This is a genomic window from Micromonospora sp. NPDC004336 (assembly GCF_053602615.1).
On record NZ_JBSGDY010000016.1, the window covers coordinates 1 to 57,465 of the forward strand.

The following is a 57,465-nucleotide window of genomic DNA, read 5'->3' on the forward strand; positions in this document are numbered from 1 at the left end:
GGCCGGGCCGCAATCGACCGGGCTGCGCCGGACCGCCGGTCACCCCTCGGCCGCCGGGCCGCCCTCGGCCGGCTGGCCGCGCTCGACGGGCGGGGCGGCGGCGTCGGCGCGGTTGGCTGCGGCGATGACCCGGGTGAGCACGGTGTGCAGGTGCCGCAGGTCCTCGATCGGCAGGCCGAGCCGCTCGACGATCGCGGGCGGAATCTGCTCGGCGCGCGCCCGGAGCGCCTGCCCGGCCGGGGTCAGCGTCACCGCCAGGCTCCGCTCGTCGGCCGGGTCCCGCTCCCGGCGGACGTAGCCGTTCGCCTCCAGGCGCTTGAGCAGGGGCGACAGCGTGCCCGGGTCGAGCTGCAACAGGCGGCTCAGCTCGCGCCCGGACAGGGGCGCGCGCTGCCACAGCGCGAGCATCACCAGGTATTGCGGGTGGGTCAGCCCCATCGGCTCCAGCAGCGGCCGGTAGACACCGACGACCCCCCGCGCGGCGACGGAGAGCGCGAAGCACACCTGCTGCTCCAGGGCCAGGGGATCCCCGTCGAACTGGTCGGGCACGGCGGCTCCCTCCTCTCGTCGTTGCGATCGTAGCAATCGTTGGTGTACAAAGCATTCGTACACCAACGAAAGAGGTCGGGCGATGGGCGAGGAGAAGCCGACACCGAAGGCCCCCGGCGAGGGCGGGCGCCTGATGGCCTGGGCCTTCCGCCACCTGGCGGGCCCCTCGGAGGTCCAGGGCGCCGTGCAGGGCGGCTCGAACCATGCCCGGGAGGGGTGGAAGCAGGACCTGGAGCGGCGCAAGCAGTGGAGCCGCGAGCAGCGGGAGCGCAAGCGCGCCGAGCGGGAGGCCCGGCGCGGCGGTGCCTGACCGTCAGCCGTAGGTGTCCCGGGGGCCGCGGCCGCGCACCCGGCGGGGCCCCTTCGACCAGGACGGCGCGGCGGGGCCGTGGATGTGCAGCTTGCGCACCACGTTGTGGCCGACCTCGCTGGCGATCTGCTTCAGCAGCGAGCCGGCCAGCAGGCGCAGCTGGGTGGCCCAGGCCGTCGACCGCGCCTCCACGGTCAGCTCCCCGTCCTCCAGCTTCACCGGCCTGCTGTGCTGGGCCACCTCCGGGCCCACCACCCGCTCCCAGGCGCCGAACACCGTCGCCTCGGCCGCCGGCTGCTGCCAGCCCCGCGCCTTCACCAGCCGGTTGAGCACCGCGCCGAGGGGCTGCGGGTCGCGCGGGTCGGGCCCCGGGCCGGAGTAGCCGCGCAGCCGCCGCGGGGAGTCGCCGTCGCCACCCGCGCCCGCGCCGGGGGTACGCCGACGCGTGCGCGCCGCCGCCTCCCGGCGGGCCCGGGCCGCGTCGAGCACCGCCCGGGCCAGTTCCGGCCCGCTGGCGCCCCCCGCCGCGTCGCCGCCGACCGGTGCACCGGAACCGGCAGCCGCGTCACCGCCGCCCCCGCCGTCGGCCGCCCCGCCGCGACCGGCCGCCCCGCCGCGTTTCGGGCCCAGGCGGGCGGGTGGCAGCTCATCCGACACGCCGCACCGTCCCCTCGCCCACGGCGTACCGGACGCCGCGCAGGGCCGCCGGCACGTCGTCGTCGACCGCGCAGGTCACCAGCAGCTGGCTCGCCCCGCCGACCAGCTCCGCCAGCCGCTCCCGCCGCCCGGTGTCCAGCTCGGCGAAGACGTCGTCCAGCACCAGCACCGGCTCGATGCCGTCGGAGCGGAGCAGGTCGTACCCGGCCAGCCGCAGCGCGAGCGCGTACGACCAGGACTCGCCGTGGCTGGCGTACCCCTTGGCGGGCAGCGGGCCCAGCGTCAACGCCAGCTCGTCGCGGTGCGGGCCGACCAGCGTGGTGCCCCGCTCGACCTCGGCGGAGCGGGACTCGGCGAGCGCGGCGGTCAGCGCCGCCGCGAGCGCCTCCCGGTCGGTGGTCGGCTCCGCCAGCTCCACCGAGGGCCGGTACGCGATCCCGGCGGCCCCCCGGCCCGCCGCCACCGCGTCGTACGCCTTGCCGACGTGCGGGGTCAGCGCGGCGACCAGCTCCAGCCGGCCGGCGAGCAGCTCCGCGCCGTGCCGGGCCAGGTGGGTGTCCCAGACCGCCAGGGTCGACAGGTCCCCGCCCCGCGACCCGCCCGTCTTGCGGGCCAGGTACGCGGTGCGCAGCAGGGCGTTGCGCTGCTTGACCACCCGCTCGTAGTCGGCGCGCACCCCGGCGTACCGGGGCTGGCGGCTGACCAGCAGGTCGTCGAGGTAGCGCCGGCGCTCCGCCGGATCGCCCCGGACGAGTTCCAGGTCCTCCGGCGCGAACAGCACCAGGCGCAGCGCGCCGAGCACGTCGCGCGCCCGCCGGGCCGGCGATCGACCGAGCCGGGCCCGGTTGGCCTTGCCCGGGACGATCTCCAACTCGACCAGCAGCTCGCGCCCCTCGTGCACCACGGCGCAGCGGATCACCGCCGAGGCGGCGCCCATCCGGACCAGGGGGGCGTCCGTGGCGACCCGGTGCGAATCCAGGGTCGCCACGTAGCCCAGCGCCTCGACCAGGTTGGTCTTGCCGACGCCGTTGGCGCCGATCAGGACGTTCGCCCCCGGCTCCAGGTCCACGCCGACCCGCTCGTACGAGCGGAAGTCGACCAGTTCGAGCCGGCGGACGTACACAGGTGCGTGGATTCCGGTCAGCGCTTGCGGACGGCGTGCCCGCCGAACTGCTGGCGCAGCGCGGCGACGGCCTTCATGGCGGGCGAGTCGTCCTGGCGGGAGGCGAACCGGGCGAAGAGCGAGGCGGTGATGACGTTCAGCGGCACGGCGAGCCGGACCGCCTCGTCGACCGTCCACCGGCCCTCGCCGGTGTCCTCCGTGTAGCCGCTCAGCTCGGCCAGCTCCGGGTCCTCGTCGAGGGCCCGGTCGAGCAGGTCGAGCAGCCAGGAGCGGACCACGGTGCCCTCGCGCCAGGACTTGAAGACCCCCGGCACGTTGGTGACCAGCTCGGACTTCGCCAGCAGCTCGTAGCCCTCGGCGTAGGCGTGCATCAGGCCGTACTCGATGCCGTTGTGCACCATCTTGGCGTAGTGCCCGGCGCCGACCGGCCCGGCGTGCACGAAGCCGAACTCGCCCTCCGGCTTCAGCGACTCGAAGATCGGCATGAGCCGGTCGACGTGCTCCCGGGCGCCGCCGACCATCAGCGCGTAGCCGTTCTGCCGGCCCCAGACGCCGCCGGAGACGCCGACGTCGATGTAGCCGATGCCCTGCTCGTTGAGCCGCTCGGCCCGCGGGGCGTCGTCGCTGAACCGCGAGTTGCCGCCGTCGATGACGATGTCGCCCTCGCCGAGGACGCCGGCCAGCTCGTCGATGGTCGCGTCGGTGACCCCGGCGGGAACCATGACCCAGACGGCGCGCGGCGACTCCAGCTTCTCCGCCAGCTCCGCCAGGCTCGCGACGTCGCTCAGCTCCGCGTTGTGGTCGAAGCCGACCACCTCGTGCCCGGCGGCGCGCAACCGCTCGCGCATGTTGCCGCCCATCCGGCCGAGCCCTACCAGGCCGAGCTGCATCTGTTCCTACCTCCGTGCGTCGGGTCGTTCTCGGGCGCGATCAGCGGGAGACGCGGATCGGCATGATGAGGTAGCGGTACCCGGGGATGACCTCGCCATCCTCGCCGGCGGGCGAAATCACCGCCGGCTTGAAGGCGTCGACGAACGACAGCACGGCGAACTGGGCCCCCAGGTTGGCGAGGCCGTCGATCAGGTACTGCGGGTTGAAGCCGATGGTCAGCGGGTCGCCGGTGAAGGTGGCCTCCATCGCCTCGCTGGCCCGCGCCTCCTCGGTGCCGCCCGCCTCGACGACCAGGCCGTCGGCGCTGAAGCTGAGCAGTACCGGGGTGGTCCGCTCGGCGACCAGCGCGACCCGCTTGACGACCTCGATCAGCGTGCTGACGGGCACCCGGGCCTCGGCGTTGTGGCTGGCCGGGAAGAGCGAGCGCACCGGCGGGTAGTTCGCGCCGTCGAGCAGCCGGCTGGTGGTGCGCCGGGTGCCGCCGGCGAAGCCGATCATGCCCTCGCCGGCCGCGCCCTGGGAGAGCGCCATGGTGACCTGGCCGCCGAGCGGGCCGAGCGCCTTGGCGGTGTCGTGCAGGGTCCGGGCCGGCACGAGGGCGTTGATGCTCACCTCGGGGTCGTCCGGGTTCCACTCCATCTCGCGCAGCGCCAGCCGGTAGCGGTCGGTGGCGAGCATGGCCAGCGTGGTGCCGGTGAGCTCGATGCGTACGCCGGTCATCATCGGCAGCGTCTCGTCGCGGCCGGCGGCGACGGCGACCTGGGCGACCGCGGCGGCGAAGGCGGCCGCGTCGACGGTGCCGGTGCTCTCGGGCATCTCCGGCAGGGACGGGTAGTCCTCCACCGGCATGGTGGGCAGGGTGAACCGGGCGCTGCCGCAGACCAGTTCGAGGTGCGCCCCGACGGCGGCGATGTCCACCGGCTTGGCGGGCAGCGCCTTGGTGATCTCGGCGAGCAGCCGGCCGGAGACGAGGGCCGCGCCGTCCGCGTCGCCCTGCACCTCGACGGTCACCTGGCTGGAGACCTCGTAGTCGAAGCCGGAGACCTGCAGGTTGCCGTCGGTGACGCGCAGCATCACGCCGGCGAGCACCGGCACGGACGGCCGGTTGGGCAGGCTCTTCGCGGTCCAGGCCACGGCCTCGGCGAGCGCGTCGCGCTCCACTCGGAACTTCATCAATGCCTCCGCGTCGACGTCAGCGACAACTCTCTCATGCCGACCGCTGCCTACCGACCCGCCTGTCCGTGCGGGTACCCATCGCACCTTAGGGCGCGCGGGCATCGGCTGTGCGCCCGACCCCGTGGACTCCCGGTGCTGCCGGAGCCCGCCCACGGCGGATCCGGCCGATCCACAGGAAGTCCAACGGTGGTGATTGGTTTTTGTTGTCTTAGAAGAGATAACTCGTCATCTTCATCGCACCTGTGCAAACTGTGGAGAACCGACGTCTGCGCAGGTCAGACACGTTATCCACCGGTGGTTTGGCTGTGGAGAACCGGGGGTAAAACCCGTGTCGCGATCCACAGGCGCCCGCCGCCCCCCAGGTTGTCCACCGTTGTCCACCGGTTGTCCACCGGTAATCCCCAGACTTTCTCCCCAGTCCTGTGGACGAACGGAACCGACCCGACGGGCTTCATCCCCAGAACCTTCAACAGCTTGCCCACAGGCCGACCGTCGTCGGTGGACAACCGCCGGGTTGTCCCCAGGCGTCCACAGGCTCGTCCCCAGGGTTTGTCCACAACCTGTGGGTAACCGGGGCGTGGACGGACGGTAGTTTTCCACTGGCTGTGGACAACGAGATGTGGACAACGATCCGGGCGGTGGTCGGTCACGCCCCCGATGCTGTGGCCTACACCATGTCGAGGGTCAAGCCCACCGGCTGTGGAAAAGCGGGAACGCCCGGCCGGTGGTCCCGGCCGGGCGTTCCCGTCGCTGTCGTCGGCCCGCGCGCCGGCGGGCGTACGCGGCCTCGGTTCGGCGCGTACCGGGCGCGTCGCTCAGGTGTTCTGCTTGATCCGGTTCGTCAGCTCGGCGATCTGGTTGTAGAGCGAGCGGCGCTCGGCCATCTGCTGACGGATCTTGCGGTCGGCGTGCATGACGGTGGTGTGGTCCCGCCCGCCGAAGGCCTGCCCGATCCGGGGCAGCGACAGGTCGGTCAGCTCCCGGCACAGGTACATGGCCACCTGGCGGGCGTTCACCAGCACCCGGGAGCGGGAGTGCCCCCGCAGGTCCTCCAGGCTGACGCCGAAGTAGTCGGCCGTCGAGACCATGATCTGGTCGGCGGTGATCTCCGGCCCGGCGCCGTCGGGGATGAAGTCCCGCAGCACCTCCTCGGCCAGCGACAGCTCGACCGTCGACCGGGTCAGGCTGGCGAACGCCGTCACCCGGATCAGCGCGCCCTCCAGCTCCCGGATCGAGTTCGACACCCGCGAGGCGATGAACTCCAGCACGTCCGGTGGGGCGTAGAGGCGCTCCTGCGCCGCCTTCTTCTGCAGGATCGCGATCCGGGTCTCCAGGTCCGGCGGCTGGATGTCGGCCAGCAGCCCCCACTCGAACCGGGTACGCAGCCGGTCCTCCAGCGTCGCGAGCTGCTTCGGCGAGCGGTCGGAGGTGATGACGATCTGCTTGTTGGCGTTGTGCAGGGTGTTGAAGGTGTGGAAGAACTCCTCCTGCGTGCGCTCGCGGGTCTCCAGGAACTGGATGTCGTCGATGAGCAGGATGTCGACGTCGCGGTAGCGCCGCTGGAACGCGCTGGTCTTGTCGTCCCGGAGCGAGTTGATGAAGTCGTTGGTGAACTCCTCGGTCGAGACGTACCGGACCGAGCGGGCGTTGCCCAGCGTCGTGGCGTAGTGCCCGATGGCGTGCAGCAGGTGCGTCTTGCCCAGCCCCGAGCTGCCGTAGATGAACAGCGGGTTGTACGCCTTCGCCGGCGACTCGGCCACCGCGACGCTCGCCGCGTGGGCGAAGCGGTTGGACGAGCCGATGACGAACGTCTCGAACATGTACTTCGGGTTGAGCCGGTTGCCGCCGCTCTCGGCGCCGCCGGGCAGCCGCCGGTCGTCCCGGCCGCCGGGCCGGTGATCCACGCCACCCCGGCCGGGCCCGCTGTCGGTGCCGGTGTCCCGGGGCAGCGCCCGGATCACGTGCTGGTCGCGGGGGGAGACGGCGTCCTCGCGGTAGCGCGGCTCGAAGCCGCGGGCGTCGGTGGCCGGCGGATCGAGCCGGGCGGCCCGGTCGTCGAAGCCGCGCCGCTCGGGTGCCCGCCGGGCCGGCGCCGGCCGGTCGGGCCGCGGCGGCTCGGCGAAGGCCGTGCCGAACAGGGTCTCCTGGCCGTCCGGGTCGCCTGGGCCGGGGCGGCGCCCGGCGTCGACCGGACCGTCGGGCCGACGCTCCGGGTGCGCCTGCTCGGGGATGAGCGGCGACTGCCCGCCGTCGAGGGCCGCGCCGTCGAGGAGGCCCACCGCCGCGCCGTCGAACGTCACCGGCCCGTCGCCGAGGTCACGTGCGCCGTCGCCGAAGTCACGTGCGCCGTCGCCGGGGTCGCGCGGCGCGCCGTCGTGGTTGGCGGGCGGGGGCTCCGGCGCGCTCCGGTAGACGGTGCCGGCCGGTCGGCCGGAGCCGTCGTCGGCCACGCGCACGGTCACCGCGACCTGGATCGGCCGGCCCAGCCGGCGGGTGAGGGCCTCGGTGATCGCCGGGCGCAGCCGGGACTCGATCACGTCCCGGGTGAAGGCGTCCGGGACGGAGAGCAGCGCGGTGTCCTCGACGATGGCCCGCAGCCGGGTCAGCCGGAGGTAGGCCCGCTGCTGCGCGGAGATGATCTCGTCGGCGAGCTCGTCGGTCGCCGCCGTCCACACCGCGGCAAGGTCGGTCGTGCCGGTCACCGTCGTGCCACCCCCTCGCCTCTGCTCCGCCGACGCCGCCGTACGTATCCGGTCGGCCGTCCCGGGCCCGCCGCGCTCACGGGTGGAACGACGCCACCCCGGACGACCGACCGGTCCTCGTCCACAAGTTATCCACAGCCTGTGTACGTACCGATTGTGGCCGCCCGCCGGACGCGGGTCGGACCGCCCCCTGCCTGAACGGGCGCTGAAGCGGGGTTCACCGTGCCGAACGATTCACTACCCTGTCCGGTCTTGCCCGCCGGCGACGACCGGACCTTTCGACGCTGACCGCAATCGGGCACGGTAACAGCGTTGTCCGCACGCCATCAACCGCCGACGCGCGGCGGCCCCTGCCGACATCAGCGAAAATCCCCTCCGCCCGGCCGGCGGTGTGCCGGTGTCCGCCCTGCTGGCGTGTTTGACGGTGGTTGCCGCCCTGCGTAGGGTGGAACGGCTGCTCTCTCGCCCTCTGCTAGGGTGATGGGTGCTTGCTGCCCGCGGTGGCCTCCCCGCATCGCCGAGGTCCCGCGCCACCGGGCAGCACCGATCGGGGGCCACCGCCGAGGTGGCCTGGACCACCACACGACCCCGGCGACCCCTCGCCCGGGGCGTACGAAAACGGAGAGCCTGACGTGAGCAAGCGCACCTACCAGCCGAACACCCGCCGGCGCGCGAAGACCCACGGCTTCCGGCTGCGCATGCGCACCCGTGCCGGCCGCGCCATCATCTCGACCCGTCGCTCCAAGGGCCGCGCCCGCCTGTCGGCCTGAGGCCGACCGGGTCGGTCCGGGGGACGTGGGCAGTCGTGCTGGCGGCCGCACAGCGACTGCGGCGCAGCACTGACTTCGCCGCAGCGGTCCGGGGTGGCCGCCGCGCCGGCCGCGGCGCGGTCGTGGTCCACCTGAGCCTGCCGTCGACCCCCGACGCCGCGACAGCAACCTCGCCGGAGCCGGCGCGGAGCAGCGGTGCGGAGCAACCCTCCGCGCCGGCCCGCGCCGGCTTCGTCGTGTCCAAGGCCGTGGGCAACGCGGTGGTCCGCAACCGGGTCCGACGCCGGCTGCGACACCTGGTCCGCGAGCGGCTGGCGGAGCTGCCCCCGGGCGGCACCCTGGTCGTACGCGCACTGCCGGCCGCGGCCGAGGCGTCGTACGCGCGGCTCGGCACCGACCTGGACGCGGCGATCACGGCTGCGCGGGCGCCCCGCGGGCGGCGGTCCCGGTGACCGCCGGCCCGGCCGCGCCACGGCCCCCGACGATCGGTGCCCGGGTGCTGAGCGGCCCCATCATCGCGTACCGTCGGTGGATAAGTCCGGCTCTGCCGGCCCGCTGTCGGTTCTACCCGTCGTGCAGCGCCTACGCCCTGGAGGCGGTGGGTCGGCACGGCGCGATCCGGGGAGCTGGCCTGACGGTCCGGCGGTTGTTGCGCTGCCACCCCTTCCACCCAGGTGGACACGACCCGGTGCCGGAGCCGGGCGGCCGCCGCCGTGCCGATGTGACTGGAGCCTGAGAATTGAGTCTCGACTGGATCTACTACGCGATTTCGTGGATCCTGCTGGCCTGGCATGGGGCCTGGGACGCCATTGGGGTGCCGGACGCGGCGGTCATCGGCACCAACTGGGCCTGGATCCTCGCCATCATCTTCCTGGTGGTCACCGTCCGGGTGATCCTCTTCCCGATCTTCGTCAAGCAGATCAAGTCGCAGCGCGCCATGCAGGCGCTCCAGCCGCAGGTCAAGGCGCTGCAGGAGAAGCACAAGGGTGACCGGGAGACGCTCCAGAAGGAGATGATGGAGCTCTATCGGAAGGAAAAGGCCAACCCGCTCATGGGCTGCCTTCCGATGTTCCTCCAGATCCCGGTCTTCCTCGGCCTCTTCCACGTGCTGCGGCGGCTCAACCCCGACAAGAGCGAGGCCGGCAAGACCCTCTACGGCTGGACGGTCGGCCAGTTCGAGAGCGCCTCCGCCGCGAAGCTCTTCACCGCCCCGATCGCCGGCAAGTTCGGCTCGACGGCCGAGGAGCTGGCCCGGCTCGGCGCCAACGGCACCACCGTCAAGGTCATCGCCGGCATCCTGGTCCTGATCATGATGGGCACCACGTACCTCACCAGCCGTCAGATGATCCTCAAGACGGGCTGGGCCGAGGACCCGCAGCAGCGGATGATCCAGAAGCTGATGCTCTACGGCATCCCGCTCTCGCTGCTCATCTCCGGTGCGATCTTCCCCATCGGTGTGATCATCTACTGGGTCACCAACAACCTTTTCACCCTCGGTCAGCAGCAGTGGGTGCTGCGCAAGTTCCCGCCGCCGGTGACCGCCACCGGCAAGCCGGGCACCTCGCCCCGCAGCCCGGTGCAGCCGGCCAAGACCGGCGGCCTGCTGGGCCGCGCCAAGTCCGCCCCGCAGGCCCCGGCCAAGCCGGCCGCGCCGAAGGTCGCCGGCCCCAAGCCGGGCGCCAAGCCGGCCAACCCCAAGAAGGGCCGCCCCGCCAAGCGGCAGGGCTGAGGACCTCCGGGCCGTCGTCGGGAGACCGGCGGCGGCCCGTTCCGCACCGCGCAGCCGCCGTACGGCCGGCGCCGGGCGGAACCCGCCGCGCGCGGCGCGGTCGCGGGCGACACTGCCCGTACGACAGACGTGCCCGTGGGCACCGGCGACCTCCCGCCGACCCCGGGAAACCAGCGGACCCGACGGTCCGGCCGAGCGAGTACGGAGATGAGACCGTGACCGACACCAGCACCCCCCGCGCTGACCAGTCCCTGGACGACGAGGGGACCGAGCCGACCGCGGTGAACGACGACACCGAGGAGACCGAGGAGACCGGCGAGGAGCCGGCCGCCAAGGAGAAGAAGGCCGTCGGCGAGAGCGAACTGTTCCGGCAGAGCGAGATCGCGGCCGACTACGTCGAGGGCCTGCTCGACATCCTCGACTACGACGGCGACATCGACGAGCTGGTGTCCGGCGGCCGTCCCGTCGTCGAGGTGGTCGGGGGTCGGCTGCAGAACCTGGTCGGCCAGCGCGGGGCCACCCTGGAGGCCCTCCAGGAGCTCGCCCGGCTCGCCGTCTTCCGGCAGACCGGCACGCCGAGCCGGCTGCTGCTCGACGTCGGCGGCTACCGGGCGAACCGCCGCAAGGAACTTGCCGCCGTCGCCAAGAACGCCGTCGAGAAGGTCAAGGAGTACGGCGAGCCCGTGCGCCTGGAGCCGATGTCGGCGTTCGAGCGCAAGTGCGTGCACGACGTCGTCAACGCGATGAGCGGCGTCGAGAGCGAGTCCGAGGGTGTCGAGCCGAACCGACGCATCATCGTCCGGCCGGCGGACTGACCGGGGTGACTCACGACGACACCGCGGCCGGTGCCGCGGCCGGCCCGGGTGGCACGCCGCCCGGGCCGTCGCCTGTCCGGCCCGACTCGCCCGTACCCTCCGACGGCACCCCGGCGTCGGCCGGCGGAACCGTCCCCTCGCCGGCCGACGCGGTGCTGCCGCCGGAACTGGCCGGCGCCGCCCGCACCCTCTTCGGCGACCGGCTCGACCTGGCCGCCGCGTACGCCGAACTGCTGGCCACCGACGGCGTGGTGCGCGGCCTGATCGGGCCGCGCGAGGCACCCCGGATGTGGGACCGACACCTGCTCAACTGCGCGGCGGTGGCCGAGCGGATCCCGGAGGGCGCGACGGTGCTGGACGTCGGCTCCGGCGCGGGCCTGCCCGGTCTGGTGCTGGCGATCGCGCGACCGGACCTGACCGTGACCCTGATCGAGCCGCTCGCCCGACGCACCTCCTTCCTCATCGAGGCGGTGCAGCAACTCGGGTTGGCGAAGACGGTCCGCGTGTTCCGGGGGCGCGCGGACGAGGCGGCCACGGGCTCGTCGGGCGTCGGCCCGCTGAGCGGTGACGTGGTCACGGCCCGCGCCGTCGCGCCGCTCGACCGGCTGTCGGCGTGGTGCCTGCCGCTGGTCGTGTCCGGCGGCCGGCTCGTCGCCCTCAAGGGCGCGTCGGCGGCCGACGAAATCGCCGAGCACGCGGAGACGGTGGCCCGGCTCGGTGGCGGCGAGCCGCAGGTGCACCGCTGCGGCGAGGGGGTCATCGACCCGCCGACGACCGTGGTGGAGATCGTGCGGGAGCGGATGGTCGGCACCGCCCGGCCCAAGGCGCCGAAGCGGTCCCGCGGTGGCCGGTCCCGCCGGCGCTGAATCCACTTCGGAGGCGACGCCGGAACGGGCGTCCCGGCCGGCGGTTGGCTCGTTGAACCACGCGGGTGGACGGAAGGGATGCGAACCCGACGTGGACCGGCTGCGCCCGTGAGCCGTAGGCTGGCCGCGCGTCGATAGTGTGGAGCGGGCGGTATCGGACGTTCACCGGGTCCCGACCGCTCCCGCCGGGCCGTACGCTCCGCGGTGCGAGCGCACGTGCGGCCAGTTGACGGGGATGCGGGCCGACCATCCGAAGCGGGCAGGGATGACAGGTGCATGACGACGGCAGGTACGACGATCCACGCGTGACCGGGGCAGCGGGCGATCCCGTTTCACGTGAAACCGACTACCCGAGCTGGTCGCCCGCCGGGCCGTCCGGCGGCCCGTCGACCCGGCCGCCGGACTGTGACCCGATCGTCGGGCGGGAGAGCCGCCCGGCGCTGCCCGCCGCCCGACCGGCTGCGGACGGTCCGGCGCGCACCGGCAACTCGACCGGCGGTCGGGTGATCCCCATCCGCCGCCACACCTCGGCCTCGGCGCGGTACGAATCCCCGGTGCCGCAGCAGCCGACCCCGGACGCGGTGCCGGACGCCGCTCCCGAGCCCGTACCCGTCACCGACACGCCCGCGTCCCCGGCCGGAGCCTACGGGCCCGCCGTCACCGAGGACGCGTACGTTTCACGTGAAACCCCGACGCGCGAAGAGGATGACCCACCGTTGGCTATGGAGGCGATGCGCGCCGTGCAGATCCTGAATCCGAGTGGCGAGGTCACCATGCCTCGCCCGGAGCGGACCCGGGTCATGTGCGTCGCGAACCAGAAGGGCGGCGTGGGTAAGACCACGACCACGGTGAACCTTGCGGTGGCGCTCGCCCTGCACGGCAACCGTGTGCTGGTGGTCGACCTGGACCCGCAGGGCAACGCCTCCACGGGGCTGAACGTGCCGCACCACACCGGGGTGCCGGACGTCTACGACTGCCTCATCAACAGCGTGCCACTGGAGGAGGTCGCCCAGGGCGTCGAGGGCATCCCCAACCTCTGGTGCGTACCGGCCACGATCGACCTGGCCGGCGCGGAGATCGAGTTGGTGTCGGTGGTCGCCCGCGAGTCCCGGCTGGCCCGGGCCATCGCCGCCTACCCCGGCCACTTCGACTACGTCTTCATCGACTGCCCGCCGTCGCTCGGCCTGCTCACGGTGAACGCGCTCGTCGCCGCCCAGGAGGTGCTCATCCCCATCCAGTGCGAGTACTACGCGCTGGAGGGGCTGAACCAGCTGATCAACAACATCAACCTGGTTCGGCAGCACCTCAACCCGAAGCTCGAGGTCTCCACGATCCTTCTCACCATGTACGACCGGCGTACGCGGCTGGCCGACGCGGTCGAGCAGGACGTGCGGAACCACTTCGGCGACAAGGTGCTCCAGGCCGTGATCCCGCGTAACGTCCGCGTCTCCGAGGCACCGAGCTACGGCCAGTCCGTGATGACCTACGATCCGGGATCGCGGGGAGCCACGAGCTACTTCGAGGCCGCTCAGGAGATCGCCGAGCGTGGCGTCAAGGAGCCGGTGAGCCGGAATGCGTAGTGCGGAACAGTCGCTGGGAGGCGTGGCATGAAGAACCGTCCTCGGGGCGGTCTGGGTCGGGGCCTGGGGGCGCTCATCCCGACCGGACCGGCGCCGACCGCCACCGCCACGGTTGAGCCGGCACCACCCGCCGCCGTCGTCGACACCCCGTCGGAGCCGTCGCCGCCGGTGGCCGGTCCGGCCGCCACGCCACCGGTCGAGCCCGAACCCGTGCTCAGCCCGGTGCCCGGTGCGCGGTTCGCCGAGATCCCGGTCGACGCGATCGTGCCGAACCCGAAGCAGCCCCGGCAGATCTTCGACGAGGAGGCCCTGGAGGAGCTGAAGACCTCCATCCAGGAGGTCGGCTTCCTCCAGCCGATCGTCGTACGGCAGCTCGACGACGAGAAGTACGAACTCGTCATGGGCGAGCGGCGCTGGCGGGCCGCGCAGGCGGTCGGGCGGGAGTCCATCCCCGCCATCGTCCGCGACACGCGGGACGACGCGATGCTCCGGGACGCGCTGCTGGAGAACATCCACCGGGCCAACCTCAACCCGCTGGAGGAGGCCGCCGCGTACCAGCAGCTGCTGGACGAGTTCGGCGCCACCCACGAGGAACTCGCCCGCCGGATCGGCCGGAGCCGCCCGCAGATCTCGAACACGATCCGGCTGCTCAACCTCCCGGCGCCGGTGCAGAAGCGGGTCGCCGCCGGCATCCTCTCCGCCGGGCACGCCCGGGCGCTGCTGAGCCTGGACGAGCCGGAGGCACAGGAGCAGTTGGCCCTCCGGATCGTCGCCGAAGGGCTCTCGGTCCGCGCGACGGAGGAGATCGTCGCCCTGGCGCTGAGCGACGGCCCCACGAAGAAGGAGGCGGCCCGCCGCCGGCCGAAGCCGCACGCGCCCGCTCTGACGGATCTGGCCGACCGCCTCTCCGACCGCTTCGACACCCGCGTGAAGGTCGACATCGGCCGGAGCAAGGGCAAGATCACGATCGAGTTCGCGACGGTGGACGACCTGGAGCGGATCGTCGGCATCATCGGCGTCGGCCAGGAAGAGGAGCCGGAGGCCTGACCCCCGCATCGCCGGCCGCGTGACCCGTCCGGGTCGCGCGGCCGCGCCATGTGGAGACCCCGACCCTTCGGGCCGCGCTGGCTGTTTCCGATTTCGCGGTCGGGGTCCTGGGCTGCCTCTGGCCGGTTCGGGGGTGGTCGGGGTCTGGGACCGCGTGTGGGGCCGGCGGGGGTGGTCGAGAGCCTGGGACCGTGTATGAGCCGGCCGGCTGGTCGGGAGTTTGGGACCGCGTATGGGGCCGGCCGGCTGGTCCGGAGTTTGAGACCGCGTATGGGCCGGTCCGGTTCCGGTGGTCGGGGTTCGGGTCGCGCTGGCGATCTGCGTCCGGCGGGTCCGTACCGATCCCTTCGCCACGTCGTCGGTCGGGGTCTGACCGGGCGGGAATCCGTGCCATCGGTTGCGTTGTCGCGCCGGCTCCTGTGCCTGGGTTCGCGTCGGCCGCTTGGCTCGGGCGTCGCAATCCCGCGGCATGCTTCGCGGTCGGCAGCAACGATGGTTCGCCTCTTCGTTCGTCACCAGCCCGCTCCTTGCCTGCGGGTCGCTCGTCGGTCCGCCAGCGGGCCCCCTCAATCGGCCGCCAACGCCGTTGCCTGCGGCTGCCCCCACTGGCCGACACAGACGGCGAGTGCCGCCCCTGAGAAGCCGTAGAGAGGCGTTTGCGACGCAGCTCGGCATGGCTCACCCCCACGGTCGCAAGACGCACTGCTTGGCATGGCCCACCCAGCGGTCGCAAGACGCACGCACTTCCCGGCATGGCCCACCTGACGGTCGCGCGCGGTCCACCCGGAGCGCCCTCGACTCCACTCCCGGTCAGCACGTCGGCGTTTCACGTGGAACGAGAGCGAGCCGGCACCGGCCGGCGAGACCAAGGCTGCGATCGGAACGCTTCTCGGCTCCTCCTCGACGGACGGTCGTCGAGGTCTCGCTGTTTCACGTGAAACTGGTACCGCCCCCGCTCCTCCTTCTCTCCGGGTTCGTATCCGAGGAAGCCGTCGGCCACGCGAGAGAAAAAGCGCTTACGCCTCCTGCGCCCGCCTTACCCGGGGCGATCCGCACCCCTCGGCCCCTGCGGTGCTCCAACGCATCACGACCCTTCCTCGCCGACCGACGCCCCCCGCTGGCCGAGGCCGCAGCCCGGACCGGCTCCCGTGCCGAACCGTTTCGAGGCCGCCCGGCGGCGGCGCGGGCGGCGCTCGGGGTGCCGGCTTGTGTCCGCATGCCGCCGGCGCGTCGCGGCCGCGCCGCCGAACTGTCCACGCCGGCACCAGGCTTGCGCCAGCGAGCGGAGTCGGTCGGTGTGGCGGGCGCTCGCCCCGGTCGCGCCGCCCGCGCCGCCCGCCGCGCGCTCGCGGGTCGGGTGCCCGCCGTCGACGTCTCGCCGGCCAAGGCCCGCCCCGAGGCACGCGCGTGGCGGCGCCCATGACCCCGCACCGCACGAACGCCGGGGGTTTCACGTGAAACGGCTCTCGGGCCGTCCCTCAGCACGCCGAAAGTTATCCACACGAGTTATCCACAGGCCGACCCGGTTTCACGTGAAACCCCGCGTGAAACCGGGTGCCGACCTGTGGATGACGGGGTGTGTCGGGCGTCTCAGCGGCCTGTGGATACCTGTGGACAACGCGCGCACCCGGCCGGCTTGATCGGACCGGTCAGCCGATCTTCCGGGTAGGGACAGCAGTGCCGGAAGCGGTTAGTGTCAGCGTCGTGCGCGACACCCCTCCCTCAGTCCCGGACTTCACCCAGTGGCCGTCCTTTCCCTTCGAGGGCGACCTTCGTGTCAAGCAACTCGACGATCCGGTCCCCGTCGAACCGCCCCGTCGGGGCGAGGGGCACCGGGAATGCACCGCCTGCAACGCCCCCGACGACGCCTACATCTGGGTGGGCGAGCGCTGGCGGGTACGCGCCATGGACCGCCCCACCGGTCTGCCGATGGTGCTGATCCTGGAGTCCCGTTCGCATCTGGATCTCGGCGACCTGCCGAACCTGCTCGCCGCGGAGCTGGGGGTGATGACCGTACGCCTGGAGCGGGCGATCCGTTCCCTGGACGGAGTCGCCCGGGTGCACGTCAACCGCTGGGGTGACGGGTCGGCCCACCTCCACATGTGGTTCCTCGCCCGGCCCTACGGCCAGCTACAGCTCCGCGGGACCTTCCTCTCCCTGTGGGATTCGATCCTGCCGCCCATCTCCGAGGCGCAGTGGCGAGAGAATCTCGCCCTAGTGGCCGCGTGGCTGGCGGAGTTCGGGGGCCGACCTCTCGCCGAGCCGTCGCGCATCCAGTGGCAGACCCCGGCCAGCTTCGCCGGGCAGCCGCCGGTCGAGGTCGAGGCGGCGGAGGGTGAGGCCGTATCCGTGATCGGGTCCGCCGAGGAGACTCCCCTCCTGCCCGCCGAGCAGTGGACGGACGAGACCGCCGCGCACCGAACAGACGAGGCCGCCGAGCGCCGGGAGGACGAGGCGCCGCCCCGGGCACCCGGCCGTCCCTCGACTGACGCGTGACAACGGCCGGGCCCGGTCGCGTGGAGGCCGGGGCGCCCGTCCCGAATCGGGCCGGCCGCCCCGACGGCTGACGTGACCCTGCTTGCCGCGCTGCTCAGGCCCGCCCTGCTCCCCGCGAGCCTGCTCACAGGCGACCGGGTCCGCCCGGGATCGGGGCCCGCTGACGCGCCACGGGCGGCCACCGGGGATCCGGCCGGCCGCCCGTGGCGAGGGAAGGGGTTTCTGTCAGTCGTGGCGCTTCGCCGCGCGCGCCACGAGCGTGCCGATCATCGCGCCGAAGTCCAGCCCGGCCGCCTGCACCGCGAGCGGCAGCAGCGAGGTCTCGGTCATCCCCGGCGAGACGTTGACCTCCAGTACGTGCGGCTGCCCCGCCGAGTCCACGATCAGGTCGACGCGGCTGAGGTCACGCAGACCGAGCGCGGTGTGCGCGGCGAGCGCAACCTCGGCGACAGCGTCGGCCACCTCCGGCTCCAGCCGCGCCGGGGTGTGCCAGGTCGTCCGGCCGGCGGTGTAGCGGGCGGCGTAGTCGTACACGCCGTTGCGGGGCACGATCTCCACCGCCGGCAGGGCGCGTGGCCCGTCGCCCAGGTCGACCACGGAGACCGCCACGTCCATGCCGGGCACGTACCGCTCGACGAGCGCCGTCTGGTCGTACGCGAAACAGCCGACCATCGCGGCCGGCAGGGACGCGGCGTCCCGGACCACGGCGGCACCCAGCCCCGAGCCGCCCTGCGCGGGCTTGACCATCAGCGGCAGCCCCAACCGGTCGACGATCCGGTCCAGCACCGCCACCGCGCCCAGCTCCGAGAAGCGGTCGTGCGGGAGCGCCACCCAGTCGGGGGTGGGGATGCCGGCCTCGCGGAGCACCGCCTTGGCGGACGGCTTGTCCCAGGCGAGCCGGGACGCGCGGGCGTCGCACCCCACGTACGGGACGCCGCAGAGGTCGAGCACGCCGCGCAGCGAGCCGTCCTCGCCGGTCGCGCCGTGCAGGGCGATGACGACGGCGTCCGGCGGGTCGACGCTCAGGGCCGGCAGCAGGGTGACGTCGGCGTCCCGCAACTCGGCGTCCACCCCGACCGCGCGCAGCGCGTCGAGCACCCGGCGGCCGGACCGGAGCGACACGTCGCGTTCGTAGGAGAGGCCGCCGGCGAGCACCAGGACCCGCAGGTCGGCGGTGACGGCGGAGTCGGTCACGACGGAACGGTCGGCAGCGGTGGGAGCCATGCCGGAATCATGCCAAGTCGGGGCCCGGCGCGTCCGAGCCGGCCTGCCCACGCCGCGTGCCGGGACGGCCGACGGCGCCGAACACCCGCCGCATGGCGATGTCCTGCTCCATCACGCCGGCCAGCCGGCGCACCCCCTCGCGGATCCGCTCGGGCGACGGGAAGGAGAAGTTGAGCCGCATGTTGCCGCTGCCCGTGCCGTCGGCGTAGAACCCGGTGCCCGGCACGTACGCGACCCGCGCCGCGATCGCGCGCGGCATCATCGCCTTCGAGTCCAGGCCGTCGGGCAGGGTCGCCCAGACGAAGAGGCCGCCGCCCGGCGTCGTCCAGGTGGTGCCCGCCGGCATCAGGTCCTCCAGGGCGGCGAGCATCGCGTCGCGCCGCTCCCGGTAGACCTCGCGGTAGACCTTGAGCTGCTCCCGCCAGGGCATGGTGCCGAGATAGGTCGAGACGGCGGCCTGCGCGTAGCCGCTCGGGCAGAGGATCTGCGCCTCGCTGGCGATCACCAGCTTGTCGCGGACGGCGTGCGGCGCGAGGATCCAGCCCACCCGCAGCCCGGGGGCGAAGGTCTTGGAGAAGGTGCTGAGGTAGAAGACGCCGTCGCGGCGGCGCGCGCGCAGCGGCGCCGGCGCCTCCCCCTCGAAGCCCAGCTGGCCGTACGGGTCGTCCTCGACGACCAGCAGGCCGGCCCGCTCGCAGATGTCGAGCACCCGCTCCCGGCGCTGCTCGGTGAGCGTCACGCCGGTCGGGTTCTGGTAGGTCGGGATGGTGTAGAGGAACTTCACCCGCCGGCCGGCGCGCGCCTGCTCGGCGATGGCCGTCTCGAGCGCCTCCGGGATCAGCCCGTCGTCGTCCATCGGCACGTGCACCACCTGCGCCTGGGCGGCCTGGAAGACCCCGAGCGCGCCGACGTAGGTCGGGCCCTCGGCGAGCACCACGTCACCCGGGTCGAGGAAGAGCCGGGCCACCAGGTCGAGCGCCTGCTGCCCGCCGACGGTGACCACCACGTCCTCAGGGGAGGCCCCGCAGGCGGCGTCGATGCCGGAGAGCGCCATCACCTCGCAGATCCGCTCGCGCAGCTCCAGGGTGCCCTGGCCGATGCCGTACTGGAGGGTGGTCGCGCCGTGCTCGGCGCCGAGCCGGCCGAGCATCTCACCGACCGCGTCGAGCGGCAGCGCGGCGATGTAGGGCGCGCCACCGGCGAGCGAGACCACCTCCGGGCGGCTGGCCACCGCGAAGAGCGCGCGGATCTCCGAGGCGGTCATGCCCCGCACGCGGCGGGCGTACCGGTCGGTGTAGTCGTCGAGCGTCGTGCCGGTCATGACATCACCTCGATGGCTGCTCGGGTGGCTCCCGCCCCTGCGTGCCCGGGACACCGGCGGCCATGGCGACGCGGGACGCCGGATGTCGATCCTAGTCGCTCCTGACCAGGACAGTCGCCGCGACGTGACCGGCGTCCACATCGCGGGCCGCCGGCGGGCGCCCGGAGGCGGGCATTCGCGCGTCCTCTCCCGTGGCGTCCGTAACACGCGTACGATCGCTCGTCGGGGGCAGGAAGGCGGCGTTGTCGTTCCGTGCCGGTCTCACCTCCGAGCCTAATGTGGGGATGCGCCAATGTCGCGACGTCTGGTCAGCTTGACCCTCGACACCCTGGAGGACCTGCCTCGGCCCTGCCGGCAGTGCGTCTACTGGGAGCTTGATCCGGTTTCGGCGGACCGCGCCTGCGCGACGGGCGACCCGGGGCTGGAGAAGGAGGCGTGGGTCTCGCAGACCCTGCTGGAGTGGGGCTCCTGCGGCAAGCTGGTCTACGTCGACGGCATGCCGGCCGGTTTCGTCCTGTACGCCCCGCCGGCCTACGTGCCCCGCTCGATGGCGTTTCCCACGTCGCCGGTCTCGGCCGACGCGGCGCTGCTGATGACGGCCAACGTCGTGCCCGCCTTCGCCGGTGGCGGCCTGGGCCGGATGCTGGTCCAGGGGGTGGCCCGGGACCTCACCAAGCGGGGGATCAAGGCGATCGAGGCGTTCGGCGACGCCAAGTTCGGCGACGCGGCGGACCCGGCCGGCACCTGTGTCGCCCCGGCCGACTTCTTCCTCTCGGTGGGCTTCAAGACCGTCCGACCGCACCCCCGCTTCCCCCGGCTACGCCTGGAGCTGCGCACGGCGCTGAGCTGGAAGTCCGACGTCGAGTACGCGCTGGAGAAGCTGCTCGGCTCGATGAGCCCCGAGACGCTGCTGCGTCCCGTCCGCCCCGCCCCGGCCACCCGCTCCGCCGCCGGCTGACCCCTGCGCCGGGCGCATGGCGGCGGTGCGGGCTCAGTCCACGACCGTGCCGGCGGCCACCACCGCCCGCAGCTCGCTCACGTCGATCGAGCCGGTCGGCACGTCCCGCTCGATCGGGAAGTACATCCGCTGCACCGCGGCCACGACCGCCTCGGCCACCCGGTCGCGGAACCGGGGGTCGACCAGCCGGGCCCGGTCGTCGGGCGAGGTGAGGTAGCCGACCTCGACGCGTACGGCCGGCATCCGGGTCAGCCGGAGCAGGTCCCACGCCTTGGCGTGGGTGCGGCAGTCGCGCAGCCCGGTACGCGCGACGATCTCCCGCTGCACGAGCCCGGCGAGCCGCTCCCCGGTCGCCGAGGTGACCCCGTTGTCGGTGCCGTAGTGGTAGGTCGCCACGCCCTCGGCCGCCGGGTTGGCGTGCCCGTCGAGGTGCAGCGAGATGAACACGTCCGCCCCGAGCGAGTTGGCCAGTTCCGCCCGCTCGACGTCCGGCAGGCAGGCCTCCGGGGCGGGACCGCGGGTGAGCTGCACCCGGACGCCGGAGGCGGCGAACCGGCCCTCCAGCCGGTTGGCCAGGTCGTGCACCAGGTCGGCCTCGGTCCACCGCAGCCGCCCGTCCGGCACCACCACGCCCGGGTCGGTGCCCCCGTGGCCGGGGTCGATCACCACGGTCCGTCCCACCAGGGCCGGGCCGGACTGCCGGATGGCGTCGGACTCGCGCAGCCACTGCGGCCGCCCGCCGACGACCTTGCGTCCGAGCCGGCGCAGCGCGTTCATGGTGTGCGGTCCGCACGAGCCGTCGGGGGTCAGCCCGACCTCGCGCTGGAACTGGGCGACCGCCCGCGAGGTCCGTACGCCGTAGATGGCGTCGGCGCGCCCCACGTCGTACCCCATCTCCAGCAGTCGCTCCTGCAGTGACCGGACGTCCTCGCCGGTGAGCGGCTCGGGGACCGCGTGGTAGAGGGTGCGGGCACCGAGCCGCCAGCGGGCGGCGTCCAGGGCCCGCCAGGTCTCCGCACCGACCCGACCGTCCACGCTGAGCCCCCGCGACTGCTGGAAGGCCCGCACGGCGCGTTCGGTGTGGGCGTCGAACTCGTCGGCGTCGGGCGCCGTCGGCGGGAGCAGGTCGAGGCCGGTCAGCACAGCACGGATCTCCGTGACCGCGGCTCCACGGTCACCGGGTCGGATCGGACGCACGCACGACCCCCTCTGCACGGACGCTGGCTGGCCGGGCGGCCCAGGGTTGAGGCTATGCGCTGGCGGAGCCCGAGGTGCGGGGTGCCGGGAAAAAGACGTCGACCCCGCACCCGGTCCACCGGGTGCGGGGTCGACGTGCGGACGCCCTGCTCAGAGTGCCGATTCGATGAGCTTGACCAGCTCGCCCTTCGGCTTGGCGCCGGCGATCGACTGCACCGGCTCGCCGTTCTTGAACACCGTGAGGGTCGGGACCGACATCACCCGGTAGGCGCGGGCGGTCTCCGGGTTCTCGTCGATGTTGACCTTGACGATGGTGACCTGGTCGCCCATCTCGCCGGCGATCTCCTCCAGCAGCGGTGACACCTTGCGGCACGGCCCGCACCACTCGGCCCAGAAGTCCACCAGAACCGGCTTGTCGGACTTCAGCACGTCGGCGGCGAAACTGGCGTCGGTGACCGACTTCGTTGCTCCCACTATGACCCTCCTCCGGGATGTGTTTCGGTTGTTCAGCCCTGCAGCGTGGCGATGAAGCGCTCGGCGTCCAGCGCGGCGGCGCAGCCCGTACCGGCGGCGGTGATCGCCTGCCGGTAGGTGTGGTCCACCAGGTCGCCGGCGGCGAAGACACCGGGCACGCTGGTCCGGGTGCTCGGCGCCTGGACCTTCACGTAGCCCTCGTCGTCCAGCTCCACCTGGCCCCGGAAGAGCTCGCTGCGCGGGTCGTGGCCGATGGCGACGAAGACGCCGGTGACGTCGAGGACCTTCGACTCGCCGGAGTGCGTGTTGCGCACGCGTACGCCGGAGACCTTGCCGTCCTCGCCGAGGATCTCCTCGACCACCGTGTTCCACTCGACCTTGATCTTGTCGTTGCCGAGCGCCCGCTCGGCCATGATCTTGCTCGCCCGGAAGGAGTCCCGGCGGTGGATGATGGTGACCGACTCGGCGAACCGGGTGAGGAAGCTGGCCTCCTCCATCGCCGAGTCGCCGCCGCCGACGACCACGATGTGCTGGTTGCGGAAGAAGAAGCCGTCACAGGTCGCGCAGGACGACACGCCGTGGCCCAGGTATTCCTGCTCGCCGGGGACGCCCAGCGGCCGCCACGCGGAGCCGGTGGAGAGGATGACGGCCTTGGCCCGGTAGGCGGTCTGGCCCACCCAGACGGTGCTGACCGCGTCGGAGCCCACGCTGCCGGTGTCGGTCAGCTCGACCCGCGTCACGTCGTCGGTGAGGAACTCGGCACCGAACCGCTCGGCCTGCTTGCGCATGTTGTCCATCAGCTCGGGGCCGAGGATGCCGTCGGCGAAACCGGGGAAGTTCTCCACCTCGGTCGTGGTCATCAGCGCGCCGCCGGACTGCACGCCCTCGATGATGAGCGGCTTGAGATTGGCGCGCGCCGCGTAGACCGCCGCCGTGTAGCCGGCCGGCCCTGAGCCGATGATGATCAGGTTGCGGACCTCGTCCACTGCCGTCTCCCGATAGTGTTGTTCGCCACCGGCGCGCGCACCGATGCCGATCCGATGCCGACGCCCTCAGCGAGTGCCGGCAGCCTGATGTGCAGAACGTCATCGTACGAACCGGGGATTCCCGAGCCGGTCATCCGGTGGGTCAGGTCACGTGGACGGTGAAACGCCCGATGGCCGCGGATTCACCCTACCCGCGTGCGGTAGCGGCTGTCGGAGCCGGATCCGGGGACGCCGCACTCCGGCCCGCTCGCCCACGCCCAGCGCGCGCCCGTGCCGTCGGTGAACCGCACGACGAGCGCCGGCAGCCCCTCGAACCGGGCGTACTCCACCACGTCGACGACCAGCGGGCCGGCGCCGTGCTCGGTGCCGATCTCGCGGATGCAGGCGCTCAACGCGGCCGGGTCGGCGAGCCGGTCGAGGCCGACAGCGCTGCCGGGCAGCCGCCCGCCCTCGGCCTGGATCCCGGGCCGCGAACTGGGGGTGGACTTCTCCCCCTTGCTCGTCGGCGACAACTGGGCCAGGGACCGGGGCGTGTAGTCCGTCCCGCTGCGCACCGTGGGCTCGCCGGCCCGGAACGGCGTGAGGGCGGGGCCGGCGGCCTCGGGATTCGTCGGCCGGGACGCCGTGTCCGCGACGCCGCTGTCGGCCCGCTGCTCCCGGGTGAACTGGTTGACGCCCAGCCCGACCGCCGCGATCGACACCGCGGCGAGCGCGACCGGGCCGGCCACCCGGGACCAGCGGCGGCGCCGTCGGCCCGGCCCGGTGGTCCCGCCAGGACCGGGCTCCGATCGGGGTACGCCGGCGGGGCGTCGCCCGGACCCGCCGAGCGGCTGTGCCGGCACCCCGCCCGGCCTGCCCGCCCCCGGTTCGACCGGCGACGGTTCGGCCGGCAACGGGTCGACCCGCAGCGGGTCGTCACCGGAGCCGGGCAGCGGGTCGTCGCCGGAGTCGGGCAGGGGGGCGTCCGCCAGGGCGGCGAGGAGCCGGTCGGTGACGTCCGCGGGCATCTCCGGCGCGGGCGCGGCCCAGGCGGCCAGGTCGGCCCGTACGCCCGCCACGGCGGGAGCCAGCAGCGCGTACGCCGCCGACCAGGCCTCGTCCTCGTCGACCAGGCGGGCCACGACCGCCTCGTCCGGGGTGCCGTCCAGCGCCCCGCCGACGTAGTCGGCGAGCAGGTCGTGGTCGACCTCTCCGAACCCCCGGGCCGTCACGCGTCCTCCTGGTGGGCACCCTGCCGAGACCGTCCCGACCCCGATCGGACGCCCTCGGGCGGCCCCGGGTTCCCTCGGGTGACGGGCGGCACGTCCGGATCCGCCGCCGGGGCGGGCTGTGCCGCCCTCCGCTCCGGCGACGGGCCCTGCTGTTGCGGCGACCCATGTTGCCGCGAGGGCTCCTGCCGCTGCGCGGTGCCGGGGCGCAGGTGCCCGAGCTGCGCCGCCAGGCGGGCCCGGCCCCGGGCGCACCGGCTCTTGACCGTCCCCTCGGCGACGCCGAGGATCCTGGCCACCTCGGCCACCGGATAGCCCTGCACGTCGACCAGGATCAGCGCCGCCCGCTGCTCGGCCGGCAGCCCGGCGAGAGCCTGCCGGACCACGAGCGCGGTGTCGTGGTCCTGGACGGGCGCCGCGGGCTCCACGCCCCCGGTGGCGGAGTCGGGGCCGCCGTCCCGGACCCCGTCCGGCAGCGGCACCGTGGGATGGGCCTGCCGGCGGCGGATCCGGTCCAGGCAGGCGTTCACGACGATCCGGTGCAGCCAGGTGGTGACCGCCGACTCGCCCCGGAACCGGCCGGCGGCACGGTGGGCGGACAGGAGCGCGTCCTGGAGGGCGTCGGCGGCCTCCTCGCGGTCGCCGAGCGTGCGCAGGGCCACCGCCCAGAGCCGGTCACGGTGGCGGTGGAAGAGCTCGGTGAAGGCGTACCGGTCGCCGGCCACGTGGGCGTGCAGGAGCTCCACGTCCGTCGCGGACACCGACGACGTGACCGGTGGGCCGCTCGCTCCGCCCACCGGCCCGCCGGTCGTCCGTCTGCCGCCTTCGCCCATCACCACGTCCGTCGGATGGGGCGCCCGGGGCGTGGCGGCCGGCTCACGACCCCTGGACCGTGATCTCCTGGACGCCGAGCTTGTAGCCGCCGTCGCTCGGCGGCAGCTCGGTGATCCAGAGCAGCAGATAGCGGTATTTCTTGTCGACGTCGAAGCCGTTGAAGGTCATCTTGGTGCCCTCGTGCTCCTCGAACGGCTGCCCGATCAGATTGCCCTTGTATTCGGCGTAGAGCTGGCCGTCGCCGCTCTTCGAGGAGGGCGGGTTGGACGCTCCGGTGAGCAGTTGCGCCGAGGCGCCCCGGGCGGAGAGGAGCACCTGCACCGACTTGACGGTGTGCTCGCCGCCGAGGTCGATCCAGACCCCCATGCCCTGCTTGAGGTTGCCGAAGTTGGCGCGCCCCCGGTAGGTCTGGGTCTCCCAGCCCTTGTCCTCGTCGCCGTCGTACACCCGCTCGGCGTTCCGCAGCTCCTCCCGGTCGCCCTGCGGGTCGATGATGCGGGCGGCGCTGATCTTCAGCTCTCGGACCTCGGCGGCGGCCGGGGTCGCCTCGTCGCCCGGCGCGTTGGACGAGGGCGCGGCGACCGGGTTGGTCCGCGGGCTGTCGTCGCCGCCGCGCAGGGCGGTGATGCCGATCAGCAGGCCGACCAGGGCCACCGCCAGCAGGCCGGCGATGCCGATGGCGACCTTGCGGCCGCCGGCCGCCGCCAGCGGGGACGGCTCGTCGCCGGTGTCGGCGGCGAAGCGCAGCGGGCCGGTGTTGTCGAGGAACTGCTCGTCGGCCGGCACGTCCAGCCGGGCCAGCTCGGCGGCGAGCACGTCCGACGAGGGCGGCGCGATCTCGGCGTCGAGCAGGTCCATGGTGAGGTCGTCGAGGTATGCCGGCACGCCCGCCCGGACCTGCCGGGGAGCGGCGATCCTGCCGTCGGCGTCGCGGACGGCGTCGGGGATGGCGGCCCGGCCGTGGCCGGCGGTCGCGCCCCGCAGCGGGGCCTCGGCGTGCGGCCAGTATCCGGTCAGGGCGAAGTAGAGGATCCCGCCGACCGCGCGGACGTCGGTCTGCTGGGTGTCGTCGCCGTCGGTGCGCGCGTCGGCCAGCACGACCCGGCCGTCGTCGCTGACCATCACCGTGCCGGGGTGGACGTTGCCGTGCACCATGCCGGTGGCGTGCACGGCGGCGAGGGCGCTGGCGACGGCGTTGCCGATGCTGGTGGCCCGGGCCGGGTCCAGCGGGCCGTCGGCGGCCAGCTCGCGCAGGGACTGCCCGTCGACCCACTCGCGCACCACGTACGCCCGGTCGGCCTCGTCGATCGCGTCGTAGACGCCGACCAGGTTGGGGTGGATGACCCGGCTGGCCGCGACGGCGCCCTGGAGCATCTCGGTGGCGGAGTCGCCACCGGGGTAGCGCAGCACGACCGCGACCGGACGGCGCAGGATGACGTCGACGCCCCGCCAGACCAGCCGACCCGCGCTGTCGTTGTTGATGTGCTCGACCAGCTCGTAACGCTCGGCGAGGATCTCACCGGCCGTGGGAGCACCGAAGGTCATGACCTGCGGAGCGCTCTCCTCCGCCTCCTGACCCTCGCCGACCTGGGTCACCCGTCCTCCCTCGGTGATCGTGTCGATCGATGGACCCGCGCTGCTGGGCATGTGGCTTCCCGCTCTGCCTTCGAAGGAACCGGCCGACCGGTGTCGACGCGGAGCGTCGGCGCCTGCCGTACCCGTCGAGAGCGACCTTACCCGGGTTGGCCGTCTCCCCGACATGTCATCTTCGCGCCGCTATCGGCCCGGGCTGCCGGCAGGCGGTCGACTTGTCCGGTTACTACCGTTGTCAGCCACGTTGCTGGCACATGTACTGGCCAATCTAGAGGTTGACCGCAAGCGCTCGCCGGTGGGGCCGGAGCGGTGTGGCGCCGGCACCGACGTCCGCCGGCTTTCCCTCCGACCGTGCCGCCATACTCAGCCGTACGGCTGGTTATCCACAGGGCCTTACGGCGGCTGAGCGGCGAATCGCGGAGTTATCCACAGGCGCATCCCCAGGCTGGTGATCCTCGTTCACAGAGCGTGTGGACCATCCACCGGGCCGCGCCGGCAACCCCCGTCAGCGGCCCAGCCGGCGGCGGACCATCCCGACCACCTCGGTGATCTCGCCGATCCGCAGCGCCATCGCCAACCCGAGGTACGTCCCGCCGATCACCGCGCCGCCGACCACGAGCTGCACGATGGCCTCCACACGGGTCGGCGTGTCGTCGCCGGGCAGCAGCTTGACCACGATCAGGCCCACCAGCGCCGCCCCGAGCGCCGCGACCACGACCCGGCCGAAGGTCCGCATGATCCCGCCGAGCCCGATCCGGCCGACCCGGGGGCGGAGCAGCCAGGCGGAGGCGATCGCGGCGGCCACGTACGAGACGGTGTTTCCGATCATCATGCCGGCGCCGGCGAAGCTCGCCGAGAAGGCCACGAAGAGCACGATCTGCACCCCGACGCGCAGGGCCACCACCGGAATGTTGATCAGCGCCGGGGTGCGGGTGTCGGGCAGCGCGTAGAAGGCGAAGGTGAACAGCTGGCTCACCGCGAACGGCACCAGCGCCAGCGCGGCGGCCAGCAGCACCACGGAGGTGGCGGTGGCGTTGTCCTCGTTGAAGGCGCCGAACCGGAACAGGGTGAACGCGATGGGGGTGGCGAGGACGGCGTAGCAGACCGCGATCGGGGCGAGCACCGCGGTCACCATCCGGGTGCCCCGGGACAGGTCGGTGGCCAGGTCCGCGTACCGGCCGTCGGCGGCGGCGGCGCTCATCCGCGGCATCAGCGCGGTGATGATCGAGACGGCGATGATGCCGTGCGCCATCATCAGCAGCAGGAAGACGTTGTTGTAGATCAGCGGACCGGCGGCGTTCTCCCGGCCGGCCCGGTTCAGCAGGTTGAACAGCACGATCAGGCCGACCTGGCTGACCGCGACGTAGCAGAACATCCAGGCCCCGAGCCGGCCCAGCTCGCGCAGCCCGAGCTCCCGGAAGTCGAACCGGAACCTCCAGCGGAACCCGACCTTGCGCAGCGCCGGCAGCAGGCCGGCGACCTGGATCGCCACGCCGAGCAGGGTGCCGCCGCCGATCAGCAGGATCCGCCCGGTCGTCATCTCGCCCGGTTGCACGATCTCCGCGCCGAAGACCGCGATGTAGAGGCCGGCGGTGGCGATCACCACGAGGTTGTTGAGGATCGGCGCCCACATCGGGGCGGCGAAGTGCCCCCGCGTGTTGAGCACCGCGCTGATCAGGGCGCTGAGCCCGGAGAAGAAGATGATCGGCAGCATCAGGCGACTCAGCGCCGTGACCAGCTGCGAGTAGTCCCCGGCCGAGTCGCCGCTGCCGTAGAGCGAGGTCAGCTGGGTGGCGAGGAGGACGGCGAGCAGGGCCGCCGCGCCGAGCGCGAGCACCGCGAGGGTGAGCAGCCGCTGGGTGTACGCCTGGCCGCCGTCGGCGTCGGCCTTGCGCCGGCGCACCAGCACCGGGATCAGCACGCTGGTCAGCACGCCGCCGAGCAGGAACTCGTAGACCATCCCGGGCAGGATCTGCGCCGTGGTGTACGCGTCGCCGACCAGCGCGCCGCCGAGCGCCGCCGCGATCACCAGGTTGCGCAGGAAGCCCGTACCCCGGCTGACGAGGCTGCCGATGGCCATCACCGCGCTGTTCGTCGCGGCGCTGGCCTCGCCCACCTGCTCCTGCGGCGGCGCGGTCGACTCCATGGCCGGCTGGTTGAGCGGCTCGGCGGAGATGAACGTGGCGCCGTCCGACGGCCGGCCGGGCGCGGCGCCGCCCTGTGCGGCGTTCGCGCTGCGGTAGAGACCGCCGCTCATCTTCTCGCCTCCAAGGCAGAGGGGTAGGTCCGAGCCGGGCCCGGCCCGCACGCCACAGACGATAGTCAACGGCCACCCGTTACCCGCGCCCGGCGGACCGCATCCCCGTCGGGACCGATAGTCTGGCGCTCCCATGTCCGAAGCCTCCGCTCCCCACGCCGCCGACCGCCGCGAACTCACCGCCGCGCAGCGCAACGCCGTCGCCGAACTGCTCCGCGTCTCCCCGGTCGCCGACGAGCTGGGCCGCCGGTTCGCCCGGGCCGGCCACGAGCTGCACCTGGTGGGCGGTTCGGTACGCGACGCCCTGCTCGGCCGCCTCGGCGACGACCTCGACTTCTGCACCGACGCGCACCCCGACGAGACCCTGCGCGTCGTGCGCGGCTGGGCCGAGTCGATCTGGGAGACCGGCCGGGAGTTCGGCACCATCGGGTGCCAGCGCGACGGGCTGCGGCTGGAGATCACCACCTTCCGCGCCGAGTCGTACGACCAGGTCAGCCGCAACCCGGTCGTCGAGTACGGCACCGACCTGGCCGAGGACCTGCGGCGGCGCGACTTCACCATCAACGCGATGGCGGTGAGCCTGCCCGAGCACCGCTTCACCGACCCGCACGGCGGGCTGGACGACCTCGCCGCCAAGGTGATCCGCACCCCGGGCACCCCGGCGGAGTCGTTCGGCGACGACCCGCTGCGGATGCTGCGCGCGGCCCGGTTCGCCGCCCAACTGCGCTTCGCGGTGCACCCCGAGGCGTACGCGGCGATGACCCGGATGGCCGGCGACCTGGACCGCATCACCGCCGAGCGGATCCGCGACGAGTTCACCAAGCTGCTCTGCGGCGCGGACCCGATCACCGGCCTGCGGCTGCTGGTCGACACCGGCCTCGCCGAGCGCTTCCTGCCCGAGCTGACCGGGCTCAAGCTGGAGATCGACGAGCACGCGCAGCACAAGGACGTCTACGAGCACACCCTGACCGTGGTGAGCAACGCCGTCTCGTACGAGACGGAGGGGCCGGACTTCGTCCTGCGGATGGCCGCGCTGATGCACGACGTCGGCAAGCCGGCCACCAAGGCGGTCGGCACGGACGGCCGGGTCAGCTTCCACCACCACGAGGTGGTCGGCGCCCGGCTGACGAAGGCCCGGATGAAGGCGCTGCGCTACCCGAAGGAGATCACCTCCAAGGTCACCGCCCTGGTCGCGCTGCACCTGCGCTTCTACGGCTACGGCCGGGGCGAGTGGACCGACTCGGCGGTGCGCCGCTACGTCGCCGACGCCGGCGATCTGCTGCCGCGCCTGCACAAGCTGACCCGTTCGGACTGCACGACCCGCAACCGGCGCAAGGCGGCCCAGCTCGCCGCGGACTACGACGCGCTGGAGGAGCGGATCGCCCGGATCGCCGCCGAGGAGGACCTGGCGAGGGTCCGGCCCGACCTGGACGGCAACGCGATCATGGAGTTGCTCGGGGTACCGCCGGGGCCGGTGGTGGGTCGGGCCTGGAAGCACCTCAAGGAGCTGCGCCTGGAGCGCGGCCCGCTGGACCGCGACGAGGCCGAGGCGGAGCTGCTGCGCTGGGCCCGCGACGAGGGCATCGTCGAGTAGCGCCCGGCGGCCGGCCGGCACACCGAGCGGCCCGGGCGGCCGGCACACCGGACGGGCCCGGCGGCCGGCACACCGGACGGGCCCGGCGGGCGGAACCGCAGAGAAGCGGACGGAACGACAGAGAACAGGGCGCCATCCCCGGTCGGGGGTGGCGCCCTGTCGTCCTCAGCGTCGTCGGCCGCCGCCGGAGCGCGTCAGCGGGCGTCGACCGCCGTGCCGTCGACCGGCGGCTTGCCGTTGCCCGGGGTCACCGACCCGGAGCCGAGCTTGGCGAGCAGCCCCGCCAGGTCGATCCCGGTCAGGTCGCTGCCGAGCTGGAGCCCCTGGGCGACGTTGCCCGCCACCGACTTGGTCAGCGACGAGGCGCCGTCGGTGGAGATGACGGTCATCTTGTCGATCGCGCCGATCGGGGCGCTGGCCGCCTCGACCACCTGCGGCAGCACCTTGACCAGCAGGTCCAGCACCGCGGCCTCGCCGTACGCCGCGAAGGCCTCGGCCTTGCGGGCCATCGCGTCGGCCTCGGCCTGCCCCTTGGCCAGGATGGCCGCGGCCTCGGCCGCGCCCTCCCGCTCGACCGCCTCGGCGATGGCGGAGCGGCGGCGCTGCTCGGCCTCACCCTCCTTGGCGCCCTCGATGGCGTTGGCCTCGGCCAGCGCGGCCCGGCGGGCCCGCTCGCCCTCACCGGTGAGCCGGGCCTGCTCGGCGGCGGCCTGGGCGGCGGCGATGACGGCCTGACGCTGCGCGTCGGCGTTCAGCACGGCCGCGTTGCGGGCCGCCTCGGCCTCCTGCTCGACCTTGTAGCGGGCCGCGTCGGCCGGCTTGCGCACCTCGGTGTCGAGCTGGCGCTGCTTGAGCTCGGCGTTGCGCTCGGCGACCTTCTGCTGCTCGGAGAGGATCGCCTGGTCCCGCTCGGCCTGGGCCAGCGGCCCGGCCGCCGCGGACTTCGCCTTGGCCGCGTCGATCTCGGCCTGGATGGCGGCCTGCTTGAGCGACAGGTTCCGGTTGGCCTCGGCGATGGCCTCCTCGGCGAGCAGCCGCTCCTGCTCGGCCTGCTGGCGGGCGCGCGCCTCGGCGATGGCCGCGTCCTTGAGCACCCGGGCGGCCTCCGGCCGGCCCAGGTCCTGCAGGTAGGAGCCCTCGGCCAGGATGTCCTGGAGCTGGAAGGTGTCCAGCACCAGGCCCTGGTTGGTCATCGAGTGCTCGGCCTCCTCGGCGACCGCGTTGGCGAACGCCGCCCGGTCCCGGATGACCTCCTCGACGGTGAGCCGGCCGACGATCGAGCGCAGCGCGCCGGCCAGCACCTCCCGGGTGAAGTTGTCGATCTCGTCCTGCTGGTGCAGGAAGCGCTGGGCCGCGGCCCGGATCGCGTCCTCGGTGCCGCCGACCTTGACGATCGCGACGCCGTGCAGGTCGGCGCGGATGCCCTGCTTGCTGACCGCGCCGCGGATGCCGACGTCGATCCGGCGGCTGGACAGGTCGAGCGACTGGAGCTTCTGCACCACGGGCAGGACGAAGACCGAGGCGCCGAGCACGACCTTCTGCCCGGACATGTCGGTCGACCGGATGCCGTCGGCGCCCTGGGTGGTGCGGCCCTTGCGGCCGGTGACGATGAAGGCCTCGTTCGGGCCGGCGACCTTGATCCGGGAGAGCACGAAGAGCACGAGCACGAGGACGAGGAGAACCGCGCCGCCGATGGCGATGAGAAGGGGCATGTGACCGTCCTGTTTCGTTATGAGGGGGTTCAGTAGGTCTCGACGTGCACACTGGTCTCGCTGAGCGCCTCGACCACGAAGATCTGGGCGCCGACCGGGATCGGCCGGTCGGCGCGGGCGTTGAGCTTGACCGGCTGGCCGGCGACGCGGACCCGGACCTCGCCGTAACCGTCGGCGGGCACCGGGGTGACGACGAGGCCGAGCGCGCCGACCAGGTGGTGCCGGGTGGGGGTGGGGTCGGTGCGCATGTCGCGGGCCGCCCGGCTCAGCCGGGACGCCGCCCACGCGGTGGGCACGGCCGCGACGACGCCGCCGGCCACCGCCGCGGCGATCATCGCGGGGGTACGCCCGCCGAGCAGCTCGTTGACGATCGCGGCGCCGAAGCCGAGCGCGCCGGCGAACCCGGCGACCGCCTCGACCGACACCGGGCCGTCGAAGTCCGGGTTGCCGAGGTGGAACAGCTCGGTGCCGAGCAGGGCGAGCGCGAGTACCGCGACGCCCGCTCCGCCGATGATGAGGAAGATCAGTGTCCCCGTGGCCACGCCCGCACCGTATCGACACGGCGCAACGTGGCACCGCGGGCGAGCACGTCCGGCTCCCGCCGGCGGCGTTCCCCTTAAGGCGGGGCCGGTGGCCGGCGCACGCCGACGGGGCGGCGCACGCCGACGGGGCGGCGCACGCCGACGGGGCGGCGCACGCCGACGGGGTGTCGGAGTACGCCGCCCCGGGGCGGGACGGGCCGCCGGAGGGTCCGGCGCCCGTCGGCGTGCCGGCGGTGTCGCGCTCAGGCGAACATCTCGCCGAGCATCTCGGGGTCGATGGCGATGGGAGCGGGACGGTAGGCGGGCGGCTGCGCGCCCGTCAGCTCGCGCACCAGGAAGTCCCAGGCGCGCTTGCGGACGTAGTGCAGGCAGTCGATGAAGGTGTGTTCGGCGCCCGGCACGATGAGCAGCTCGAAGTCCTTCTCGGCGGCGATCAGCCGGTCGGCCAGCCGCAGCGTCTGGTCCGGGTGGACCTGGTCGTCCAACGCGCCGTGCACGAGCAGCAGCCTGCCCACCAGCCGGTCCGCCCGGTCCACGTTGGAGGAGCGGGCCCAGGCGTCGGGGTCGTCCGCGCCGTCGTAGGCCTCCACGAAGCCCAGGTTGAAGTGGCGGGCGTCGTGCGAGCCGGCGAGGGCGACGCCCGCCTTGTAGACCTCGGAGAAGTCGAGCATCGCCCGCACGGTGGCGAACCCGCCGCCGGAGTGGCCGAACGCGCCCACCCGGTCCAGGTCCATCCACGGGCGGGTGCCGGCCAGCTCCCGCAGCGCCGCGACGTGGTCGGCCAGGCCGCCCGCGTCGGCGAGGTGGCCGTACGAGGCGTCGTGGAAGGACTTGCTCCGCCCCGGGGTGCCTCGCCCGTCGAGCGCGACCACCACGAAGCCCAGGGCGGCGAGGGGTTCCGCGTCGAGGCCCATCCCGCCGGGGTCGAAGCCGGGGGCGACCCGGGCGACCTGCGGGCCGGGATAGAGGGTGTCCACCACCGGGTAGCGCCGGGCGGGGTCGAACCCCCGCGGCCGGTACAGCACCCCGTAGACGTCGGTCACCCCGTCGGCCGCCTTGACGCGGAACCGCTCCGGCGGCGTCCAGCCGGTGGCGGTGAGCCGCGTGACGTCGGCGCGCTCCAGCTCGACCAGCACCCGCCCGGTCCAGTCCCGGACGCGGGACACCGGCGGGGTGTCGACGGTGGAGGCGGAGTCGACGAAGTACCCGGCGTTCTCCGGCACCGTGACGACGTGGTCCAGGTCGTCGTCGGTGAGCGTGGCGAAGCCGGAGCCGTCCAGGCCGACCCGGCACACCGTGCGCCGGTACGGGTCGTCGGCGACCAGCCCGGAGGCGGTGAAGTAGACGACCCGCCGCGCCTCGTCGACGTGCAGGATCTGCCGCACCGCCCACTGCCCGGCGGTGACCTGCCCGAGCAGCGCGCCGGTGCGCAGGTCGTAGCGGTAGAGGTGGCCCCAGTCGTCCCGCTGCGAATACCACAGCACCTCACCGGCCAGCACCCGCACGATCGGCGGCTCGTACGCCCACTGGTTGGGCTCCACCCGGGTGGCCCCGGTCTCGCTGATCACGGTGGTGACCTCGCCGGTGCCCGGGTCGAGCCGGCGCAGGGTGAGCGTGCGCCGGTCGCGGGGCTGGTCGAGGTAGTAGACGGCCGAGCCGTCCGGCGCCCACCAGGCCCACTTCGTCGCGATCGGCGACAGCTGCGACATGAGCAGCGGCTCGGCCTGCGCGTGGACCGTCGTGCCGTCGGTGACGTCCAGCACGACCAGGCGGGCCAGGGGCACGTTCTCGTCCCCGGGGTAGGCGTACCGCTGGGTGCGCAGCAGGGGCGCGCCCCCGTCGGCGGGCCTGGCCTCGACGAGGTGGGTCTGCCGGACGTCGCGTTCGTCGGTCCGATGCGTCAGCACCTTGGTCGAGTCGGGTGACCAGGCCACCACCGGCGGCAGGTGCGGCAGGCCGAACTTGCGCAACAGGGAGCCGTTGCTCGTGCAGTCCGGTCCGGAGCCGTACCGGTGGTCGGGCTCGCCGTCGGTGGTCAGCGCCCACTCGCGGCCGTCGGCCAGCGAGCGCGCCCACAGGTCGTGCCCCCGCAGGGACACCGCGACCTTCCGGTCGGGTGACGGCACCTCCAGCGGGTTGCCCGGGGGCGCGGCCTCGGCCCGCTCGCAGGAGTAGCCGTCCAGCTCGCAGCGCCAGTGCTCGCCGTACGCGTCGAACTCCACGGCGTTGCCGGCCAGCTCGACGGCCATGAACGGCAGGGCCTCCGGGTCGACCCGCTGCCCGGTCGCGGTGGCGAGAGCGGCGGCGAGCCGGGCGTGGTCGAACGCCGGTCGGCGGGTGCTCGCCGCCGGGTCGACCAGCACGAACCGCCTGCCGACGCCGTTGCTCACCGCGTACCAGAAGCGGGTGCCTCCGTCGATCCATCGCGGTCTGACCCGGTCGCCCTCGACGAGCTCGCCAGGGCGGGCGGATCGGCGGAGGAGCTGCTCCGCGGCCTGATAGTCCTGGCTGGTTGTCATCCGTTGTCCTTTTCGGGGTCGGTGCGGGCACGGTGGGTGCCGTCACGAACGAGGTGACGAGGGTCGGGCGGGCCTGAGCGACGCGCCGGGCGACGTGCGCGTCGGGTGGGACGAGCCGGTGCGCCGTGGTCGGGTGGGTGGACGAGGGGGGTGGCCGCCGCCGGCGTGGACCTCGGCGGTCAGGACGTCTTCACCGGCTGCGGGCGGAGATGTCGCCGACGGCGGTGGTCGCCTGGATGGTCAGGTCGGCGGTTCCCCCGGTGTTCATGAGCGAGTTCTGGATCCGGCCGAGGGTGGTGCCGGCGTCCAGGACGGCGGAGACGCCGCGGGCGGCGTCGACCGACACGTCGCCGGCCTGGGTGCGCAGCACGAGCGCGCCGCGCACGGCCTCGGCGATCCGGATGTCGCCCTTCGCGGTGCTGATCTCCCCGGGGCCGTTGAGGCGGCCGATCGTGACGTCGCCGGCGGCGGTGGTGAGGCGTACGCTCGCGGCCTCGTCGATCTTGATTGCCCCGTGTGCGCCCTCGAAGGCGACGTCGCCGAACCGTCCGACGGCCCGGAACTCCGCGCTGGCCGCCTTCGCCTCGACCCGGGAGTCGGCGGGCAGCTGCACCGTCACCTCGACGGAGCCGGAGCTGCCGAGGATCTGGTTCTTCACCGGGGTCACGATCCGCAGGACGCCGTCGCCGTACTCGACCCTGGTCTGCTCCGCCGCCTTCACGTCACGGGCCTTCGTGGCGTCCGCGGGCAGGACCTCGACGGCGGTGTCGGCCCGGTCGGCGGCGATGAACCGGACGTGTCCCGCGGGGATGTCGAGGACGGCGGTGATCGGGGTGGGGGTGTCGAACGTGTGCATCAGGCTCTCCTCGCCAGCTCGTTTCTTCTGACGGAAACGCTACGTTGCGTTCGAGAAACCGGCAACAACTCTTTTTCGTGCTGACCGTGTAAATGCAGGTCACGCGGGGCAAAGTGTTGCAACAGCTTCGCTTTCAAAGCAACGATGGCGAGCGAGTTCGTTGCATTGGCCGGGCGGTGAACGCTATGCGGGGCGGCGGAGGGGCGCGGTGCGCGGCGCGGGCGGGTCGCCCCGACCCACCCGGCGTCGAACGGTTCGCGGCAGCGGATCTAGCTATTGACAAGATTGGCCCCGACGGTCAATCTTGACAATGACAAGACGGAGGTACCCATGTCCTCGGCGACCCTGACCACCGCCGGCATCCTGCTGATCACCGTCGTGACGGTGGCCTTCGGCGGCCTGACCCTGCTCACGCACCTGGCCCGGCGCAAGGCCGGCTACCTCGACAATCCCGTCCGGCGTGGCCTGTGGACGGCCGGCCACGCGCACGCCGGCGTACTGGTCCTCTTCGCCCTGGCCGTGCTGCCCTACGTCGACCGGGCCGACGCGTCCGACGGCGCCCGCGCGCTCATCCGCGTCCTGCTGGTGGCAGCGCCGGTCCTCATGCCGCTCGGCTTCTTCCTCTCGGTGGTCCGGCCTCGGGACACGAAGCCCAACAAGCTGATCCTGCTGACGGTCGCGGGCGGCGCCAGCCTCAGCGCCGGCACCCTGCTGCTCGGGTTCACCCTGCTCTGATCCGCCGGCGCGACAGGCCGACCGGGGCGCGGGCCGCCCTCGGCCCGGTCGGCGTGCCCACGGGCGGGCGGCGGGCGGCGATGTCGTCCCGCGAGGGACAGTGGGTGGATGCGCTGGACCGTGCTCGACTCCCCGATCGGTGAGTTCTCCGTCGCCACCGACGGGGCACACGTGCGCCGGGCCCACTTCGGCCGGGTCGACGCGGCCGACGAGGAGCCGGCCGACGAGGCGGCCCGGCAGGTCGTGGCGGAGCTGCGGGCCTACTTCGCCGGCGAGCTGACCGAGTTCGCGGTGCCCCTGGCGGTGCCCGGCGGCTCGGAGTTCGAGCGCGGCGTCTGGCGGGAGATGACCCGCATCCCGTACGGCGAGACGCTCACCTACGGCGAGGTGGCCCGGCGGCTCGGCGACCAGGGCGCCGCCCGCGCGGTCGGGGTGGCCTGCAACCGGAACCCGCTTCCGGTGATCGTGCCGTGCCACCGGATCGTCGGGGCGGGCGGCAAGCTGGTCGGCTTCGGCGGTGGGCTGGACCGCAAGGTGAAGCTGCTGGAGCTGGAGGCCGGGGTCGCCCTGCGCCGCGCCTGGTCCTGACGCCGTCGCGGACGGCGGCCACGCCTGGTCCGGACGCCGCGCGGACGGCAGCCACGCCTGGTCCGGACGCCGCCGGCACGCGGACGGCAGACATACCGAGGGCCGGGTCCCCGCGGACCCGGCCCTCGGCGGTGCTGGTGGTCAGCGCGTCAGCGCTCGACCTCACCGGCGATGAACGCCTCGACGGCGGCGTGCGCGTCGTGGTCGGCGTACTGCACCGGCGGGGACTTCATGAAGTACGACGAGGCCGACAGGATCGGGCCGCCGATCTTCCGGTCCAGCGCGATCTTGGCAGCGCGGACGGCGTCGATGATGACGCCGGCCGAGTTCGGCGAGTCCCACACCTCGAGCTTGAGCTCGGCGTTGAGCGGGGTGTCACCGAAGGAGCGACCCTCCAGGCGGATGTACGCCCACTTGCGGTCGTCCAGCCACGGCACGTGGTCCGACGGGCCGATGTGCACGTCGCTCTTGCTCATCTCGTGCGGGATCTGGGACGTCACCGACTGGGTCTTCGAGATCTTCTTCGAGACCAGCCGGTTGCGCTCCAGCATGTTCATGAAGTCCATGTTGCCGCCGAAGTTGAGCTGGTACGTGCGCAGCAGCTCGACGCCGCGGTCCTCGAAGAGCTTCGCGAGGGCGCGGTGCACGATGGTGGCGCCGACCTGGCTCTTGATGTCGTCACCGACGATCGGCAGGCCCGCGTCCTCGAACTTCTTCGCCCACTCGGGGTCGGAGGCGATGAAGACCGGCAGGGCGTTCACGAACGCGCAGCCGGCGTCGATCGCGGCCTGGGCGTAGAACTTGTCGGCCTGCTCGGAGCCGACCGGCAGGTAGGAGACGACGACGTCGACCTGCGCGTCGCGCAGCGCCTGCGCCACGTCGACCGGCTTGGCGTCCGACTCCTCGACGATCTCGCGGTAGTACTGGCCCAGACCGTCGAAGGTCGGGCCGCGCTGCACGGTGACGCCGGTCGGCGGCACGTCGCAGAGCTTGATGGTGTTGTTCTCGCTGGCGACGATCGCCTCCGCGAGGTCCATGCCCACCTTCTTGGCGTCCACGTCGAACGCCGCGACGAACTTCACGTCCGAGACGTGGTAGTCGCCGAAGGTGACGTGCATGAGACCCGGGACGCGGTCGTTCGGGTCGGCGTTCCGGTAGTACTCCACGCCCTGGACCAGGGACGAGGCGCAGTTACCCACACCGACGATGGCGACGCGGACGGAGCCCATAGCGTCTGCCTCCTTCTTCTTCATCACGGCCGCTCTTTCCTGGACTCTCCAGGCGGAGGCGGGCTGTTGTCTTCTCGTCGGCCGCCGGCCGTCCCGGTTGCCGGGAGGGCCGGGGCACGGCCGGAGCGCTCGTTGGCGATGAGCTCCTCCAGCCAGCGGACCTCGCGCTCACAGGCCTCCAGGCCGTGGCGCTGCAGTTCCAGCGTGTACGCGTCGAGGCGCTCGGCCGCCCGGCCCAGCACGTCGCGAAGCCCCTCGCGACGTTCCTCGATCTTTCGCCGGCGACCCTCGAGGATGCGGAGTCGGGTCGCCTGGTCGGTGCGGGCGAAGAACGCGAAGTGCACCCCGAAGCCCGTGTCGTCGTACGTCTCGGGCCCGGCCTGCGCGATGAGCTGGGCGAAGCGTTCCTTGCCCTCCGCGGTGATTTTGTAGACCACCCGACCTCGTCGGCTGGTCAACGCGGGAACCTCCTCGGCGGTGGCGGGTGTCTCGGCGGCCTCGGCGATCCACCCCGCCGCCTGGAGTCGACGCAGAGTCGGGTAGAGCGAGCCGTAGCTGATCGCCGCCCTGATCGCGCCGAGCTTGGCGGTCAACTCCTTGCGCAGCTCATAGCCGTGCATCGGAGACTCCTGCAGGAGGCCGAGGATGGCGAGCTCGAGCACGGGCCATCCTCTCTGTACCCTCTACGCGGAGCGGTAACCGCCGCGATGTATCGGACCGATACATCGCACGCTAGCGGATCACTGTGATCAGGGCAAACCCCCGTTCCGAGGTCCTGTCGTCACTCATCGTCACCGTGGTCGCCTCGCCCGGCGAGACGGCGTACCCTTCTCCGCATGCGTACGCAGCGCCAGGTGGTCGACTTCTCGCTCCGGAAGCGAGCGGTGCTGCGTGAACTCCTCGCCGGCCGGGTCGGCACGTACGACGTCTGCGACGCGTCGCCGTACCTGAAGAACGCCGCCCGCTTCCACGGCGAACCCACCGACGAGCGGTGCCCGATCTGCCGGAGCGAGAACCTGACGCGCGTCCACTACATTTACGGCGACGAACTCAAGCAGTCGGCCGGTCAGGCCCGGACGCTTGCCGAGTTGCCCGTGCTGGCGATGACGCTGCGTGAGTTCCAGGTCTTCGTGGTGGAGGTGTGCCTCGGCTGTGACTGGAACCATCTCGTCGAGCAGTACCTGCTCGGCCGGGACGGGCTGGCCGGGGACCCCGAGGACGGGTCGGAGCAGGGCGCGGTGGGCGGCGCGGCCGGTCGACGGAGGCGAGAGGCGCAACGGTGATCCTGGCTGGATCGGCCGCCCCCGGTCAGCGCGCGCACGCCCGGGGTGACCGACGGCTCGTTGGTCTGATTGGCCCGATTGATTCACACATGACCCCGGCCGGTCGGCACGGACGTGCCGCTACTGTCGGGTGTCCCATCTCACGGCAAACCGGTGGCGGCGCAGCCGCGTCCCACCGCGACGGCAGGGTGTGAGGAATGAACTCGTACGGCGATCCCAGTTCCCCGCGCGGGCGGGCCCAGATTCCGGGCCAGCACGGCGACCCCGGCGGTGACGCCCGCGGGGGCGGCTGGTCGGCTGCACAGGAGGGTACGGCACCGGCCGGTCGCGCCTCGGTCGCGCCCCGGGCCGCCGGTGGGCGCGCCTCGGTCGGCGGCTCCGCGGCCGTGCCAGCGCGCGGCGGCTCTGCCTCCGGCTCGGCTTCGGCGGCCGTCCCGCCCCGTGCCGGCTCGGCCGCCGGCTCCGCCTCGGTGGGTTCCGCCTCCGTCGGTCGGGCCGCGCCCGGCCGGGCCTCGGCGCCGGTCTCGCCGGCGCCCGGCGCGGGCCGGGCGGGCGCGGGCCGCGCGTCGGTGCCCGTCTCCCCGGCGGCCGCCGGATCCGCCGGTCGGGCCTCGGTGGGTTCCGCCGCCGTCGGCGCCGCCTCGGCGGGCCGGGCGAGCGTCGGGTCGGCCGCCGTCGGCGGCGCCAGCGGCCGGGCCTCGGCGCGGGCGAGCGTCTCGCCCGTCTCGGGTGGCCCGGGCGGGCCCGGCGGGCCGACCGGCCCCGGCCGGCGCGGGCGCGGCGCGGGCGACCCGGCGCGCTCCAAGAAGCGCAGGCGGATCAACATGCTGATCGCCAGCTTCGCCATCTTCATCATGATCGCCGGGCTGGGCGTGGTCGGCTTCACCTACTACTCGACCAACGTCACGCTTCCGGACGAGGTGCCGCTGCCGCTCGCCACCACGATCCTCGCCAGTGACAAGAAGACCCAGGTGGCCCGGCTCGGCAACGAGAACCGCACCTTCGTCACGATCAAGGACGTCCCGGAGTACGTCCAGCACGCCGTGGCGGCGGCCGAGGACCGGAACTTCTACGAGCACTCGGGCGTGGACTACAAGGGCATCGCGCGGGCGGCCTGGAACAACCTCAGCGGCGGCGACAAGCAGGGCGCCTCGACGATCACCCAGCAGTACGCCCGCAACGCGATCGAGAACCTGAAGGAAGACACGTACGCCCGGAAGGTCAAGGAGGCGATCTTCGCCTCGAAGCTGAACGAGAAGTACAGCAAGCCCGAGATCATGCAGCACTACCTCAACGTGATCTACTTCGGGCGCGGCGCGTACGGCATCGAGGCGGCGGCGCAGACCTACTTCGGCAAGTCGGCGAACAAGCTCACGGTCGCCGAGGGCGCGGTGCTCGCGGCCCTGATCAAGCAGCCGGTGAAGAGCGAGACCCACCTGGGCTACGACCCGGCCGTCAATCCCGACCAGGCCAAGGACCGGTGGAACTACGTGCTCGGGGGCATGGTCGAGGAGGGCTGGCTCAACGCCGCGGACCGACCGACCGCGTACCCCAAGGTGCTGCCACCCAAGAAGGAGGGCAACGGCTTCGGCGTGAAGAGCCCCCGGGGCAACGTCGTCAACTACGTGCGCCAGGAGATGGAGCAGTGGGGGATCTGCTCCGACTCGGGCGCGCCGGGCAAGCCGACCTGCGTCGACGAGCTGCGCACCGGCGGCTACCGGATCATCACCACGATCGACCCGAAGATGCAGAGCGCGCTGGAGGCGGCGGCCCAGCCGGACCGGAAGGGGTCGGTGCTCAAGGGGCAGCCGAAGAACCTGATGGCCGCGGCGGTCTCCATCGAGCCGAAGTCCGGCCGGGTGCTCGCCTACTACGGCGGCGACAGCGGCGCCGACTTCGACTACGCGGGCAAGAACACCAACGCCAACGGCGACATCGTGGGCGGCCACCCGCCGGGCTCGTCGTTCAAGGTCTACACGCTGGCGGCTGCCATCGAGGCCGGCATCTCGGTCAAGTCGCGCTGGGACGCCACCCCGTTCAAGCCGGAAGGCTTCGCGAACAAGGTGCAGAACGCCGGCCGCGACGTCACGAAGACGTGCAACAAGTCCTGCACGCTGGAGGAGTCGACCATCCGCTCCTACAACGTGCCGTTCTTCCATGTCGCCGAGAAGATCGGTCCCGACAAGGTGGTCGCCATGGCGCGGCAGGCCGGCGTGAGCACGATGTGGACGGTCGACCCGCCGAAGCCGTACGACCTGGCCAAGGAGAAGCCGGAGAACCTCGCCCCGAGCAAGTTCGACCGGGTGGTCGGCTACGGTCAGTACCCGATCACCGTGCTCGACCACGCGAACGGGCTCGCCACCCTCGCCAACGACGGCGTCTACAACAAGGCGCACTTCGTCATCAGCGTGGAACAGCAGAACGAGGACACCGGCAAGTGGGTGAAGGTGCCCGGGACCGGTGAGCAGCGCAAGCCGCAGAAGCGCATCAAGCCGGAGGTCGCCAAGGAGGTGACCGCCGTGCTGAAGGAGATCCCGGAGAAGAACAACGCCAACCTGGCCGACGGTCGGGACGCGGCCGGCAAGACCGGCACCTGGGAACACAACGGCACCCCGCGCAACGCGCACGCCTGGATGGTCGGCTACGACGACAACCTCGCCACCGCCGTCTGGGTCGGCAGTCGCGACCCCAAGAAGCCGACCATCGTCGACGGTAGAGGGAACGACATCGGCGGTAGCAGCTTCCCGGCGGAGCTCTGGAAGCGCTACATGGACGACGCGCTGAAGGGCAAGGACAAGTCGGACCTGCCGAGCGTCACCGGCATCGGTGACGACAAGGCCGGCAACGGCGAGGCCCCGCCGCCGCCCCCGCCGCCGACGCAGCCGGACGGCCGGCCGGACTGCGGACCGCTGGGCCTGCTCTGCCCGCCGGATGGCAACAACGGCGGCGGGAACAACGGCGGCACCGGTCCGGGTAGTGGCCCGACCGGACCCGCGACCCCGGACGGGCCGAGGCCGGGTGGGACCGGCGGTGGCGGGCTGCTACCGAGCATCACCCCACGCCCGGGCGACGACTGAGCCACGAACGCCGCCGGCGGCCGGACACCCTGTCCGGCCGCCGGCGGCGTTTCGCGTACCGACGTGTTGCTCTGGGAGAGGACGCGGAGGCCGGTCGTACGGCAGGATGCACCTTCATGAGCACGCAGCCGACGCGAGGCATCGACGACGCCGGTGCCGCCGACCATCCGTCCCGGTCCGACGGTTTCGTCCGGGGCGTCTCCGGCGTCATCGGTGGCCCGCTGGGCGACCACGCCGTCGCGCTCGACCGACCCGCCGGGCGCGAGAACCGCTTCTGGACGGCGGCCCGGATCGTGCTGGCCCTGGTCTGCCTGACCCTGGCCCTGCACTGGGTGCAGAAGTCGCCCTGCCAGGACGGCGCCTGGCAGAACAACGTGCAGTACACCCGGTTCTGCTACACCGACGTGCTGGCGCTCTACTACGCCGAGCGGCTCAACGAGGGCGCCGTCCCCTACCGGGACCACCCCGTCGAGTATCCGGTGCTCACCGGGTACTTCATGGGCGCGCTCGGCCTGCCCGTGCACGCCCTCGGCGAGAACGACCCGGGGCTCAACCAGGCCATGTGGTTCTACAACCTCAATGCGCTGGTGCTCGGCGCGCTGGCGGTCGCCACGGTCGCGGTGATCCTCGCCCTGCGCCGCCGACGACCCTGGGACGCCGCGTTGTTCGCGCTCGCCCCCGCGCTGATGCTCACCGCGACGGTCAACTGGGACCTGCTCGCGATCGGCCTCGCCGCGTTCGGCCTGCTGGCCTGGGCACGCAGCCGACCGCTGCTGGCCGGCGTCCTGCTCGGCCTCGCCGGGGCGGCCAAGATGTGGCCGCTGTTCGTCCTCGGCCCGATCCTGGTGCTGGCGCTGCGCGCCGGGCGGCTCCGCGCCGCCCTCACCGCCCTCGGCGCGGCCCTGGTGTCCCTGATCGCGGTGAACCTGCCGGTCGCCATCCCGTACCGGGAGAACTGGGACCGCTTCTTCGAGCTGAACTCGGAGCGCGCGATCGACTGGGGCACCATCTGGTACATCGGGCGTCACCTGGACGGGAAGATCGGCGGCGCCAACCCCACCGACCTCGGGCCCTTCGAGTGGCTCAACGTCAACATCCCGACGCTGAACGCCCTGTCGTACACCCTCTTCGGCCTGGCCTGCCTCGGGGTGGCGGCGCTGGGGCTGCTGGCGCCGCGCCGGCCGCGGCTCGCCCAGCTCGCGTTCCTGGTGGTCGCCGCGTTCCTGATCTTCAGCAAGGTGTGGTCGCAGCAGTTCGTGCTCTGGCTGCTGCCGCTGGTGGTGCTCGCCCGCCCGAAGTGGGGCGCGTTCCTGGCCTGGCAGGTGGCCGAGGTCGGCTACTTCGCGGCCTTCTACGGCGAACTGCTCGGCGCCTCCACCAGCCGGCCGGTCTTCCCGGAGGGGGTCTTCGTGCTGGCCGCCACGCTGCGCCTGACCACCGTGGTGATCCTCTGCGTGCTGGTCGTACGGGAGATCCTGCGGCCGGAACTCGACCCGGTGCGGGCAACCTACCCCGACGACCCGGACGGCGGGCCGCTCGACGGCGCGCCGGACGCGCCCTGGCTCGACCGGTGGCGACGCCGACCGCTGGTGCCCGCCGAGCCGGCACCCGCCCCGGCCTAGCCGCGCGGGCCCGGCGCCCGGGCTGCGTCAATCCGGGGCCGGCCCGGGCCGCCTGATCCGGGCCGACCCCGGGTCGCCTCTGATCCGGCGGCCCGGGTTGCCCGACACGGGCCGGCCCCGGGGTGTGGGAGCGGCCCGCGCGCCGTCCGGGCCGTGCCGGCCGCTCCCGCGAGACCCCGGTGCCGGGCCCGGTCAGAGCCGGTAGACCACGACCTGGCCCATCTCCTCGCGGGTGATGCCGAGACCGTCGACCGGCGCGTCGACAGTCACCTCCCACGGCGTGCCGGCGAGCTGGTCGCGCATCAGCAGCACGTTGCGGACGCCGAGGACGCGAAGGTAGTCGACGCTGGTCTGGTCGGGGAAGGAGAGCGACACCCGGCGCACCTCGTCGAGCTGGCGCGGCGTGAAGCCGCTGCCGCCGTTGACGATGTCCTGGAACTTCGTCGTGGACCAGAGCATCACCGGCTGGTCGTGGCTCTGGCTGCTCGGCAGCACCAGCAGCGGGCCGGTCACGGTCCGCATCGCGGCCGGCTGCGGTGGCACGACCGGGTGCGGCGTGGTGTTCAGGCCCTCGGCGATCACCAGGACCAGCGGCAGGAGGGTGGCCAGCCGCAGCCACGGGCTCGGCCAGGAGGGGATCCGCTCGGCGGAGATCTCCCGCACCCGGGCCGCGAACGCGCTCACCGCGCCCGCGGCGAGCAGCCCGAGGAGCAGCGTGGTCCAGAGCATCAGCCGACCCGGCGTACGCAGGCCGTTCCATCCCGGCACGTGCTCGAAGAGCGGCACGTAGGTGAAGGTGCCGTCGAAGAACCGGGTGCCCATGGCGAGCACCATCGTCACCACCACCCCGGCGAGCAGCAGCAGCCGGTGCCGCAGCTTCCACACCGAGAAGAAGAGCCCGCCGGCGGCGAGGGCGTAGAGCACGAAACCGGGCAGCAGGGTCATCTCCGGGTGCCACGGCAGCGCCGCCCGCGCCCCCTCGTGCAGCTCGCCCCAGACGCGCGACTCGCCGGGCGCCGTGAAGAAGCCGCTCGCCGGCGGGGAGAAGATGGCGATGTCGCCGATCGTCCGCTCCGCCTGCGGGTGCAGCTCCGCCACCTTGAAGTACGGGATGGCCATCAGCGCACCGACACCGGCGAAGATCAGCCCGCCGACGAGGTCCGCGAGCAGCAGCCGGCGGCCGAACGGCCGCTTCACCGGGCGGATCACCCAGCGCCGCAGGAACCAGGTGACGGCCGCCACCAGCACGGCCCCGCCGAGGAAGTACGCGAACGGCAGCCCGATGCCGAAGCCGAGGCTGAGCTGCCAGGCCGCCACCAGCCAACCGGCGTAGACCCAGCCGTCGTGTCGGCGTTCCGGCCGGTAGCCGTGGCGGAGCGAGTATCCGTGCCCCCGGGCCAGCATGGCCAGCGCCAGCGGGATGCCGCCGTTGGAGATCACGTGCAGGTGCCCGGCCTGGGCGAGCAGCCACGGCGCGTAGGCGTAGCTGACCCCGGCCACCGCGCCGCCGATCCGGCCCGCGCCGAGCTGCCGGGCCAGCGCGTACGCCCCCAGCGTGGCGAGCGCGTGGGCCAGCACGAACATGATGTTGTAGCGCAGCACGGCGGCCTCGGGGCCGCTGCCGATCATGCCCGCCGGGGCGTACCCGAGCAGGGTGTCGGAGAAGGCGAAGCTCCAGTCCTCCGGGAAGAACGCGTTCGACTGCCACAGCTGCGCCGGGTTGGTCAGCAGGATGTGCCCCGACCAGGCCATCTGCCACGCCTGCAGGGTGGGGTCCCAGTAGTCCTGCGGGATGGTGTGCATCGGGTAGCGCAGGGTGGGCCAGGTCAGCAGCACGGCCAACACCAGCGAGCCGACCGTCGCCAGGGTCCACTCGTGGATCAGCAGGCGACCGACCCACCGCGCGGCGCGGCGCGGCCTGCTCGGTACGACCTCGGGCGCGGGCGCGAACGCCGCCCACCGGTCGGGCTTCCCGCCCTCCTTGCCGTCGCCGTTCTTGCCCTCGCCGGCCTTGCTGTCGCCGCTCTCTTCGCTGGCGCTCTTGTCGCCGGTGGTCTTGCTGTCGGCGGCCTTGCTGTCGGCGGCCTTGTTGCCGGCGGCCTTGTCGTCGCCGCTCTTGCCGTCCGTGGCCCTGGCGTCGCCGTTCCTGCTGTCGGCGGCGTTGCTGTCGGTGGCCTTGGCGTCGCCGTTCTTTGCGTCGGTGGCCTTGCCGTCGGCGGTCTTTGCGACGGCGGTCTTGCCGCCGGGTCCCTTGCCGTCGGCTTCCTCGCCCCCGCCGCCCTTGATCTCGTCGCTCTTGCCGTCGGTGGGCCTGCTCTCGCCGCGCTTGGCGAGGGCTTTCTTGCCGGTCTGGTCGGCGGCCCTGCCCGCCGGTTCCTCCCCGGCCGGGGTCCTGCCCGACTCGGTCTCGGCCTTCGCCCCGCCCGGCCCGGTCCCGGTCCCGGTCCTGTCCGGCCCGGTCCTGTCCGGCCCGGTCCTGTCCGGCCCGGTCCTGTCCGGCCCGGTCCTGTCCGGCCCGGTTCCGGCGTTGGGCTTCTCCTGCTCCGCTCCGGCGCTGGCTCGGTGCTGCGCCGGCCCGCCCGTGGTGTCTCCCGCGTCGGGGGCGCCGACGACCCGGTCGGGCCGGGCCTCGTCGCCGGCCGTCGCCGACGAGGTGGCGCCTGCGGGGCGGCCGGAGCTCGGGCCGCCGGCGGCGGACTGGTCGGTCGTCATGCCGCGGTGGTCTCCGTGCCGAGTCGGTCGCGCAGGAAGGCGATGTCGGCGCCCTGGCCCTCGACGCCGCCCGGGGTCTCGACGATCACCGGCGCGCCGGCCGCGCGGATCACCGCCACCACCAGTTCCGGGTCGATGGTCCCGCCGTCGAGGTTGTCGTGGCGGTCCTGGCCCGAGTTGAACGCGCCCTTGGAGTTGTTGGCGTGCACCAGGTCGATCCGCCCCGTGATCGCCTTGACCCGATCGACCAGGCCGAGCAGCTCCTCACCCCCGGCGTGCGCGTGGCAGGTGTCCAGACAGAAGCCCACCTCGTATTCGCCCACGGCGTCCCACAGCCGGGCGAGCGCGTCGAGCCGCCGGGCGCACGCGTTGTCGCCGCCGGCGGTGTTCTCGATCAGGACCGGCAGGCCGAAGCCGCCGGAGTCCGCGGCGTACGCGAAGGTCTTGCGCCAGTTGTCGAACCCCACGGCGAGGTCGTCCCCGGCGTTGACGTGCCCGCCGTGGACAATCAGCCCTCTCGCGCCGATCGCGGCAGCCGCCTGCGCGTGCCCGAGCAGCAGCTTGCGGCTGGGGATCCGGATCCGGTTGTTCAGGGTGGCGACGTTGATGACGTACGGCGCGTGGACGTAGAGGTCGACGTCCGCGGCCCGCAGCCGGTCCGCGTCCTCCCGGGGCTTCGGGGCTTTCCAGCCCTGCGGGTCGGAGAGGAAGAACTGCACGGCCCCGGCCTCCCGGGCCGTCGCCTCCGTCAGCGGGTCGGTCGAATCGACGTGGGCTCCGATACGCATGCGTGGGAGCCTACGTCGCCGCGCCGACAACCGGAGTGACGGCGGGAGCGGGACCCGTCGCGCGTCACCTCCAGGCGGGCGGGATCGGGACCCGTCGCGCGTCACCTCGCGGCGGCGGTGGTCGTTGATGCGAGTGGGATCCACGGTCGGTGGTCCCGGGCGGGCGACCGCGCAGGCCGCCCGCCGGGGAGTGACGGAGCCGCCCGGGAAGCCGGGGCACCCCCCGTCGCGCGGCCCGGCGCGACGGGGGCCGGTTGTGGCAGCGGGGGCGGGGCCTCAAAAAATTCCGGAGAAATCCGCCATTTCCCCCGACAAGGGTCAAGAGCCGTTGTAACGTCAGGTAACAACACGATAAAGCTCCGCGGGGCGTTCCCGGTCCAACCTCATCGGTGTGGTCGTTCCTCCCCAGGTCCCACCCAAGGAATGCGGACGGGACGCCCCGCGGCCTCCGTGCACGGGGGCTCGCATCGACACCGACGTCGACGCGGGCCCCCGTCGCCTCTGCCCGGGGCGGGTCGACCGACCACCCCGGGCATGATCGTCGGGACCGGGTATCCTGGTCCGGTTGTCCGCGTCCGGCCGGGTTCCCCCGGGACCGGCGCGGGCCACGACGCACGACCTCCTGCCACGGAAGGACCGTGGCCGCTTAGCCCACAGGAGGTGAGCACGTCTTGCGTCATTACGAAGTCATGGTGATCCTCGACCCCAGCCTCGAGGAGCGCACCGTCGCCCCGTCGCTCGACACGTACCTGAACGTGATCCGGACCGCGGGTGGCTCGGTCGAGAAGACGGACGTGTGGGGCCGCCGGCGCCTCGCGTACGAGATCAACAAGAAGGCCGAAGGCATCTACGCCGTCATCGACCTGCAGGCGACGCCCGCAGCGGTGGCCGAGCTGGACCGTCAGCTGCGGCTCAACGAGTCCGTGCTGCGCACCAAGGTCATCCGGCCGGAGATGCGCTAAAGCATTCAACCCGGTTCACCCGGATCAGCCTCATCGGCACTGTCGGAGGGCTCTGAGAGCCTGTACGGCAGAACTGATGAGTGCGCGAGGAGATGGTCATGGCAGGAGACACCACCATCACGGTCATCGGCAACCTGACCGATGACCCCGAGTTGCGGTTCACCCCCTCCGGTGCTGCGGTCGCCAAGTTCCGGGTCGCCTCGACGCCCCGGTTCATGGACAAGGCGTCCGGCGAGTGGAAGGACGGCGAGCCGCTCTTCCTGGCGTGCACCGTGTGGCGGCAGGCGGCGGAGCACGTCGCCGAGTCGCTCCAGCGGGGCGCCCGCGTGATCGTCTCGGGTCGGCTGCGTCAGCGGTCGTACGAGACGCGCGAGGGCGAGAAGCGCACCGTCATCGAGCTCGAGGTCGACGAGATCGGCCCGTCGCTGCGCTACGCCACGGCGAAGGTGCAGAAGATGTCCCGCTCCGGCGGCGGTGGCGGCGGCTTCGGCGGTGGTGGCGGTGGTGGCCAGGGCGGCGGCGGAGGCAACTTCGACGACCCCTGGGCATCGGCCGCTCCGGCACCCTCGCGCGGTGGTTCGGGTGGCGGCAACTTCGACGAGGAGCCCCCGTTCTAATGGCGCCGAGCGCCCGCGATCGCAAACCAGGAGCACGAGCAATGGCCAAGGCCGCTGCACTTCGCAAGCCGAAGAAGAAGGTGAACCCGCTCGACAAGGACGGGATCACCTACATCGATTACAAGGACACCGCGCTGCTGCGCAAGTTCATCTCCGACCGCGGCAAGATCCGCGCTCGGCGGGTGACCGGCGTGACCTCGCAGCAGCAGCGGCAGATCGCCCGTGCGGTCAAGAACGCCCGTGAGATGGCGCTCCTGCCGTACACCGCCACGGCCCGCTGAGAGGAGGCACCGATATGAAGATCATCCTGACTCAGGAGGTGTCCGGCCTCGGTGCCCCGGGCGACATCGTCGAGGTCAAGAACGGCTACGGCCGTAACTACCTGCTGCCGCAGGGCTTCGCGATCGCCTGGACCAAGGGTGCGGAGAAGCAGGTCACGGTCATCAAGCGGGCCCGCTCGGCCCGTGAGATCCGCGACCTCGGCCACGCCAACGAGGTCAAGACCCAGCTCGAGGGCCTCAAGGTCAGCCTGAAGGCCCGCGCCGGTGACGGTGGCCGGCTCTTCGGCTCGGTCACCCCGGCCGAGATCGTCGACGCCGTCAAGGCCGCCGGCGGCCCGGTCCTCGACCGTCGCCGGCTGGAGCTGCCCGGTCACATCAAGTCGACCGGCTCCTACCCGGTGCGGATCAAGCTGCACCCCGAGGTGACCGCCAAGTTCGACCTCAGCGTCGTCCAGGGCTGACACCTCACAAGCACCACGACAGGGCCCGCACCCACCGGTGCGGGCCCTGTTCTTCTACCCGGCGACCCGCCGCGCCCGGCCGGGCTGGTCGGTCCCGACGACCGTCGGGCACATCGAGGTCGCGCCCGACGCCTCGCCGACGCCACCGCGCCAGCCGGCCTGCCGCCCGGTCGCCACGCTGGCCGTCGACAGATCGACGGCCGCGTCAGCCGATCGGCTGCCCGGTCACCACGCTGATCATGACCGTCGACAGGCCGCCGCCGACCACCGCCGAGGCCAGCGCCACCGTGGCCGGCCGCCAGGTCGTTCCGACCCGACGCAGCAGCATCGCCACCACCAGGCTGCCGGCCAGGGCCAGCCCGAAACGCGGCAGGCCCGACGCCAGAGAGCCCAGCGCCCGCGACCGCGGCGAGTCGCAGCCCTCGCCGTTGATGTCGGTCACGCAACCCTCCGGCACCTGCCCGTCGAGGGTCAGCAGCCAGAAGAAGATCAGCGCGGCGGGCACGAGGTAGCAGGCGACGGTGTAGAGCAGCGGCCACCACGGCCCGCCCGGATCGGGGTCGAGCAGGTCGTCCTCGATGCGCCGCGCCAGGCCTCCCGCCCCGGCGGCCTCGCTCCGGCGGCGTACGGGTGCCGTCGGCGCACCCCGCGACGGACCGACCGGCTCGCCCGCCTGCCGGCGCGGCGTCGTGCGCGGTCGCGGCGCGGTGTAGGAGACCGCCGGCGACCGAGGGGCCGACGCCGGCGGATCCATCCACCGTGGGTCGTCGCCCGCCAACCGGGTGCCCGACCAGAAATCCCCGTCGCGGTCGTCCCGTCCCGGCCGGGGCCACCCCTCGGCGGCACCGCCGCCGGATCGCGGCGCGTCCGCCTGCTCCCAGCCGTCGCCGTCGGCGTGCCTCTCCCACTGGCCCGTGCCGTCCGGCTGCTGCCACCAGCCGGACGCGTCGGTCCGGTCCCACCGGCCGGCGTCGCCCTGGCGGCCCCACCGGTCGGCCTCGCCGGCCGGTCGCCACGCGTGCACGCCGGACGCGTCCCACGCGTCGAACTCCGGGCGGTCGGCGGGCTCGGCCCGCCGCGACGACCCGCCCCAGGGGTCGACCGCCGGTCCGTCCTCGACCGCCCGCCGGCCGGGCCGCTCGCGCCCCCAGGCCGGCGGCGCCCCGGCCTCGTCGCCCGGCTCCTTCAGACCAGACCAGACGACCTGCGGACGATCGTACGGAGAGCGCCTCGGCCGCGGCGCGCCGGAAACCGGGTCGTCCTCGGCGCGGCGACGCCCCGAGTAGCCACCCTCCTGCGGCCGGTCGAACGTCCACTCCCCGGTGTGGTCCGACTCCGGAACCGCCAGGGTTTCGCGCCGGGTCGTCCCGCTCGCCCGCCGCCAACCGCGCGCGGTGCCCGTGGCCCGTTCCCCGCCGGACCGGGAGCCGTCGGTGTCGTCCTCGTCGTCGGGCGCGGCGTGCCGGCCGCCGCCGTCCGGGCTGCGTACGCCGGACTCCAGTGCCCAGCGCGGCAGGTAGGGGTCGACGGGCTCCCGCTGGCCGCGCTCGGCGGCGCGACGGCGGCTCGGCGTGCGGAACCGCCCGGCGTCGTGCTCGTGGGAGTCGACGCGCGACTGGTCGGCGGGAACGTCCCAGGGAACGACCGGCTGTCGCTCGCGCGGACCATCCTCTCCGCGTGCCCAGTCCCGGTAGCTCACGGCGGGAGCGTGACCCTTCTCAACCGATGGCGCAATCCGCTGTCCAGGTGTAGCCGTTCGCTGGAGATAGTACGGGACGTTCGACCGGCCAGTTCGACCGAAAACTTGTCCTCCACAGGCTGGGGATTGCGTTTCCGCAGCTCAGGGGCGTGCGAGGCGGAATTCCCCAGCGGTTGTCCACAGGCTGTGCACACCCTGCGCACATGCTTGTCCACCGGCGTCCACAGGTTGTCCCGAGGCTCGTCCACCGCCGTGGTTGAGGGTCTGACCTCGGGTTCCGTAAGGTGGGCCCCCGACCGGCCGTGCGATGACCCCCGATCGACCGGCAGGTCGAGGTTGTCGTACCCCGGCGGTAGAGCTGGATTTGGATCCGACGCAGTGGAGGGGGGACCGGTGTCGGTCACCGACGACATGCGGGCGGACCCGCGCTCCGGCGGCGGCCAGGCGTCCCCGCCGCCGCAGCGGGACGGCCAGTTCGACAAGACCCCACCCCAGGACGTCGCCGCCGAGCAGTGCGTCCTCGGCGGCATGCTCCTCTCCAAGGACGCCATCGCCGACGTCGTCGAGATCCTCAAGACCAACGACTTCTACCGGCCGATCCACGCCACCATCTTCGACACCATTCTGGAGATCTACGGGCGAGGTGAGCCGGCCGACTCGATCACCGTGGCCGCCGCCCTGGCCGACTCCGGCGACCTGGTCCGGATCGGCGGCGCCCCCTATCTGCACACGCTGATCGCCAGCGTGCCGACCGCGGCGAACGCCGCCTACTACGCGCGGATCGTCAGCGAGCGGGCCGTCCTGCGACGGCTGGTCGAGGCCGGCACCAAGATCGTGCAACTGGGCTACGGCACCGCTCAGGGCGGCAGCCGCGACGTCGACGACATCGTCGACCTCGCCCAGCAGGCGGTCTACGACGTCACGGAGCGCCGCGTCAGCGAGGACTTCGCCGTGCTCGCCGACATGCTCCAGCCGACGCTCGACGAGATCGAGGCGGTGGGCGCCCAGGGCGGCATGATGACCGGCGTCCCCACCGGCTTCACCGACCTGGACCGGCTGCTCAACGGCCTGCACGCGGGGCAGCTCATCATCGTGGCCGGACGGCCCGGTCTGGGTAAGGCGCTCGCGTTGGACACCCCGCTCCCCACGCCCACGGGCTGGACCACCATGGGGGAGGTCAAGGTCGGCGACGAGCTGCTGGGCGCCGACGGCCTGCCCACCAGGGTCACCGCCGCGTTCGAGGTGCGGCACGACCGGCCGTGCTACGAGGTCGAGTTCTCCGACGGTTCGGTGATCGTCGCCGACGGTGAACACCTGTGGAAGACCACGACGCGGGCAGGTCGCCGCGCCGCCCCTGCCCGCCGGCGCGACCACTGGCCCGCCGAGGCCGTCGAACGCCTGCGGCAGGCGGCCCCCGGCGACGACGTCACGATCGCGGAACAGGTCGTGCTCGGTCCGGACTTCACGCACGCCGCCCACCGGGTGGCCCACGGTGTCGCCGACGACTCGCCCGTCGTCGTCCGCAGGCGCCCGCGTCTGCGCCCGGCCAGGGCCTATCCGGCCCGCCGCCGCCACCGCCGCCTGCCGGCCCGTGTCGAGCAGCGGTCGGGCAGCCTGACGGGTACGGAGTCGCCGGGCGTGGTGACGACGGAGCAGATCCGGGCGACCCTGCGTACGGACACGGCTGACCGGCGGCTGAACCACGCGGTCGAGAACGCCGCCGCACTCCGCCTCCCGGAGCGGGATCTCCCGCTCGCGCCGTACCCGCTCGGGGTGTGGCTCGCCGGCGGCCACCCGGTGGAGGAAAGGATCCTGCGCGCGGCGGGAGTCCTGGACGACAGGCACATCCCCGGGGCCTACCTGCGGGCCTCGGAGGCGCAGCGGCGAGCGCTGCTGGCCGGGCTGCTCGACACCGGCGGCACGGTGACCGTCAGCGGGACCGTGCGGTTCACCACGACCACACCCCGCCTCGCCGAAGACGTGCACGAGCTGATCGTCAGCCTCGGATACGGCTGCTCGGTTGCGCGGAGGACCGTCGAGGGGCGTACCGCGGAGGGCCCGACGGACTTCGACCTGAGCTTCACGGCCGGGGACGAGGTCTTCCGCCTGCCGCGCAAGCGGGAGGCGCACCGCCTGCGGCGCCGGAGCGAGCGCAACTCCCGGGTCGACAGCCGCTTCATCGTCGACGTCCGGCCGGTTGCGAGCGTGCCCGTCCGGTGCGTCACGGTGGACAATTCCGACCACCTCTTCCTCGCGGGTCGGGCGATGATCCCGACCCACAACAGCACGGCGAGCATGGACTTCGCGCGCAACGCCGCGATCAGGGCCAACCAGGCGTCGGCCATCTTCTCGCTGGAAATGAGCAAGGTCGAGATCGTCATGCGGCTGCTGTCGGCCGAGGCGCGCGTGCCGCTGCACGTCCTGCGCAGCGGCCAGCTCTCCGACGACGACTGGACCAAGCTCGCGCGCTGCATGGGCGAGATCAGCGAGGCGCCGCTCTTCGTCGACGACACGCCGAGCATGAACCTGATGGAGATCCGGGCCAAGGCGCGCCGGCTCAAGCAGCGGCACGACCTCAAGCTGATCGTGGTCGACTACCTCCAGCTGATGACCTCCCCGAAGCGCACCGAGAGCCGGCAGCAGGAGGTCGCGGACCTGTCCCGTGGCCTGAAGCTGCTCGCCAAGGAGGTCGAGTGCCCGGTCATCGCGGTGAGTCAGCTGAACCGTGGCCCGGAGCAGCGCACCGACAAGCGGCCCCAGTTGTCCGATTTGCGTGAAAGTGGCTCGATCGAGCAGGATGCCGACGTTGTCATCCTTTTGCACCGCGACGACTACTACGACAAGGAGTCGCCGCGGGCCGGGGAGGCGGATTTCATAATTGCCAAGCACAGAAATGGTCCGACCGACACGGTGACGGTGGCGGCGCAGCTCCACCTGTCGCGCTTCGTGGACATGGCCATCGTGTGAGGCAGACAGGGGCTCGGATGACGGAGGCCGCAAGGGCCGACGCCATTGCGCGCGCGCTCGCCGGCGAGAGTCTCAGCAGCATTGCCCACTCGAGCGGCGTGTCCCGGCAGGCGATTCGTGGCCTGCTGCGGCGTCGAGGGATACCGGCGAGAGTCGTCGGCAAGCTGACCGAGGACCAACGCTCCGAGGTTCTCCAGCGCTACCAGGCGGGAGCGTCGCTAGGGCAACTGGCTACGGCGTACGGCATCACCGAGCCTGCCGTTCGCGGCCTCATCACCCGGCGGGGTGTGCCTCTTCGGCGTGTCGTTCACACCCTCCGGCATGAGGCATTCGACGAGTTGACCTCCGATGCCTGTTACTGGATCGGCTTCCTGTTCGCCGACGGGTCGATCAGTTACCGGCCGAAGCACATCCCGCAGATCTCTGTGGGGCTCGCGGAACGCGATCGAGCGCACTTGGCCAAGCTCCGTACCTTCCTCGGTTCCACGAGCGCCATCTCGGCGCCCAATCCGACCCATCACTCGTGCCAGTTCTCGGTCCGTTCCCACCAGTTGGCCGACCGGCTCGTCGCGTTGGGGCGGTACCAGGGGCCGACCGACGCTCGGTTGGTGGAGTCGCGTGACTTCTGGCGGGGTGTGGTCGACGGGGACGGGTCGATGGGCCTCTACCGCCGTTCGCGATCTGCTCCGGCCACCATGCCTCAGTTTCGATTGGTGGGCCGACAGCATGTGCTCGAGGAGTTCCTCGGCTTTCTGGGGACCCAGGGGACGAGCGGTCTGTCGGTACGACCGCACAAGTCGATACACACCGTGGGGACCACGTGCGGCCCGGCGGAGAGGATCGTCACGCTGCTCTACTCCGGTGCCACCACCGCACTCGCACGCAAGGCGGAGATGGCCGAGCGGATAATGGCGGCAGCTGCCAGCTCGGAGCGGTGAAGCTGAACGGCCGCCCAGCAATACCGGAACCGGTCAGCCCAGCAGGGGGAACCAGCCGGCGACCTCGCCGAGTTCGAGCTTGTCGTGGTCGGTGAGCGGCACCCGACCGGTGGCCTTGAGCAGGTGTTCCGCGTCGCTCCACGCGGCCGGGCGGACGGCGTCGTCGCTGAGCAGGCCGTCCATGGTGGCCACCGCGACCCGCGTGGCGAGCACCCCGGGCAGGGGCGCGTCGGGCAGGTCGAGGACCAGGTCCAGGTGGTGCACGACGGCCTCGGTGGTCAGCGTGGCGAGCAGGTCCGGCACCCGCAGCACGTGCCCCTGGGTGGTCACGCAGCCGTCCGGGTCGGCGCGGCCCGCGGCGCGTACGGCGGCGGGGGCGGTGTCGGTCCAGAGCCGGACGATCCCGCTCGGCCGGTCGAAGGCGGCGGCGGAGCGGCGGGCCCACCAGGCATGCCGGGCGCTCTCACCATCCTGGCCGTCGGGCGGAAACGCCCGCCAGTAGCTCACGTCGTCCACGTCGGGCGGACCCTCGGCGGGGCTGGCGAGCGCGACCAGCGCCCGCTGGGCGTCGCAGACCAGGTGGAAGAGCAGGTCGGCGACGAGCCAGCCCCGACATCGGGTGGGCCGTTGCAGGTCGGCGTCGTCGAGGTCGGCGACGACCCGGGTGATGCCGCCGTACGCCTGCGCCAGCGCGAGGTGCCGCCCGTGGTGCGTCATGGGTTGCAGCGTCGCACGGCCGCCGCGAGCCGGCACGGCGGAGCGGGGGCGCGGCGGAGAGGGGGCGCCGATGGAGCGGTGAAGCCGATGAGGCGGCGGCACCGGCCGAGCGGGGGCGCGGCGGAGCGGTAACGCCGATGGAGCGGTGAAGCCGATGAGGCGGCGGCACCGGCGGAGCGGGGGCGCTGCGGGGCGGACGCGGCCACAGGTGACCGGGCCGGTCGAGGCGCCGGCCCGGTCGACGGAGTGGCTCAGCCGAACATCTCGTCCAGGAAGCTCTTGTGCTTCTTGCGCTTGTAGTGCCCGTGGTAGCCGTGGTGCTGCTGACCGTGCCCGTACGCGGGGGCCGGCGGGTAGCCGTGCGCCGGGGGCGGGGGCGGGGGCGGGGGGACGGCGCCGTAGCCCGGCTGGTGCGGGGCGGGGGCGGGCGGCGGGGGCGGCGGGGGCGCGTAGCCGCCCTGCTGGTGGCCGGGCTGACCGGTGTAGCCGCCCTGCTGGTGGGTGGGCTGCGCCGGGGCGCCGCCCTGCTGACGGTTCCAGTTGGCCTCGGCCTCGAACAGCTTCTCCAGCTCGCCGCGGTCGAGGAAGATTCCCCGGCACTCGCCGCACTGGTCGATGACGACGCCGCTGCGCTCGTACTGGCGCATTTCTCCGTGACACTTGGGACAGGTCAGGCTCATCCCCCGACGGTACCCGCTCCGGTCACGCGGTCGCTGTCAGCGCTTCCGTGACCTCGGAGTCGGCGACCTCGTGGAAGTCCTCGTAGTAGGCGCTCACCGCCATGAACTCCGGCGGGTGTTGCG

At 72.9% G+C, this 57,465-nt stretch carries 50 protein-coding genes (1 of these 50 only partly in view); 23 read left to right on the forward strand and 27 right to left on the reverse strand.

Annotated features, from left to right (window positions below):
- Positions 1-39: 39 nt before the first annotated feature.
- A complete protein-coding gene (locus ACWENR_RS06010; RefSeq protein ID WP_452275942.1) occupies positions 40-549 on the reverse strand; it encodes a MarR family winged helix-turn-helix transcriptional regulator in 510 nt (169 codons plus the stop codon).
- Between the two features lie 82 nt (positions 550-631).
- On the opposite strand from ACWENR_RS06010, the gene ACWENR_RS06015 reads away from it, so the two are divergent.
- Positions 632-859, forward strand: coding sequence for a hypothetical protein (locus tag ACWENR_RS06015; protein WP_452275943.1), 228 nt, complete (start codon positions 632-634; stop codon positions 857-859).
- A 3-nt stretch (positions 860-862) separates the two neighbouring features.
- Here ACWENR_RS06015 and ACWENR_RS06020 read toward each other — a convergent pair whose 3' ends face one another.
- The 5 genes from ACWENR_RS06020 to dnaA all read right to left on the reverse strand — a co-directional run bounded on the left by ACWENR_RS06020 (position 863) and on the right by dnaA (position 7,408).
- The gene (locus ACWENR_RS06020; protein ID WP_452275944.1) at positions 863-1,516 is read right to left on the reverse strand and encodes a DUF721 domain-containing protein; all 654 of its coding nucleotides are present in this window, start codon (positions 1,514-1,516) and stop codon (positions 863-865) included.
- Positions 1,506-2,639: a DNA replication/repair protein RecF gene (gene recF, locus ACWENR_RS06025; protein WP_452275945.1), complete on the reverse strand. Its 1,134-nt coding sequence runs from the start codon at positions 2,637-2,639 to the stop codon at positions 1,506-1,508. Before recF ends, ACWENR_RS06020 begins: the two co-directional genes overlap by 11 nt.
- Positions 2,640-2,656: 17 nt before the next feature.
- Complete coding sequence (gene gnd / locus ACWENR_RS06030; protein ID WP_452275946.1) at positions 2,657-3,529, reverse strand: phosphogluconate dehydrogenase (NAD(+)-dependent, decarboxylating); 873 nt, start codon at positions 3,527-3,529, stop codon at positions 2,657-2,659.
- Between the two features lie 40 nt (positions 3,530-3,569).
- Complete coding sequence (dnaN, locus tag ACWENR_RS06035) at positions 3,570-4,703, reverse strand: DNA polymerase III subunit beta (protein WP_452275947.1); 1,134 nt, start codon at positions 4,701-4,703, stop codon at positions 3,570-3,572.
- An 818-nt stretch (positions 4,704-5,521) separates the two neighbouring features.
- Positions 5,522-7,408, reverse strand: coding sequence for a chromosomal replication initiator protein DnaA (dnaA, locus tag ACWENR_RS06040; protein WP_452275948.1), 1,887 nt, complete (start codon positions 7,406-7,408; stop codon positions 5,522-5,524).
- A 632-nt stretch (positions 7,409-8,040) separates the two neighbouring features.
- Between dnaA and rpmH the strand changes: the two genes are divergently transcribed.
- From rpmH to ACWENR_RS06085, 9 genes are all read left to right on the forward strand, one after another.
- Positions 8,041-8,178 carry a 50S ribosomal protein L34 gene (gene rpmH / locus ACWENR_RS06045; protein WP_091100492.1) on the forward strand — a complete coding sequence of 46 codons (138 nt, stop codon included), beginning with the start codon at positions 8,041-8,043 and terminating at the stop codon, positions 8,176-8,178.
- A 35-nt stretch (positions 8,179-8,213) separates the two neighbouring features.
- Positions 8,214-8,630 carry a ribonuclease P protein component gene (rnpA, locus tag ACWENR_RS06050; RefSeq protein ID WP_452275949.1) on the forward strand — a complete coding sequence of 139 codons (417 nt, stop codon included), beginning with the start codon at positions 8,214-8,216 and terminating at the stop codon, positions 8,628-8,630.
- Positions 8,631-8,674: 44 nt separating this feature from the next.
- A complete protein-coding gene (gene yidD, locus ACWENR_RS06055) occupies positions 8,675-8,914 on the forward strand; it encodes a membrane protein insertion efficiency factor YidD (protein WP_393108640.1) in 240 nt (79 codons plus the stop codon).
- 3 nt (positions 8,915-8,917) lie between these two features.
- The gene (yidC, locus tag ACWENR_RS06060; protein WP_452275950.1) at positions 8,918-9,907 is read left to right on the forward strand and encodes a membrane protein insertase YidC; all 990 of its coding nucleotides are present in this window, start codon (positions 8,918-8,920) and stop codon (positions 9,905-9,907) included.
- A gap of 215 nt (positions 9,908-10,122) precedes the next feature.
- Positions 10,123-10,722, forward strand: coding sequence for a Jag family protein (locus ACWENR_RS06065; protein WP_452275951.1), 600 nt, complete (start codon positions 10,123-10,125; stop codon positions 10,720-10,722).
- A gap of 167 nt (positions 10,723-10,889) precedes the next feature.
- Positions 10,890-11,588 (forward strand): 16S rRNA (guanine(527)-N(7))-methyltransferase RsmG, encoded by a 699-nt coding sequence (gene rsmG, locus ACWENR_RS06070; RefSeq protein ID WP_452275989.1) that lies wholly within the window; start codon positions 10,890-10,892, stop codon positions 11,586-11,588.
- 272 nt (positions 11,589-11,860) lie between these two features.
- Positions 11,861-13,168 (forward strand): AAA family ATPase, encoded by a 1,308-nt coding sequence (locus tag ACWENR_RS06075; RefSeq protein ID WP_452275952.1) that lies wholly within the window; start codon positions 11,861-11,863, stop codon positions 13,166-13,168.
- Between the two features lie 27 nt (positions 13,169-13,195).
- On the forward strand, positions 13,196-14,215 hold the full coding sequence (locus ACWENR_RS06080) for a ParB/RepB/Spo0J family partition protein (RefSeq protein ID WP_452275953.1): 1,020 nt from the start codon (positions 13,196-13,198) through the stop codon (positions 14,213-14,215).
- A gap of 1,704 nt (positions 14,216-15,919) precedes the next feature.
- Positions 15,920-16,711, forward strand: coding sequence for a hypothetical protein (locus ACWENR_RS06085; protein WP_452275954.1), 792 nt, complete (start codon positions 15,920-15,922; stop codon positions 16,709-16,711).
- Between the two features lie 225 nt (positions 16,712-16,936).
- Here ACWENR_RS06085 and ACWENR_RS06090 read toward each other — a convergent pair whose 3' ends face one another.
- Together ACWENR_RS06090 and ACWENR_RS06095 are read right to left on the reverse strand one after the other, a co-directional pair.
- Positions 16,937-17,935: a D-alanine--D-alanine ligase family protein gene (locus ACWENR_RS06090; RefSeq protein WP_452275955.1), complete on the reverse strand. Its 999-nt coding sequence runs from the start codon at positions 17,933-17,935 to the stop codon at positions 16,937-16,939.
- 7 nt (positions 17,936-17,942) lie between these two features.
- Positions 17,943-19,256 carry an aminotransferase-like domain-containing protein gene (locus ACWENR_RS06095; protein WP_452275956.1) on the reverse strand — a complete coding sequence of 438 codons (1,314 nt, stop codon included), beginning with the start codon at positions 19,254-19,256 and terminating at the stop codon, positions 17,943-17,945.
- 292 nt (positions 19,257-19,548) lie between these two features.
- On the opposite strand from ACWENR_RS06095, the gene ACWENR_RS06100 reads away from it, so the two are divergent.
- Complete coding sequence (locus ACWENR_RS06100) at positions 19,549-20,214, forward strand: GNAT family N-acetyltransferase (RefSeq protein WP_452275957.1); 666 nt, start codon at positions 19,549-19,551, stop codon at positions 20,212-20,214.
- Positions 20,215-20,247: 33 nt separating this feature from the next.
- Here ACWENR_RS06100 and ACWENR_RS06105 read toward each other — a convergent pair whose 3' ends face one another.
- From ACWENR_RS06105 to murJ, 7 genes are all read right to left on the reverse strand, one after another.
- On the reverse strand, positions 20,248-21,411 hold the full coding sequence (locus ACWENR_RS06105) for an N-acetylmuramoyl-L-alanine amidase (protein WP_452275958.1): 1,164 nt from the start codon (positions 21,409-21,411) through the stop codon (positions 20,248-20,250).
- Positions 21,412-21,561: 150 nt separating this feature from the next.
- Positions 21,562-21,885, reverse strand: coding sequence for a thioredoxin (gene trxA / locus ACWENR_RS06110; RefSeq protein WP_091100536.1), 324 nt, complete (start codon positions 21,883-21,885; stop codon positions 21,562-21,564).
- Between the two features lie 32 nt (positions 21,886-21,917).
- Positions 21,918-22,871, reverse strand: coding sequence for a thioredoxin-disulfide reductase (trxB, locus tag ACWENR_RS06115; RefSeq protein WP_452275959.1), 954 nt, complete (start codon positions 22,869-22,871; stop codon positions 21,918-21,920).
- 182 nt (positions 22,872-23,053) lie between these two features.
- The gene (locus tag ACWENR_RS06120; RefSeq protein WP_452275960.1) at positions 23,054-24,082 is read right to left on the reverse strand and encodes a hypothetical protein; all 1,029 of its coding nucleotides are present in this window, start codon (positions 24,080-24,082) and stop codon (positions 23,054-23,056) included.
- The gene (gene sigM, locus ACWENR_RS06125; protein ID WP_452275961.1) at positions 24,079-24,912 is read right to left on the reverse strand and encodes an RNA polymerase sigma factor SigM; all 834 of its coding nucleotides are present in this window, start codon (positions 24,910-24,912) and stop codon (positions 24,079-24,081) included. Before sigM ends, ACWENR_RS06120 begins: the two co-directional genes overlap by 4 nt.
- A 43-nt stretch (positions 24,913-24,955) precedes the next feature.
- Positions 24,956-26,560: a protein kinase family protein gene (locus tag ACWENR_RS06130; protein WP_452275962.1), complete on the reverse strand. Its 1,605-nt coding sequence runs from the start codon at positions 26,558-26,560 to the stop codon at positions 24,956-24,958.
- Positions 26,561-27,011: 451 nt separating this feature from the next.
- Positions 27,012-28,763: a murein biosynthesis integral membrane protein MurJ gene (gene murJ, locus ACWENR_RS06135; protein ID WP_452275963.1), complete on the reverse strand. Its 1,752-nt coding sequence runs from the start codon at positions 28,761-28,763 to the stop codon at positions 27,012-27,014.
- 133 nt (positions 28,764-28,896) lie between these two features.
- On the opposite strand from murJ, the gene ACWENR_RS06140 reads away from it, so the two are divergent.
- The gene (locus ACWENR_RS06140; RefSeq protein ID WP_452275964.1) at positions 28,897-30,357 is read left to right on the forward strand and encodes a CCA tRNA nucleotidyltransferase; all 1,461 of its coding nucleotides are present in this window, start codon (positions 28,897-28,899) and stop codon (positions 30,355-30,357) included.
- Positions 30,358-30,551: 194 nt separating this feature from the next.
- Here ACWENR_RS06140 and ACWENR_RS06145 read toward each other — a convergent pair whose 3' ends face one another.
- The 4 genes from ACWENR_RS06145 to ACWENR_RS06160 form a co-directional block, all read right to left on the reverse strand.
- Entirely contained in the window at positions 30,552-32,069 is a 1,518-nt protein-coding gene (locus ACWENR_RS06145; protein WP_452275965.1) for a flotillin family protein, read from the reverse strand.
- 29 nt (positions 32,070-32,098) lie between these two features.
- Complete coding sequence (locus ACWENR_RS06150) at positions 32,099-32,611, reverse strand: hypothetical protein (RefSeq protein ID WP_452275966.1); 513 nt, start codon at positions 32,609-32,611, stop codon at positions 32,099-32,101.
- 242 nt (positions 32,612-32,853) lie between these two features.
- Entirely contained in the window at positions 32,854-35,130 is a 2,277-nt protein-coding gene (locus tag ACWENR_RS06155) for a DPP IV N-terminal domain-containing protein (RefSeq protein WP_452275967.1), read from the reverse strand.
- A 190-nt stretch (positions 35,131-35,320) separates the two neighbouring features.
- Complete coding sequence (locus tag ACWENR_RS06160; RefSeq protein ID WP_452275968.1) at positions 35,321-35,986, reverse strand: DUF4097 family beta strand repeat-containing protein; 666 nt, start codon at positions 35,984-35,986, stop codon at positions 35,321-35,323.
- 330 nt (positions 35,987-36,316) lie between these two features.
- Here ACWENR_RS06160 and ACWENR_RS06165 point away from each other — a divergent pair, with 330 nt between their 5' ends.
- Positions 36,317-36,721, forward strand: coding sequence for a hypothetical protein (locus tag ACWENR_RS06165; RefSeq protein WP_452275969.1), 405 nt, complete (start codon positions 36,317-36,319; stop codon positions 36,719-36,721).
- A gap of 108 nt (positions 36,722-36,829) precedes the next feature.
- Positions 36,830-37,309 carry a methylated-DNA--[protein]-cysteine S-methyltransferase gene (locus tag ACWENR_RS06170; protein ID WP_452275970.1) on the forward strand — a complete coding sequence of 160 codons (480 nt, stop codon included), beginning with the start codon at positions 36,830-36,832 and terminating at the stop codon, positions 37,307-37,309.
- Positions 37,310-37,458: 149 nt separating this feature from the next.
- Here the strand turns inward: ACWENR_RS06170 and ACWENR_RS06175 are convergent, their stop codons facing one another.
- Positions 37,459-38,538, reverse strand: coding sequence for an inositol-3-phosphate synthase (locus ACWENR_RS06175; protein WP_452275971.1), 1,080 nt, complete (start codon positions 38,536-38,538; stop codon positions 37,459-37,461).
- A 23-nt stretch (positions 38,539-38,561) separates the two neighbouring features.
- Positions 38,562-39,200: a PadR family transcriptional regulator gene (locus ACWENR_RS06180; RefSeq protein WP_452275972.1), complete on the reverse strand. Its 639-nt coding sequence runs from the start codon at positions 39,198-39,200 to the stop codon at positions 38,562-38,564.
- A 174-nt stretch (positions 39,201-39,374) separates the two neighbouring features.
- On the opposite strand from ACWENR_RS06180, the gene ACWENR_RS06185 reads away from it, so the two are divergent.
- From ACWENR_RS06185 to ACWENR_RS06195, 3 genes are all read left to right on the forward strand, one after another.
- On the forward strand, positions 39,375-39,821 hold the full coding sequence (locus tag ACWENR_RS06185) for a DUF5318 domain-containing protein (RefSeq protein ID WP_452275973.1): 447 nt from the start codon (positions 39,375-39,377) through the stop codon (positions 39,819-39,821).
- 197 nt (positions 39,822-40,018) lie between these two features.
- A complete protein-coding gene (locus ACWENR_RS06190) occupies positions 40,019-42,898 on the forward strand; it encodes a transglycosylase domain-containing protein (protein ID WP_452275974.1) in 2,880 nt (959 codons plus the stop codon).
- A 116-nt stretch (positions 42,899-43,014) separates the two neighbouring features.
- Positions 43,015-44,520, forward strand: a complete 1,506-nt coding sequence (locus tag ACWENR_RS06195; protein WP_452275975.1) for a glycosyltransferase family 87 protein — start codon at positions 43,015-43,017, stop codon at positions 44,518-44,520.
- 192 nt (positions 44,521-44,712) lie between these two features.
- Here the strand turns inward: ACWENR_RS06195 and ACWENR_RS06200 are convergent, their stop codons facing one another.
- Both ACWENR_RS06200 and ACWENR_RS06205 read right to left on the reverse strand, forming a co-directional pair.
- Entirely contained in the window at positions 44,713-47,232 is a 2,520-nt protein-coding gene (locus ACWENR_RS06200) for a hypothetical protein (RefSeq protein WP_452275976.1), read from the reverse strand.
- Complete coding sequence (locus ACWENR_RS06205) at positions 47,229-48,020, reverse strand: deoxyribonuclease IV (protein ID WP_452275977.1); 792 nt, start codon at positions 48,018-48,020, stop codon at positions 47,229-47,231. The genes ACWENR_RS06200 and ACWENR_RS06205 overlap by 4 nt, the downstream gene beginning before the upstream one ends.
- A gap of 671 nt (positions 48,021-48,691) precedes the next feature.
- Between ACWENR_RS06205 and rpsF the strand changes: the two genes are divergently transcribed.
- The 4 genes from rpsF to rplI all read left to right on the forward strand — a co-directional run bounded on the left by rpsF (position 48,692) and on the right by rplI (position 50,341).
- Positions 48,692-48,982 (forward strand): 30S ribosomal protein S6, encoded by a 291-nt coding sequence (rpsF, locus tag ACWENR_RS06210; RefSeq protein ID WP_121397433.1) that lies wholly within the window; start codon positions 48,692-48,694, stop codon positions 48,980-48,982.
- 80 nt (positions 48,983-49,062) lie between these two features.
- Positions 49,063-49,599: a single-stranded DNA-binding protein gene (locus tag ACWENR_RS06215; protein ID WP_172896610.1), complete on the forward strand. Its 537-nt coding sequence runs from the start codon at positions 49,063-49,065 to the stop codon at positions 49,597-49,599.
- 41 nt (positions 49,600-49,640) lie between these two features.
- The gene (gene rpsR, locus ACWENR_RS06220) at positions 49,641-49,880 is read left to right on the forward strand and encodes a 30S ribosomal protein S18 (protein ID WP_007073789.1); all 240 of its coding nucleotides are present in this window, start codon (positions 49,641-49,643) and stop codon (positions 49,878-49,880) included.
- A 14-nt stretch (positions 49,881-49,894) separates the two neighbouring features.
- Positions 49,895-50,341: a 50S ribosomal protein L9 gene (gene rplI / locus ACWENR_RS06225; protein WP_452275978.1), complete on the forward strand. Its 447-nt coding sequence runs from the start codon at positions 49,895-49,897 to the stop codon at positions 50,339-50,341.
- Positions 50,342-50,546: 205 nt separating this feature from the next.
- On the opposite strand, the gene ACWENR_RS06230 is transcribed toward rplI, so the two are convergent.
- Positions 50,547-52,040 carry a hypothetical protein gene (locus tag ACWENR_RS06230; protein WP_452275979.1) on the reverse strand — a complete coding sequence of 498 codons (1,494 nt, stop codon included), beginning with the start codon at positions 52,038-52,040 and terminating at the stop codon, positions 50,547-50,549.
- Between the two features lie 378 nt (positions 52,041-52,418).
- On the opposite strand from ACWENR_RS06230, the gene dnaB reads away from it, so the two are divergent.
- Both dnaB and ACWENR_RS06240 read left to right on the forward strand, forming a co-directional pair.
- Complete coding sequence (gene dnaB, locus ACWENR_RS06235; protein WP_452275980.1) at positions 52,419-55,007, forward strand: replicative DNA helicase; 2,589 nt, start codon at positions 52,419-52,421, stop codon at positions 55,005-55,007.
- Between the two features lie 17 nt (positions 55,008-55,024).
- Positions 55,025-55,945, forward strand: coding sequence for a hypothetical protein (locus ACWENR_RS06240; RefSeq protein ID WP_452275981.1), 921 nt, complete (start codon positions 55,025-55,027; stop codon positions 55,943-55,945).
- A 33-nt stretch (positions 55,946-55,978) separates the two neighbouring features.
- On the opposite strand, the gene ACWENR_RS06245 is transcribed toward ACWENR_RS06240, so the two are convergent.
- The 3 genes from ACWENR_RS06245 to ACWENR_RS06255 form a co-directional block, all read right to left on the reverse strand.
- Positions 55,979-56,662, reverse strand: a complete 684-nt coding sequence (locus ACWENR_RS06245; RefSeq protein WP_452275982.1) for a maleylpyruvate isomerase N-terminal domain-containing protein — start codon at positions 56,660-56,662, stop codon at positions 55,979-55,981.
- A 251-nt stretch (positions 56,663-56,913) separates the two neighbouring features.
- Positions 56,914-57,342 (reverse strand): TFIIB-type zinc ribbon-containing protein, encoded by a 429-nt coding sequence (locus ACWENR_RS06250; protein WP_452275983.1) that lies wholly within the window; start codon positions 57,340-57,342, stop codon positions 56,914-56,916.
- A gap of 22 nt (positions 57,343-57,364) precedes the next feature.
- Positions 57,365-57,465 carry the end of a phosphoribosyltransferase gene (locus ACWENR_RS06255; protein ID WP_452275984.1) on the reverse strand. It continues 532 nt past the right edge of the window, so the window shows 101 of its 633 coding nt (coding positions 533-633); the start codon falls outside the window, past its right edge — the gene reads right to left on this strand; its stop codon occupies positions 57,365-57,367.

Excerpts from the sequence above, each read along its gene's own strand:
- ACWENR_RS06015 (WP_452275943.1), top strand. The coding sequence starts at position 632 with ATGGGCGAGGAGAAGCCGACACCGAAGGCCCCCGGCGAGGGCGGGCGC.
- gnd (WP_452275946.1), bottom strand. The coding sequence starts at position 3,529 with ATGCAGCTCGGCCTGGTAGGGCTCGGCCGGATGGGCGGCAACATGCGC.
- dnaN (WP_452275947.1), bottom strand. The coding sequence starts at position 4,703 with ATGAAGTTCCGAGTGGAGCGCGACGCGCTCGCCGAGGCCGTGGCCTGG.
- ACWENR_RS06080 (WP_452275953.1), top strand. The coding sequence starts at position 13,196 with ATGAAGAACCGTCCTCGGGGCGGTCTGGGTCGGGGCCTGGGGGCGCTC.
- ACWENR_RS06090 (WP_452275955.1), bottom strand. The coding sequence starts at position 17,935 with ATGGCTCCCACCGCTGCCGACCGTTCCGTCGTGACCGACTCCGCCGTC.
- ACWENR_RS06095 (WP_452275956.1), bottom strand. The coding sequence starts at position 19,256 with ATGACCGGCACGACGCTCGACGACTACACCGACCGGTACGCCCGCCGC.
- ACWENR_RS06100 (WP_452275957.1), top strand. The coding sequence starts at position 19,549 with ATGTCGCGACGTCTGGTCAGCTTGACCCTCGACACCCTGGAGGACCTG.
- sigM (WP_452275961.1), bottom strand. The coding sequence starts at position 24,912 with ATGGGCGAAGGCGGCAGACGGACGACCGGCGGGCCGGTGGGCGGAGCG.
- ACWENR_RS06130 (WP_452275962.1), bottom strand. The coding sequence starts at position 26,560 with ATGCCCAGCAGCGCGGGTCCATCGATCGACACGATCACCGAGGGAGGA.
- murJ (WP_452275963.1), bottom strand. The coding sequence starts at position 28,763 with ATGAGCGGCGGTCTCTACCGCAGCGCGAACGCCGCACAGGGCGGCGCC.
- ACWENR_RS06140 (WP_452275964.1), top strand. The coding sequence starts at position 28,897 with ATGTCCGAAGCCTCCGCTCCCCACGCCGCCGACCGCCGCGAACTCACC.
- ACWENR_RS06145 (WP_452275965.1), bottom strand. The coding sequence starts at position 32,069 with ATGCCCCTTCTCATCGCCATCGGCGGCGCGGTTCTCCTCGTCCTCGTG.
- ACWENR_RS06155 (WP_452275967.1), bottom strand. The coding sequence starts at position 35,130 with ATGACAACCAGCCAGGACTATCAGGCCGCGGAGCAGCTCCTCCGCCGA.
- ACWENR_RS06160 (WP_452275968.1), bottom strand. The coding sequence starts at position 35,986 with ATGCACACGTTCGACACCCCCACCCCGATCACCGCCGTCCTCGACATC.
- ACWENR_RS06165 (WP_452275969.1), top strand. The coding sequence starts at position 36,317 with ATGTCCTCGGCGACCCTGACCACCGCCGGCATCCTGCTGATCACCGTC.
- ACWENR_RS06170 (WP_452275970.1), top strand. The coding sequence starts at position 36,830 with ATGCGCTGGACCGTGCTCGACTCCCCGATCGGTGAGTTCTCCGTCGCC.
- ACWENR_RS06175 (WP_452275971.1), bottom strand. The coding sequence starts at position 38,538 with ATGGGCTCCGTCCGCGTCGCCATCGTCGGTGTGGGTAACTGCGCCTCG.
- ACWENR_RS06185 (WP_452275973.1), top strand. The coding sequence starts at position 39,375 with ATGCGTACGCAGCGCCAGGTGGTCGACTTCTCGCTCCGGAAGCGAGCG.
- ACWENR_RS06190 (WP_452275974.1), top strand. The coding sequence starts at position 40,019 with ATGAACTCGTACGGCGATCCCAGTTCCCCGCGCGGGCGGGCCCAGATT.
- ACWENR_RS06195 (WP_452275975.1), top strand. The coding sequence starts at position 43,015 with ATGAGCACGCAGCCGACGCGAGGCATCGACGACGCCGGTGCCGCCGAC.
- ACWENR_RS06200 (WP_452275976.1), bottom strand. The coding sequence starts at position 47,232 with ATGACGACCGACCAGTCCGCCGCCGGCGGCCCGAGCTCCGGCCGCCCC.
- ACWENR_RS06205 (WP_452275977.1), bottom strand. The coding sequence starts at position 48,020 with ATGCGTATCGGAGCCCACGTCGATTCGACCGACCCGCTGACGGAGGCG.
- rpsR (WP_007073789.1), top strand. The coding sequence starts at position 49,641 with ATGGCCAAGGCCGCTGCACTTCGCAAGCCGAAGAAGAAGGTGAACCCG.
- rplI (WP_452275978.1), top strand. The coding sequence starts at position 49,895 with ATGAAGATCATCCTGACTCAGGAGGTGTCCGGCCTCGGTGCCCCGGGC.
- ACWENR_RS06240 (WP_452275981.1), top strand. The coding sequence starts at position 55,025 with ATGACGGAGGCCGCAAGGGCCGACGCCATTGCGCGCGCGCTCGCCGGC.
- ACWENR_RS06245 (WP_452275982.1), bottom strand. The coding sequence starts at position 56,662 with ATGACGCACCACGGGCGGCACCTCGCGCTGGCGCAGGCGTACGGCGGC.
- ACWENR_RS06250 (WP_452275983.1), bottom strand. The coding sequence starts at position 57,342 with ATGAGCCTGACCTGTCCCAAGTGTCACGGAGAAATGCGCCAGTACGAG.